Origin of the sequence: Streptomyces sp. NPDC046925, from assembly GCF_040644915.1 — a bacterium.
Classification (GTDB): Bacteria; Actinomycetota; Actinomycetes; order Streptomycetales; family Streptomycetaceae; genus Streptomyces.
This window is the reverse complement of sequence record NZ_JBEYWZ010000006.1, coordinates 449543-505881: the sequence shown is the minus strand read 5'-3', so window position 1 is coordinate 505881 and position 56339 is coordinate 449543. Positions and strand designations below refer to the sequence as shown.

Sequence of the window (56339 nt, the reverse complement as noted above, 5' to 3'; positions counted from 1 at the left end):
GACCGGGACGACGCCAAGGAGAACACCGCCGAGGTGAAGGCCGCCAAGCTGACGGCGGCCGACGCGATCAAGGCGGCCCTCGCGAGCCAGTCCGGTACGGCGGTCTCCGCCGAACTGGACGACGAGGACAACGGCGGTCTGGTCTGGGACGTCGACGTGCTCGGCAAGAGCAGCACGTGGCACAGCGTGCAGGTCGACCCCGGCACCGGCAAGGTCCTCGGCTCGCACACCGAGCAGGACGAGGACGGCGACGCCGGGCGTGTGGCCGCCGCCCTGAAGGGTGCGTCCACCTCGGCCGAGGACGCGGCGAAGGCTGCCGCCGCCAAGGGCACGGTGACGTCCGTGGACCTGGACGACGACGGTACGGCCAAGGCCTGGGAGGCGGAGACTGCCTCCGGCAAGGGTGCGGAGTCCGACTGGAAGGTCGACCTGCAGTCCGGCAAGGTCACGGCCGACAAGTCGGACAGCCACGACAACGACTCGGACGACGACGACAACGACTCCGACGACTAATAACTCCCCCGTCCCCACCCATCAGCGAGCCGCCCCGCAGAGTCCCCTGCGGGGCGGCTCGCTGCCGCGGGGGCTGTGCGGGGGCGGCTCGCTGACGCGGGGGTGATGCGGGGCGACTCGCTGACGCGGGGGCGATGCGGGACGGCTCGCTGCCGCGGGGGCGATGCGGGGCCGCTTGCTTGCTACTGCGGGGCCCCTGTGGGGGGCGCTCGCTGTCGCGGGTTCTCTGCGGGGCCGCTTGCTGGCGCTTGCTGTTGCAACCGCCCAAGCCGCCCGCTTCGCGGCGGAGTTTTCCCCGCCCACCCACCCGATGACGCGGGGTATTCGGGTGGGCGGGCGGGAGAAAATCGCCGCGAAGCGGCGCCTAGTCCGCCCGCAGACGGGCAAAGACACCGCAGCCCCCCGCAAGGCCAGCGCCAGCACCAAGCCCGGCCGCATGGCCGGCGAGGGCGTCACGCCCGGCCGCAAGGCCAGCGAAGGCCCCGCAAACGAAGCAGGCCGGCCCGAGCCGGCGGAGCCGCGTTGCCCCGGGCACCCGGAATCGCCCAGCCCTCAGCCCGAGGTAATGCTCTCCACGAGTTCATCCGCCGCCGAGTAAGGATCAAGCTCCCCCGCGACGATCCGCTCCGCGAGCGCGGAGAGCCTCGCGTCCCCGTGCAGATCCGCGATCCGCTCCCGCAGGGCCGTGACCGCGATCGTCTCGACCTCCCGCGCGGCCCGCGCCGCCCGGCGCTCCGCGAGGACCCCCCGCTCCTCCATCCACGCCCGGTGCTTCTCCAGGGACTCGACGACCTCGTCGGTCCCCTCGCCCCGCGCGGCCACCGTCTTCACGATGGGCGGCCGCCAGTCCCCCGCGGCGCGGGACTCCCCGAGCCCCAGCATGTGGTTCAGCTCGCGCGCGGTCGCGTCCGCGCCGTCCCGGTCCGCCTTGTTCACGACGTACACATCGCCGATCTCCAGGATTCCGGCCTTCGCCGCCTGGATCCCGTCGCCCATCCCGGGGGCGAGCAGGACCACCGACGTGTCCGCCTGGGAGGCGATCTCCACCTCGGACTGGCCCACGCCGACCGTCTCGACGAGGACGACGTCGCAGCCCGCCGCGTCGAGGACCCGGATCGCCTGCGGCGCCGACCACGCGAGGCCGCCGAGGTGGCCGCGCGTCGCCATCGAGCGGATGTAGACCCCGGGGTCGGAGGCGTGCTCCGACATCCGGACCCGGTCACCGAGCAGCGCGCCCCCGGAGAACGGGGACGACGGGTCGACGGCGAGGACGCCGACCCGCTTGCCCGCCCGCCGGTACGCGGACACGAGCGCCGACGTCGAAGTCGACTTGCCGACACCGGGCGACCCCGTGAGGCCCACCACGTACGCGTGCCCCGCCAGCGGAGCCAGCGCCGCCATGACCTCGCGGAGCTGCGGTGACGCCCCCTCGACCAGTGAGATCAGCCGGGCCACGGCCCGTGGCCTGCCCTCGCGGGCCTGTGCCACCAGGGAGGGGACGTCCTGCATGTCAGACAGCTCCGTTCCTAGACGTAGACGTAGAGGTAGACGTAGGCGTAACGATGGACAGGGCCTACCCGCGCTGGGCGCGTCAGGCCTTCGCCACCTTCACGATCAGCGCGTCACCCTGCCCGCCGCCACCGCACAGCGCGGCCGCGCCCACGCCGCCGCCCCGCCGCTTCAGCTCGAGGGCGAGGTGCAGGACGACGCGGGCGCCGGACATGCCGATCGGATGGCCGAGGGCGATGGCACCGCCGTTGACGTTGACCTTTTCCGAGGACACCCCGAGGTCCTTCATTGACTGCACCGCGACCGCGGCGAAGGCCTCGTTGATCTCGATGAGGTCGAGGTCCGCGACGTCCAGGCCCTCCTTCTTCAGGGCGTGCTGGATCGCGTTCGACGGCTGCGACTGGAGCGAGTTGTCCGGGCCCGCCACGTTGCCGTGCGCGCCGATCTCCGCGATCCACGCCAGGCCCAGCTCCTCGGCCTTGGCCTTGGACATCACCACGACCGCCGCCGCACCGTCGGAGATCTGCGAGGACGTGCCCGCCGTGATCGTGCCGTCCTTGGTGAAGGCCGGGCGCAGCTTGCCCAGGGACTCCACGGTCGTCTCGCCGCGGATGCCCTCGTCCTTGGAGAACAGGACCGGGTCGCCCTTGCGCTGCGGGATCTCGACGGGGGTGATCTCGGCCTCGAAGATGCCGTTCTTCTGCGCGGCCGCGGCCCGCTGGTGGGAGGCGGCGGCGATCTCGTCCTGCTCGGGGCGGGCGATGCCGAGGCGGGTGTTGTGCTTCTCCGTGGACTCGCCCATGGCGATGTTCTCGGTGGAGTCGGTCAGGCCGTCGTACGCCATGGAGTCGAGCATCTCGACGGCGCCGTACTTGAAGCCCTCGCGCGACTTCGGGAGGAGGTGCGGCGCGTTGGTCATCGACTCCTGGCCGCCGGCGACGACGACGTCGAACTCGCCCGCGCGGATCAGCTGGTCGGCGAGCGCGATCGCGTCGAGCCCGGAGAGGCACACCTTGTTGACGGTGAGCGCGGGGACGTTCATCGGGATGCCCGCCTTGACGGCGGCCTGACGTGCCGGGATCTGCCCTGCCCCGGCCGTGAGGACCTGCCCCATGATCACGTACTGCACCTGGTCGCCGCCGATGCCGGCCCGGTCGAGCGCGGCCTTGATCGCGAAACCGCCCAGGTCCGCGCCGGAGAAGGACTTCAGGGAGCCGAGCAGGCGGCCCATGGGCGTTCGTGCGCCCGCGACGATCACTGAGGTGGTACCGGTCGTTCCAGACATGTGCCACGGCCCCTTGGGAGGAGGAGTTAATGAGGGTTTACTTGAATGTACTGAGCGGTACGCCGCGCGTCACCGGGCCTTCGGTGTGATCGCGCGCACGTTGCGTAATCACCGCCGGAAGGGCTGCACTTAAAACATGCTGACGCGAATCGACCACATCGGGATCGCCTGTTTCGACCTCGACAAGACCGTCGAGTTCTACCGGGAGACTTATGGCTTCACGGTGTTCCACACCGAAGTCAACGAAGAGCAGGGTGTGCGCGAGGCCATGCTCAAGATCAATGAGACGAGTGACGGCGGCGCCTCCTACCTGCAACTTCTCGAACCGACCCGCGACGACTCCGCCGTGGGCAAATGGCTCGCGAAGAACGGCGAGGGCGTGCACCACATCGCCTTCGGCACCGCGGATGTGGACGGCGACGCCGCCGCGGTCAAGGAAAAGGGCGTACGTGTCCTTTATGAGGAGCCCAGGATCGGTTCCATGGGATCCCGTATCACCTTCCTGCACCCCAAGGACTGTCACGGAGTGCTGACCGAACTCGTCACCTCGGCTGCCCAGGAGTCACCGGAGCACTGACCTCCGCATACTTGGGCCGGTAGGGTTGGGGTCGGCCGTCCGAAGTAGGGGCGGCCGGTCGTCCGTACGCTGGGCGGCCGCTTGCCGGGGTCCGGGTTTCGGGGGACGAGCGTCGGGGCAGCAGCCCATGCTCTGCTGTTGATCTGACACCATTCCCCGTGGGCCCCGTTCGGCGGATGGACAGGGCTCGTACGAAGAGACTTGCGACCAGGGGACGGATGGGACCGCGCAGTGCGGGGCTACGAACGCCAAGAGAGCTCGCGGGCTGAGACGGACCATCTTTCGCGGTTCGAGGCCGAGATGGACCGGCTGAAGACCGAGCGAGAGAAGGCTGTTCAGCACGCCGAAGACCTCGGCTACCAGGTCGAGGTGTTGCGCGCCAAGCTGCACGAGGCGCGCCGCAACCTCGCGTCCCGCCCTGCCTATGACGGCGCGGACATCGGCTACCAGGCCGAGCAGTTGCTCCGTAATGCCCAGATCCAGGCCGATCAGCTGCGCCAGGACGCCGAGCGGGAGCTGCGCGACGCCCGTGCGCAGACCCAGCGGATCCTCCAGGAGCACGCCGAGCAGCAGGCCAGGCTCCAGTCCGAGCTGCACTCCGAGGCGGTGTCACGGCGTCAGCAGCTCGACCAGGAGCTGTCCGAGCGCCGCCAGACCGTCGAGTCGCACGTCAACGAGAACGTGGCGTGGGCCGAGCAGCTGCGGGCGCGCACGGAGCAGCAGGCGCGCCGCCTGCTCGACGAGTCGCGCGCCGAGGCCGACCAGGCCCTGGCCGCCGCCCGCGCCGAGGCCGAGCGCGTGGCCGACGAGGCCCGCCAGCGCCTGTCGAGCGACGCCGAGGCGGCCCGCGCCGAGGCCGAGACGATCCTGCGCCGGGCCCGCACGGACGCCGAGCGCCTTCTGAACGCCGCGTCCACGCAGGCGCAGGAGGCCACCGACCACGCGGAGCAGCTGCGCTCCACCACGGCCACCGAGTCCGAGCAGGCGCGCCGCCAGGCGACCGAGTCGAGCCGGGCCGCCGAGCAGCGCATGGCGGAGGCCGAGACGGCCCTGCGCGAGGCGCGCACGGAGGCGGACAAGGTCGTCGCCGAGGCGAAGGACCTCGCGGCGAAACAGCTGTCGGCCGCCGAGGGCGCCAACGAACAGCGCACGCGCACCGCCAAGGAGCAGGTGGCTCGCCTGGTCGGGGAGGCCACGAAGGAGGCCGAGGCCACCAAGTCCGAGGCCGAGCAGCTCGTCGCCGACGCCCGCGCCGAGGCCGAGCAGTTGATCAAGGACGCCGGCGAGAAGGCGCGCACGATCACCGCCGAGGAGACCGCGGGCCAGCTCGCCAAGGCGGCCCGCACGGCGGAGGACGTACTCGACAAGGCGTCCAAGGACGCCAAGGAGACGACGAAGGCCGCCACCGAGGAGGCCGAGCGGATCCGCACCGAGGCCGAGGCCGAGGCGGACCGGCTGCGTGCCGAGGCGCACGACATCGCCGAGCAGCTCAAGGGCACGGCGAAGGACGACACCAAGGAGTACCGCGCCAAGACCGTCGAGCTGCAGGAGGAGGCGCGCCGTCTGCGCGGCGAGGCCGAGCAGCTGCGGGCCGACGCGGTCACCGAGGGTGAGCGGATCCGCGGCGAGGCCCGGCGCGAGGTCGTCCAGCAGATCGAGGAGGCGGCCAAGTCCGCCGAGGAGCTGCTCGCCAAGGCGAAGGCCGACGCGGAGGAGCTGCGGACCGCCGCGGCCGCCGACAGCGACCGTGTGCGCACGGAGGCCATCGAGCGCGCCACGTCCCTGCGCAAGCAGGCCGAGGAGACCCTGGAGCGCACCCGCGGGGAGGCCGAGCGGCACCGCGAGGAGGCCGCCGAGCAGGCCGAGACCACGAAGTCCGAGGCCGAGGACGCCGCCCGGGCGCTGCACGAGGAGACCGAGCGGGCGATAGCGGCACGTCAGGCCGAGGCGGCCGACGAGCTGACGCGTCTGCACACGGAGGCCGAGGAGCGTCTCGCCTCCGCCGAGCAGGCGCTGACCGACGCCCGCGCCGAGGCCGAGCGCATCCGCAAGGAGGCGTCGGACGAGACGGACCGCGTCCGCGCGGAGTCCGCCGAGCGGATCCGCACCCTTCAGTCGCAGGCCGAGACCGAGGCCGAGCGGCTGCGCACCGAGGCCGCCGCCGATGCCTCGCAGGCGCGCGCCGAGGGCGAGAACATCGCCGTGCGGTTGCGTTCGGACGCCGCCGCCGAGGCCGAGCGGCTCAAGACCGAGGCCCAGGAGTCGGCCGACCGGCTGCGCTCGGAGGCGGCAGCCGCCGCCGAGCGGGTGGGCGCGGAGGCCGCGGAGGCCCTGTCGGCCGCCCAGGAGGAGGCCGCCAGGCGCCGCCGCGAGGCCGAGGAGACCCTCAGCTCCGCGCGCGCCGAGGCCGACCAGGAGCGCGAGCGGGCCCGCGAGCAGAGCGAGGAGCTTCTCGCCTCCGCCCGCAAACGCGTCGAGGAGGCCCAGGCGGAGGCCGTGCGTCTCGTCGAGGAGGCCGACCGCAGGGCCACCGAGATGGTCTCGAGCGCCGAGCAGACCGCCCAGTCCGTACGGGATTCCGTGTCGGGCCTCCAGGAGTCGGCGCAGGAAGAGATCGCGGGCCTGCGCAGCGCCGCCGAGCATGCCGCGGAGCGCACCCGGACCGAGGCGCAGGAGGAGGCGGACCGCGTCCGCTCCGACGCGTACGCCGAGCGGGAGCGCGCCACGGAGGACGTCAACCGCGCCCGGCGCGAGGCGAGCGAGGAAACGGAAGCCGCCAAGTCTCTTGCCGAGCGCACGGTTTCGGAGGCGATCGCGGAGGCCGAGCGGCTGCGTTCGGACGCCTCCGAGCACGCCCAGCGTTCGCGCACCGAGGCTTCGGACGCGATCGCGACGGCCGAGCAGGACGCGTCCCGCACCCGTGCCGACGCCCGCGAGGACGCCAACCGCATCCGCAGCGACGCCGCGAGCCAGGCCGACCAGTTGATCGGCGAGGCGCGCGGCGAGGCGGAGCGGCTGCAGAACGAGACGGTCGCGGAGGCCGAGCGGCTCCAGACCGAGACCGCCGCGGAGACCGACCGGCTGCGCCGGGAGGCGGCTTCGGAGGCCGAGCGGGTGCGCTCGGAGTCCGTGGCCAAGGCCGAGAAGCTCATCGCGGACGCCACGGGCGACGCGGAGCGGCTTCGCGCGGACGCCGCCGAGACGGTCGGCTCCGCCCAGCAGCACGCCGAGCGCATCCGTTCCGACGCCGAGCGCGTCAAGGCGGAGGCGGCGGCCGAGGCCGAGCGGCTCACCTCGCGGGCGCGGGACGAGGCCGAGCAGACCAAGGACGAGGCGCGCAAGGAAGCCAACAAGCGCCGCTCCGAGGCGGCCGAGCAGGTCGACACGCTCATCACGGAGGCCGTGGCCGAGGCCGAGAAGCTGACGACCGACGCCCAGGAGAAGGCGCTCAAGGCCACCACGGACGCGGAGGCGCAGGCCGACACGATGGTCGGGGCCGCGCGTGCGGAGGCGGACCGCCTTGTCTCCGAGGCGACGGTCGAGGGCAACTCCGCGGTGGAGAAGGCCCGTACGGACGCGGACGAACTGCTCGTCGGCGCCCGCAGGGACGCGACGGCCATAAGGGAGCGCTCCGAGGAGCAGCGCGACCGTCTCACCGCCGAGATCGAGGAGTTGCACGAGCGTGCGCGCCGCGAGTCGGCCGAGGCGATGAAGACCGCGGGCGAACGTTGCGACGCTCTGGTGAAGGCCGCGGAGGAGCAGCTCGCCGAGGCCGAGGCGAAGGCCAAGGAGCTGGTGTCGGACGCGAGTTCCGAGGCCGGTAAGGTGCGGATCTCCGCCGTGAAGCGTGCCGAGGCGCTGCTCAAGGAGGCCGAGACGAAGGTCGCCGAGCTGGTGCGGGACGCCGAGCGCGTCAAGGCGGAGGCACAGGCCGAAGCGGAGCGTACGGTTGACGAGGGCAAACGCGAGCTCGAGGTTCTGGTCCGGCGGCGCGAGGACATCAACGCCGAGATTTCCCGTGTCCAGGACGTGCTGGAGGCGTTGGAGTCTTTTGAGGCTCCACCGGTCGCCGGCGCGAAGGACGGTGGGGTCAAGGCCGGTGCAGCCGCGGGATCAACTCGATCGGGTGGCAAGCCGTCTGAGGGCTAGCCAAAGAACATCGGGCGTGCTTTGTAAGGACCTTCGGCACTGTCGCTGGCAAGTGCTCCGGCGGTTAGCCACTCAAAAGGGGTGTCATTCTCCAGATCAAACGGGCATCCGCTCGATGACACGCCGCTTGGACCCCTAGGATTCCCCCTATCACCTCACCGGTCTCATTCGACAGGAACCCCATGAGCGACACTTCCCCCTACGGCTTCGAGCTTGTGCGGCGTGGGTACGACCGCGCTCAGGTGGACGAACGTATCTCCAAGCTCGTCTCCGACCGTGACAGCGCTCTTGCTCGTATCACTGCTCTGGAAAAGCGCATTGAGGAGCTCCACCTCGAGACGCAGAACGCGCAGGCCCAGGTGGCCGACGCCGAACCGTCTTACGCGGGTCTCGGCGCACGCGTCGAGAAGATCCTCCGCCTCGCCGAGGAGGAGGCGAAGGACCTGCGCGAGGAGGCCCGTCGCGCAGCCGAGCAGCACCGCGAGCTCGCCGAGTCGGCGGCCCAGCAGGTGCGCAACGACGCCGAGTCGTTCGCGGCCGAGCGCAAGGCCAAGGCGGAGGACGAGGGCGTCCGGATCGTCGAGAAGGCCAAGGGCGAGGCGGGCGCGCTGCGCAGCGAGGCGCAGAAGGACGCCCAGCAGAAGCGCGAGGAGGCGGACGCCCTCTTCGAGGAGACCCGCGCCAAGGCCGCCCAGGCCGCGGCCGACTTCGAGACGAACCTCGCCAAGCGCCGGGAGCAGTCCGAGCGTGACCTGGCCTCGCGTCAGGCCAAGGCCGAGAAGCGCCTCGCGGAGATCGAGCACCGTGCCGAGCAGTTGCGCCTCGAGGCGGAGAAGCTGCGGACGGACGCCGAGCGTCGTGCCCGTCAGACCGTGGAGACCGCTCAGCGTCAGGCCGAGGACATCGTCGCGGACGCGAACGCCAAGGCCGACCGGATCCGGAGCGAATCCGAGCGCGAGCTCGCGGCGCTGACCAACCGTCGTGACAGCATCAACGCCCAGCTCACCAACGTGCGCGAAATGCTGGCCACCCTTACGGGTGCGGCCGTCGCCGCCGCGGGTACGCCCGCCGACGACGAGCCCGTCTCTCGTGGGGTTCCCGCCCAGCAGACCCGGTAAGGCCGTCCCCACGAGGCCTGCGAAGCCTCCTGTCACTCCAAGTGGCAGGGGGCTTCGTCCCGTTTTAGCGTGTCCGCATGATCGAGCTCGAGGGGCTGACCAAGCGGTACGGCGAGAAGATGGCCGTCAACGACCTCACCTTCACCGTGCATCCGGGCATCGTCACCGGCTTTCTCGGGCCGAACGGGGCGGGCAAGTCCACGACGATGCGGATGATGCTGGGGCTCGACAACCCCACGGCGGGGGCCGCCCGGATCGACGGCAAGCGGTACGCGCAGCTGAAGGACCCCCTCAAGTACATCGGCGCCCTGCTCGACGCCAAGGCCATGCACGGCGGGCGCAGCGCCTTCAATCACCTCCTCTGCCTCGCGCAGAGCAACGGCATCCCGCGCGCCCGCGTCCACGAGGTGCTCGACACGGTGGGCCTGACCCGGGTCGCCAAGAAGAAGGCCAAGGGGTTCTCGCTCGGCATGGGCCAGCGGCTCGGCATCGCGGGGGCGTTGCTCGGCGACCCCGAGATCCTGATGTTCGACGAGCCGGTGAACGGGCTCGACCCCGAGGGCATCCACTGGATCCGCAATCTGATGAAGTCCCTCGCCGCGCAGGGCCGCACGGTCTTCGTCTCCTCCCACCTGATGAGCGAGATGGCGCTGACCGCCGACCACCTCGTCGTCATCGGGCAGGGGCGGCTCCTCGCCGACACCTCCATGGCGGAGTTCATCCGCCAGAACTCACGCTCGTACGTCCGACTGCGCTCCCCGGAGCGCGAGCGGCTCCTCGACGCGCTGCACCAGGAGGGCGTCACCGCCGTGGAGGCGGGCAACGGCGTCCTCGAAGTCGACGGCACCCCGTCGGAGGACCTGGGCGAGCTCGCCGCGCGGCACCAACTCGTGCTGCACGAACTGAGCCCCCAGCAGGCTTCCCTGGAGGAGGCCTTCATGCAGCTCACCGCGGAGTCGGTGGAGTATCACGCACATGCCGATCACGCGGCCCCCGGCGCCGCCCCGCCGCCGCCCGGATCAGCCGGACCGCCCGGACCGTCCACCCCGGGCGAGGGCTGGGACGCGGGCTGGCAACAGCAGAAGAAGAGGTCCTGAGCGATGGCCGCGACGCAGGTACTGAAGTCGGAGTGGACCAAGATCCGCTCGGTCTCGTCGACCGTGTGGACGCTGGGTCTCGCCCTGGTGGTCACGGTCGGGCTCGGCCTGTTGATCAGCATTCTGGCGAAGAACGACTACGACAGCCTCAACGCCCAGGACCGCCGGGTGTTCGACCCGACGTTCACCAGCTTCGCCGGTACGAGCCTCGGCCAGCTCGCGATGATCGTCTTCGGGGTGCTCGTCGTCTCGAACGAGTACAGCACCGGCATGATCCGCACCTCGCTCTCCGCGGTCCCGCAGCGCGCGACCTTCATGGCGAGCAAGGTCGCGGTCGCCACCCTGCTCTCTCTGGTGGTGGGCCTGGTCACGAGCTTCATCTCATTCTTCCTGGGTCAGGCGATGCTCGGCGAGCACAAGGCGCTGATCAGCGATCCGGGTGTGCTGCGCGCGGTGATCGGCGGCGGGCTCTACATGACGCTCATCGCGATGTTCTCGATGGGCGTCGCGATGATGCTGCGCAGCCCGATGCTCTCGCTCGGCATCCTGATGCCGTTCTTCTTCCTGATCTCCAGCATCCTGGGCAACGTCTCCGCCACGAAGAAGATCGGGCGTTTCCTCCCCGACCAGGCGGGCAGCAAGATCATGCAGGTGAAGACCCCGCTGGACGACGACAGCCCGTACGGTCCCTGGGGCGGGCTCGCGGTCATGGTGGTATGGGTGCTGCTGGCGCTGATGGGCGGCTATGTGCTCTTGAAGAAACGGGACGCGTAGCGCTTCGCTGGGATTGCGGGGATTGCGGGTATTGCTGAGATGAAACCGCGGGCCGGTGGGGGCTCGTCGCGCCGTTCCCCGCGCCCCTTACGGCGCTCGGTGCCGTCCGCCGAAGGGACGCCGTGCCCGAGGACCTGAGTCTCGCCGCGCTCGGCCTCGACGTCGTGCCCGCGTTGCGGCCCCTCGCCTATCCCGGGTGTCCCGCCCCCTGGCCCGCCCTCCTGACCGGCGACGAGCTTCTTCCCCTCGGTGTGCGTGCGCTGCCGCTCGGGCGGTGGTCCGTGGCGGGGCGGGCGCTCGACGACGTGCTCGGCGAGCGGGGGCAGGCGCCCGTCGGCCGCAGGCATCCGGTGATCGCCGTCGGGTCGAACGCGTCGCCCGCCCAGGTCGCGTACAAGCTGCTCCGGCGCGGTATCTCCGCAGCCGTGCCGATGGTCCCGGTCACGGTGCGCGGCATCGCGGTGGGCTGCTCGGCGCACATCGCGCGTGCCGGGTATGTGGCGGCGGCGCCCTATCGCGCCGATCCGGCGGCCGAGACCTCCCTCGTCGTGAGCTGGCTCGACGAGGAGCAGTTCCGGGCGGTCGACGAGACGGAGTTCCCCAACTACCGGCGCGCACTGATCACGGGCGACGACTCCGGGTTGGTCCTGCCGTCCGGGGAGAAGCTCGACGGCGCGTATCTCTACGTCAGCTCGTTCGGCATTCTCACGGAGCCGGGCGCCGGAACGCCCCGCCCCGGCGGCGGCCCCCAGGCCACGCTGCTCGCCTCGCTGCTCAAGGCGTCGCCGCGTCTGCGGGACCTGCTCGGCCCCGACCCCGCGAGCTGGGTACGCAGGGCCGCCGCCGACCCCGCGGTGCGCGAGTCCGGCGCCCGCGTCTTCGGCGAGGAGAGCTGGGTCCTGCGGCAGCCGGGCTTCCTGCCGTACGCCGGCGGGGCGGCCGGGCTCTGACGGCTGCCCGGATGTCTCTGGGGTCGCCCCCCGAAAATTGCGGCACTTGTCTTTGGCTGGAACCGTCAGCTCCCCGTTATCCTCCTAACCCTTACGGGGGCGTGTGCCCCGACGTCCTGAACCATTCGATGGGTGCGGAGAATGATCGAGGCAGTCGGCCTGACGAAGCGCTACGGCGCCAAGACAGCCGTGTACAACCTTTCCTTTCAGGTGCGGCCCGGCACGGTCACCGGCTTCCTGGGCCCGAACGGCTCCGGCAAATCGACGACCATGCGCATGATCCTCGGGCTCGACCAACCCACCACGGGCCAGGTGACGATCGGCGGCTACCCGTACCGCAAGCTCCCCAACGCCCCCCGCCAGGTCGGCGCGCTGCTCGACGCCAAGGCGGTGCACGGCGGCAGGCACGCCCGCAACCACCTCCTGTGCCTCGCGCAGCTCTCCGGCATCCCGGCCCGCCGGGTCGACGAGGTGCTGGGCGTCGTGGGCCTCCAGGAGGTGGCGAAGAAGCGCTCCAAGGGCTTCTCGCTCGGCATGGGCCAGCGCCTGGGCATCGCCGCGGCGCTGCTCGGCGACCCGCAGGTGCTGCTCTTCGACGAGCCGGTCAACGGCCTCGACCCCGAGGGCATCCTCTGGGTCAGGAACCTGATGAAGTCCCTCGCCGCCGAGGGCCGTACGGTCTTCGTCTCCTCGCACCTCATGAGCGAGATGGCGCTCACCGCGGAGCACCTGATCGTGATCGGCCGCGGGCAGCTGCTCGCCGACATGAGCGTCAAGGACTTCATCTCGCACAACTCCGCCGACTTCGCCCGGGTGCGTACGCCGGAGGGCGACGTGCAGCAGCGCGAGAAGCTCTCGGCCGCGCTGTCCGAGGCGGGCGGCCAGGTCATGCCCGAGCAGGACGGCGCGCTGCGCGTGACCGGCCTTCCGCTCCCCCGCATCAGCGACCTCGCGCACGGCGCGGACGTCCGCGTGTGGGAGCTCTCGCCGCACCAGGCCTCGCTGGAAGAGGCATACATGCGGATGACGCAGGGCGCCGTCGACTACCGCTCCACGGTCGACCAGCGCGCCGGTCTCCAGCAGCAGCTGCCGCCGGGCGCGATGCAGCAGCAGCCGATGCCGGTGCCGGGACAGGGCCAGCCGGGGTGGTACGCGCCGCCGTCGCCCCAGCAGGGCGGCCAGCCGTTCGCGATGCCGCAGGGCGCGCCCCAGGGAGCCCCTGGCGCACCGCAGGGCCCCCCGCAGGGTCCCCCGCCGGGCACCCCGAACCCGTACGCGGCCGCGGCCCCGCAGGCGCCCGCCTCCGCCCCCGCTCCCGACATGACCAAGCGAGACAGCGAGGACCCCCGATGACCACGCCTCCGACTCCGCAGCCGCAGGCGCAGCCCCAGCAGGCACCCCAGCAGGCGTACGCACAGGCGGGCGCTCCCGTGCCGCAGGGCGCTCCCCCGCAGGGCGCCCCGATGCAGCAGGGCGGTCCTGTTCCGCCCGGCGGCGCCCCGATGGCTCCCCCGCCGGCCGCCCCCGCGCCGCCCTCCGCGTGGCAGCAGGCGATGAACAACGCCTACACCTCGCCGATCCCGGTCAAGAAGACCCACCTCGGCAACGCCCTCGCCTCCGAGTGGACGAAGATCAAGTCGGTCCGCTCGACGATGTGGACCCTCGGCGTCTTCTTCCTCCTGGTCGTCGGCATCGGCCTGCTGGTGGCCGGACAGACCGAGCCCCGCGACTACGCGGACGTGCCGTTCACCATCCCGGCGTTCTTCGGTCTCGTGCTCGGCCAGATCTGCCTGATCACGCTCGGCGTCCTGGTGACGTCGTCCGAGTACGGCACGGGCATGATCCGTACGACGTTCACGGCGTCGCCGCAGCGCTACCGCGTGCTCGCCGCCAAGATCCTGATCTTCTTCGTGATCGCCTTCGTCGTCTCGGCGGGCTCCATCCTGCTCGTGGGCCTGATGACGTCGGGGATGAACAGCGGCCCCGAGGCGGGCGACGTCGACTGGGCGGGCACGGTCCTCAAGGGCGGGCTCTACGTCTCGCTCCTGGGCGTCCTCGCGCTCGCCGCAGGATCGATGCTGCGGCACTCCGCGGGCGCGATCACCGCGATGCTCGGCGTGGTCCTGGTGCCCGCGATCCTGCCCGTGTTCCTGATGATCTCCGAGGGCACGCGCCCGCTCGGCGAGAAGATGATGGACTACAACGCCATCAACTCACTCGCCAAGATCTTCGAGATGGACGGGAACGGCACCGGCACCTCGCAGCTGCTGCTGCTCGTCGGCGTGACGGCGGCCGCGATCGTCGGCGCCTTCGCCCTGCTCGAGAAGCGCGACGTGTAGCCGTCAGTACCTCGGCGCGTTACGGGACCGCTGCACCCGCGTGGTGCGGCGGTCCTTCGCGTTCCAGCACGCCTTGTGCCAGTGCCTGCGCTCGTCCACGCCCGAGTGCTCGGGCCAGGCCACCACATGGGCGACGCCGGACGGGATCTCCTGGTCGCACCCAGGGCAGCGGTAGGTCTTGCCGGCCGCACTGGAGCCCGCGACATGCCGCAGGCTCCACTGCTCGCCCTGCCAGTTCTCGGTGGACTGGAAGCCGCCGTAGCGGCCCGAAGGTTCCGCGTCCGTGCGCGGGCCGTCTTCTCCGGCGCCCTTCGGGCGGTTGCGACGCGGGGACACGAGACACCTCACGGGATGTACGGAAGTCAGGGGTGCGTCCAGCCTACGCGGCGCCCGCAGGGGTACGCGCCCCGTACGAACCCCCACAGATCCCCCCTGCATTTCGCAGAAAATCCGTCAATCTTCATGCCAAGCCGTGCCTTTGGCACGTGTCATGCGTTGTTGCCCTTAGGGGGAGTGCCTGCGTCGGCGCCAAGGAGGCAGGAGTGCGATGCGTGTAGGTAGTTTTGTTCTGGCCGCCCAGTTCCCGGGACAGGGGCAGGGGGAAGCGCTGCACCGTGCGGTGCGGTCCGCCGAAGTGGCCGAGGAGGCGGGCCTGGACTCGGTCTGGCTCGCCGAGCACCATTTCGTGCCGTACGGCACATGTCCGTCCGCCGTGACCCTCGCCGCGCTCCTTCTGGGGCGTACGCGGCAGATCCGCGTCGGCACCGCCGTGAGTGTCCTGCCGACCGTTCATCCGGTCGCCCTGGGCGAACAGGCGGCGCTGCTGCACCTGACGTCCGGCGGGCGTTTCTCGCTGGGTGTGGGGCGCGGAGGACCGTGGGTGGACCTGGAGGTCTTCGGGTCCGGTCTCGACGCGTACGAGAAGGGCTTCCCGGACTCGCTCGACCTGCTGCTGCGGTGGCTGCGCGAGCCCCGCGTCGCGAGCGACGCGGACCGTTTCCCCTTCCGCGAGGTGGCCGTCGTGCCGCGCCCGCAGGAGGCGCTGCCCCGCTCGGTCGAGGAGGCCGGGGAGGCGGCCGGCGAGCCCGAGGTGATCGTCGCCTGCACCTCTCCGTCCAGCGTGCGGCTCGCGGCGGAACGCGGCCTGCCGATGCTGCTCGGCATGCATGTCGGCGACGAGGAGAAGGCCGAAATGGTGGCGTTGTGGCGGCGGCACGCGCGCGCCTCGGGGCGCACGCCGGAGGAAGTCCACCGGGCTCCGCATGTCTCCGCCGGGGTCGCGCAGATCGCGGACCGGCGCACGGACGCGGCAGAGACACTGCAGAAGGCGATGCCCGGGTGGCTCAAGCAGGGCCTGGACGCCCATGTCACGGTCGACGGCCGCGCGCGGACGATGCGGGATCCGCTCGCGTACACCGAACTGCTCTGCGGACTGCACCCGGTGGGCACCCCGCAGTTGTGCGCCGACCGTATCGCGGCGACCTCGGAGCGCACGGGGATCACCCGCTTCGCGCTGCTTGTCGAGGGCTCGGGCGACCTGGCGACGACGGAGGAGAACGTCCGCAGGCTCGGCGCCGAAGTGCTGCCCCAGCTCGGCTGATCCGCTGGGGCGGGGAGCTGCCGCTCCGGTACTAGAACACCTCCCGCGTACGGAGCGGCAGCTCAGAGCGTCAGCAGTCCCGCAGCGTGGGTGACTGGTTGAGCAACTGGCCACGGATCGAAGTGAAGCGGGCGAGCCGGTCATCCACGGACGCGTCCAACGGGAACACGGCCACGCGGTGGCAGTTCTGGAAGGCGAGACGCACTCCGAAGTGGCGCTGCAGAGCGCCGCGAATCGCGTCACTCGCGAGCGCCCGCAGAAGCTGGCCGCGTGCCTGCTCGTTCGGTGGCGGCGTCTGGTTGTCGGCGAACTCGCCGCCGTCAACCTTCAGCTGTGCCACCAGGGAGCTGATCATCTCCCATGCATAAGGCAGGGAGGTCCGGACGCAGTCGACGAATTCTGCTTCATCGACCTCGCCTCGCTCGGCCTGTTCCAACAGCGCCGGTGAGACGTCGAGCGACATGGGTTCTCCTCTCGCGCCCCCGGGGAGCGGGGGCTCACGGACAGGGAAGGAGTCCGTACACGCAGCGTGCACGCACGACGACCTCCTGCTTATACGTTAAGCATCGGACCCGCGCTGCACCAGGAGATTGGGAACATAACCGGCCAGGATCGAACAGGGGTATCGGTGGAGGAATCGCGCGGACCACCCGGGGTCGAGTAGCGTTGCGCCCCATGCGTCTCGTCATTGCCCGATGCTCCGTTGATTACGCGGGCAGGCTCACAGCCCATCTCCCGTCGGCCCCCCGCCTGATCCTTGTGAAGGCGGACGGCAGTGTCTCGATCCATGCGGACGACCGGGCCTACAAACCCCTCAACTGGATGTCCCCGCCCTGCACCTTGAAGGAGGGGACGGGGGACGACGAGGGTGTGTGGACCGTCGTGAACAAGGCGGGCGAGAAACTCATCATCACGATGGAAGAGATCCTGCACGACTCCTCGCACGAACTGGGCGTCGATCCGGGCCTCATCAAGGACGGCGTGGAAGCGCACCTCCAGGAACTGCTCGCCGACCGGATCGAGACGCTCGGAGAGGGCTATTCGCTGATCCGGCGCGAGTACATGACGGCGATCGGCCCGGTGGACATCCTCTGCCGCGACGCCGAGGGACAGACCGTCGCCGTCGAGATCAAGCGACGCGGCGAGATCGACGGCGTCGAGCAACTCACGCGCTATCTGGAGCTGTTGAACCGCGATCCGCACCTGGCCCCCGTCAAGGGCATCTTCGCCGCCCAGGAGATCAAGCCCCAGGCCCGCGTGCTCGCCACGGACCGCGGCATCGGCTGCACCGTCCTCGACTACAACGCGATGCGCGGCATCGAGGACGACAAGCTGCGGCTGTTCTGAGAGGTGTACGTGTGAGGGGGCCGGGTCCGTCAGGACCCGGCCCCCTCACACGTCTGTCGGTCAGATCGACGGCGACCCGTCAGATCGACGGCGACGTGCCGGAAGAACTGCCGCTCGTCGCCGGGCTGCTCATCGGGCTGCTGCTCGCGGGGCGGCTCGCCGAGTTCGAGGTGTCCGGGGACGACGGCGGGTCCGGTGTCGGTTCCGTGGTCGTCGGCGGAGGGGTCGTCGGCGGCTTCGTCGTGGGCGGCTTGGTCGTCGGCGGCTTCGTGGTCGGCGGCTTGGTCGTGGGCGGCTTCGTGGTCGGCGGCTTCGTCGTCGTCGGCTTGTCGGACGGCTTGTCCGAGGTGTCGTCGGACGGCTTGCCGCTGTCGCTCGGCTCGTCGGACGGTTCGCCGCTTCCGCTCGGCGCTCCGTCGTCGGCCGTGCCGGGGATGTTGTCGGGTCCGTCCTCGTCCGGGCGGCTCGTCGAGTCCTTCGCGGGCTTGTCGGCGGTCAGGCCGTCGTCGTCCTGGTCCTGGCTCGCCGACTGCTCCGTCTTGACCTTGTCGGGCGGGTTGTCGTCGTTGTCGGACGTCGCGCCGAGGGTCACTACGGTGCCGAGGACCGCGGCGAGGAGGGCTCCCGCGCCCGCCGCCACGAGGTTGCGCCGGGTGCCGTTGACGATGGAGCGGCGGGTCGGTGCCGGTCCCGCGCCCGCGGCGGGCGAGGCGTTGCGGGTGACCAGGGTCTCGGGCTCCGGGGGCGGTACGGGCAGCGCGAACGCCGCCGGCACGCCGCCGGGCGGCGACGCCGACTCCTCGTGGCGCGCGTCGGGCAGCTCTTCGCCCGCTGCCGGGCTCGCGCCGGACAGCACCCCGCCGGAGCGGTCGGCGACCAGGGCGAGGGCCCTGCGGCCCGCGATCATGCCCCGCTTGTCGGCGAGCGCGCCGCGCAGGCCGATGGAGGCCTCCAGTTCGGCGCGGGCCCGGTCGAGCTGTCCGCCGCAGAGCGCGAGGATGCCGAGCTCATGGTGGAAGTACGCCTCTTCGGCGACCTCGCCGGCGGTCCGCGCGGCTTCCTGGCCCGACCGCAGGGCACGCTCCCAGGGGCCCCAGCCGAGCCCTCCCGCGAAGGCCGGAGCGACCGTACGGGCGAGCAGTACGGCGGCGCTGTCCTGCCCCGCGACCAGGACGCCGAGGGCGGCCAGTACGGCGTCCGCCTCGGCCACGACCCGCTCCGGGCCGACCGAGGGGTGCCCGGCCCACCAGGCGTAGTGCTGGGCGGCGCTCTGGGCGTGCTCGGCGGTGTCGTCCGCGTACCCGGAAGCCTCCAGCTGGGTGCGCACCCCGGCGGCGAGCCGGTAGTGCGAGCCGACCGGCGTGACGAGCGCGGTGGAGACCAGCTCGGCGAGGGCCGCGTCCGCGTGGGTGTCGCCGACGAGTGCGGGGAGGTGCACCTGGTGCGGCAGCTCTCCGCCGAGCGCGACGGCGAACCGCAGCGTGGTGCGCGCCGACGGGCTCAGCCGGGACGCGAGCAGCGCCGCGGGTGCCGCGCCGTCGGCGAGCGAGGGAAGCGGTACGTCGTGGCCCTCGGCACCGAAGGGCGCGTCGACCGGGGCCTCGGCGTAGTAGCCGTACTCGTCGAAGGCGTTCGGGTCGGCGCGCAGCTGGTCGCACTGGCGCAGCAGGGCGCCCGCCTGGACGAAGCGCAGGGGCAGCCCCTCCGACTCGAACCACAGGTCGCCGGCCCAGCCCGCTTCGTCGTCGGTGAGGACGCGGCCGACGGCGCGCTCCAGGAGTTCGAGGCTGCCGCTGCGGCCCAGGCCGCCGAGGAAGACCTCTTCGAGGTGCGAGTCGGGTGACGGCGCCGCGACGTCGGGCGTGGCGGAGATGAGGAAGGCGCACTCGGGCGTGGCGTCGAGCAGCTCCTCCAGGGCGGCCGCGCCGAACTCCAGGTCGTCGAGGACGACGACGGCGCCGATCTCGTGGACGAGTTCGAGCAGGAGGGCGCGGTCGGGGCGGTGCAGCGGGGCGTTGTAGACCACGTTGAAGAGGTCATGGAGCAGTTCGCCGGACGTCTTGTGGTAGCCGGAGAGCCGGATGACGCCGTCCGGTGCGAGGTCGGCGCAGTCCTCGGCGACGGCGCTCAGGAGCGACGTGCGCCCGGAGCCCGCGGGACCGGTGAGCCGCACCGAGCGCCCGCGTGCGAGCAGGCGCACGAGCCGCTCGCGCTCCTCCTGGCGCTCCAGGAGCGGCATCCGGGGCAGGACGGGTCCCGGCGGTACGGGCGGCGCCGACGCGCGGCGCAGTTCGGCACGCTCGGCGGCGGTGCGCTTGACGGGCTGCGCGGGCCGCTCCCCCGGCGGGCAGGGCTCGATCTCGCTGCCGTCGACGGGGTTCACGGTGAGCAGGAAGTCGCCCGACACGAGCTGGACGGTGCGGGCCAGCGTGGGCGCGGGCTGTCCGAAGTCGGGTGTCAACGGATCGCGCGGTGGCCGCGCCGGGCGCGCGGAGTCGTCGTCGTTGATGTCGTCATGGCCGTACTCTTCCGGTCCCCGGTTCATCGGGTCCATGGTCAAAGCCCCCCAGATGCGTCGTGTACACAGCCCCCTCCGGCCTTGTGCACACTGCGCTGTCGCTTCTGGTCCGGTGCCCCCGCTCGGGCGTCTGTCTTCGTCATGACGGTGGGCGACCGAACCCTAGACCTTCGCTCAGTATCTCCGAACGGGCGGGGTACCGCGCCGTCCGAGACGTCACAGCTTCGTGAGGATTGTGCGCGAGATGCGTTTCACTCCCGAATCACACCCGAATCGCCGGGGATGATCGCGGATCACACGCGGGGCAGGGATTCCACCCCGATGCCACCCTCGATGGCCAGAATGCGGTGCAGTCGGGTGGCGACCAGCAGGCGCTGCATCTGGGGCGGCACACTGCGCAGCACGAGCCGGCGTCCGCACCGTCCCGCGCGCCGGTGTGCGCCCATGATGACGCCGAGTCCCGTGGCGTCCCACGAGTCGAGTTCGGACAGGTCGAGCACCAGGTCACCGGCTCCGTCGTCGACGGCCGAGTGCAGGACCGTTCGGGCGTCCGCCGCGCTGCGTACGTCGAGGCGTCCCCCGACGACCAGCTGGGCCTGGTCGCCCCTGATGTGCATATGCGCTCCCCGAGAGTGCTGAGTTTTGTGTGACGTGTGTTCCGTAAGCCGTCTGCGTATGTCACTGCAACTGACTGCCGCATGGGCAAGGAAGTTGCCGTCTGTAAGCGAACCGATACCGAATTCACTCCGAGGGGTGACCCCGCAAAGGCGGCGGAGACGTCAGTGCTTGTAGAAGCCCTGCCCGCTCTTGCGACCGATGTCACCGGCGTCAACCATCCGGCGCATCAGCTCGGGCGGTGCGAACTTCTCGTCCTGGGACTCCGTGTAGATGTTGCTCGTGGCGTGCAGCAGGATGTCGACGCCCGTCAGGTCGGCGGTCGCCAGCGGTCCCATGGCGTGGCCGAAGCCGAGCTTGCAGGCGATGTCGATGTCCTCGGCGGTGGCGACACCCGACTCGTAGAGCTTCGCGGCCTCGACGACGAGCGCCGAGATCAGACGTGTCGTCACAAAGCCCGCGACGTCGCGGTTCACGACGATGCAGGTCTTGCCGACAGACTCGGCGAACTCCCGCGTACGGGCGAGGGTTTCGTCGCTGGTCTTGTAGCCGCGCACGAGTTCGCACAGCTGCATCATCGGCACCGGCGAGAAGAAGTGCGCGCCCACGACCCGCTCCGGACGGTCCGTCACGGCGGCGATCTTCGTGATCGGGATGGCAGAGGTGTTCGACGCGAGCACGGCGTCCTCGCGCACGATCTTGTCGAGCGTCCGGAAGATCTCGTGCTTGACCTCGAGCTTCTCGAAGACGGCCTCGACGACGATGTCCGCGTCGGCGACGGCGTCCATGTCGGTGCTCGTCGTGATGCGCCCGAGTGCCGCATCGGCGTCCTCGGCGGCGAGCTTGCCCTTGCTCACGAACTTGTCGTACGACGCCTTGATCCCGTCGGTGCCACGGGTCAGGGCCTCATCGGTGACGTCGCGCAGAACGACGTCCCAGCCCGCCTGGGCGGAGACCTGAGCGATGCCGGACCCCATGAGTCCGGCTCCGATGACGGCGAGCTTCCGTGCCACTGTTCCGACTCCCCTACCGCTTATCACGTCTGGCTTACACGCTGTTTACGTTTGCCCTTCCGGCGCACGTTAGCGGTCGTGAGCGCGAAGGTGGCCGTGAAGAGACGCGCGTCACGTCTCAGATGACGGACATCACACTGGTACGCCTCACCCGGGTCATTCAGCGGCCCGTACCGCGTAGTTGAGGACCTTCTCGCCGAGCAGGTCCTCCATCTCGTCCAGCAGGACGAGCGCGTCGCGGGACACCTCCCCGGGCGCCCGGCACTTGGTCATCTCGTCGCCGATCCAGGCCATGAGCGTGCTGTGCACCCACGAGAGCTGACCCGCGATCAGTCCGGGCATGGAGTCGCCCTCCTCGGCCCCGGCCTCCTCGGCGAGGGTCTTCGTGAGGTGTCCGAGCGCCTGCTGCTGGATCTCCCAGAGCCGGGAGCGCAGGGCGTGGGCCTCGGTGATGACCTTCATGAAGTCGGCCCAGCCCGGAAAGAGCCCGACGTGCGGCGAGACGCCCTCGACGTCCGCACGCAGTGCGCGCAGGACGGCAGCGGCGGCGGACTCCCCCGTCCGGCGGCTGCGCACATAGCCGGAGAGCCGGTCGACGACGGCCTCGCCGCGGTCGAGGAAGAGGTCCTCCTTGACCGGGAAGTAGTTGTAGACCGTGTTCACGGAGACGTCCGCGGCTTCCGCGACCTCCGCGACGGTCACCGTGACGAAGCCGTGCTCCAGGAAGAGCCCCGTCGCGATGTCCGAGATCCGCTGCTTGGTCTGCCGCTTCTTGCGCTCCCTGAGTCCTTCAGCCATGGGTTCACCCTACGGCCACTGGCTAGGGCAACTGAAAACTTGGAGTGACTTAAAAACTTGGTGTCATTGCAAAATTTAAGAGACTCTGTTTTTGTGGTCGCCATGGCAATCATCAGTACGGCCGGACTCACCCGGACCTTCCGGACCAAGCGCGGCACCGTCGAGGCCGTGCGCGGCATCGACCTGACCGTCGGCCCCGGCGAGATCCTCGGCTTCCTCGGACCGAACGGCGCGGGCAAGACGACGACCCTGCGCATGCTCACCACGCTCCTGCCGCCCACCGACGGCGCCGCCACCGTCGCGGGCGTCGACCTGGCCCGCGACCCGGCTTCCGTACGGCGCAAGATCGGGTACGTGGCCCAGTCCGGCGGCGTCGACCCGAACATCTCCGTACGCGAGGAACTGGTCACCCAGGGCCGCCTCTACCGCCTGACCAGGCCCCGGGCCGACGCCAGGGCGCGGGAGCTTGCCGCCGACCTGGACCTCACCGACCTCCTCGACCGCAAGTGCGCGACTCTCTCCGGCGGCCAGCGGCGGCGGCTCGACATCGCCATGGGGCTGATGCACCGGCCCGAGGTGCTCTTCCTCGACGAACCGACCACCGGGCTCGACCCGGGCAGCAGGGCCGACCTGTGGGCGCTCGTACGGCGGCTGCGCGACGACCACGGCACCACCGTCGTCCTGACCACGCACTATCTCGACGAGGCCGACGCGCTCTGCGACCGCCTGGTCGTCATCGACAAGGGCGTCGTGGTCGCCGAGGGCACGCCGAGCGCGCTCAAGCTCCGGTACGGCGGCTCCGTCGACGCCTCGCTCCAGGACACCTTCCTCGCCGTCACCGGACGCGACCTCGCCCCCAAGGACACGGCGCCGGTCGCCGTCTGAGCCCTCGAAGCACTCGAAGCCCTCCAGGCCCTCTACGCCCTCTACGCCCTCGAAGCCCCCGGGACCTCACCCATGTCTGCGTTTCTCTCCGACACCGCACTGATCTTCGGGCGGTACGCCCGCCAGACCCTGCGCTCCAAGTTCCAGATCCTCTTCGGCGTCCTGATGCCGCTGCTCTACCTCCTCTTCTTCGGCCCGCTCCTGACCGACCTGCCGCTCGGCTCGCGCGGTGACTCCTGGCAGGTACTCGTGCCGGGCCTGCTGCTCCAACTCGGCCTGTTCGGAGCCTCGTACAGCGGATTCGCGATCATCATCGAGAAGCAGTTCGGGGTGGTGGAGCGGATGCGGGTGACGCCGGTCAGCCGACTCGCACTCCTGCTCGGGCGGGTGCTCCGTGATGCCGCGCTCTTCGTCTTCCAGGCGGTCCTGCTCGTCCTCGCGGCCGTGGTGATGGGCCTGCGGGCGCCGCTCGCCGGCATCCTCATCGGCTTCGCGTTCGTGGGGGTCCTGACGGTCGTCCTCGCGTCCCTCTCGTACGCCCTTGCGCTGCTCGTCTCCAAGCCGCACGAGTTCGGCCCCGTCATCAACGCGGTCAGCATGCCCTCGATGCTGCTCTCCGGCCTGATGCTGCCGATGGCGCTCGCGCCGGGCTGGCTCGACGTGCTCTCGCACTTCATGCCGTTCCGCTATCTGGTGGACGCGGTGCGGGCCGCCTACGTGGGCGACTACGCGGGTACGGCGATGCTGTACGGGGTCCTGACGGCCGCCGTGCTCGCCCTGGGGTCCGTGACGGTCGGCACACGTGTCTTCCGGAGGGCGGGCGCGTAACTAGGCTGGCCCCATGGTCAATCTGACGCGCATCTACACCAGGACCGGCGACCAGGGCACGACCGCCCTCGGCGACATGAGCCGCACCGCCAAGACCGATCTGCGGATCTCTGCGTACGCCGACGCCAACGAGGCCAACGCCGTGATCGGTACGGCGATCGCCCTCGGACAGCTCGACGAAGCGGTCGTGAAGGTCCTGGTCAGGGTCCAGAACGACCTCTTCGACGTTGGCGCCGACCTGTCCACGCCGGTCGTGGAGGACCCGAAGTACCCGCCGCTGCGTGTCGAGCAGTCCTACATCGACAAGCTGGAGGCGGACTGCGACCGCTTCCTCGACGAACTCGAGAAGCTCCGCAGCTTCATCCTGCCGGGCGGTACGCCGGGTGCGGCGCTCCTGCACCAGGCGTGCACCGTCGTGCGACGGGCCGAGCGGTCCACGTGGGCCGCGTTCGAGGTGCACGGGGAGGTAATGAATCCGCTGACGGCGACCTATCTGAACCGCCTCTCCGACCTCCTGTTCATCCTGGCCCGTTCGGCCAACAAGGAGGTCGGAGACGTGCTGTGGGTGCCGGGCGGCGAGCGTTAGAGCCTGCTCAGGGAGTTCTGCTTCTCCTCGCCGTCCGGTACCTCCGGCGTTTTCTTCGGGAACAGTGTGTACGACCCCGCGATGATCACGTTGATGCCGATCACCCACAGCATCCGCTGCTGCCACATCCGCAGTGAGTCGGTGTCCCCGTCGCCCCCGACGTACCAGATCGCACCCTGAAGCAGCGCCATGGCGATCAGGGCGGCAAGGACCCAGCGGGCCGCGATCTTCCACTCGTGGACGGCGCGGGGCATCCCGTACTTGGGGGTCGAGGGCGGCGGGCCCCCGGCAAAACGGTGGGCGACGCGGACGTCCACCCACTTGATCGTGTAGTGGCCGAGCGCGACGGAGTAGCCGATGTAGACGGCGGCCAGACCGTGCTTCCAGTCCGGCTCCGCGCCGTTCTTCAGGTCGATCGCGGTGACGACCAGGAGGACGACCTCCAGGAGCGGCTCGCACAGCAGCACCGCGACACCCGCGCGCGGCATCTTCGCCGCGTACCGCAGGGCGAGGCCCCCGGCCAGCAGTACCCAGAAGCCGACCTCACAGATGATGATCAGCGTGACGATCACGGTTCGCTCCTCTCGGTCACCTTTCCAGGCTCCCGTCGGACCGGCCGCGGATCATCGTCGCCAGTGACGAAGTGACACTGCATCCTTCGATGTAGCGGGGACTTCCTCCCTCCGGATCACGCACTGCCCCGGCGCGCCGTGTTGGATGGACGCATGGTCTTGTCCCTCCCCCGCCCGCACCGCGTCGACGTACAGATCGCCGTGGGCAGCGTGCTCGCCGGGCTCGCCCTGTGGGGGCTCGGCCTCCACATGCAGACGGACCGGCCGCTCGGCACCGCCTGGGCCCTGATCCCGCTCTTCGTCCTCGCCTGCCTTGAGCTGCTGCGCAGGAGCAGACCGCAGACCGCGCTGGTCATCGGCACCGTCGCCCTGGTCGCCGATCAGTTCACCGCGGGCAATCTGGCGTCGGTCATGATGTTCACCGACATCATGTACGCGGCCGTCGTGTACGGGACTCCCGCCGCCGCCCGGCGTATCCCCGTCACCACAGGGCTGATCACGGTGGCGGCGACGATCGGCTTCCTGGCCTGGCTGCGCGAGCCGGAGGCCATCCTCATCGGAGTCGTCACCGGCCTGGTCTCCTTCGCCCCCGCGACCACCGGCGTCCTCGTACGCACCCACCGCGAGGCCGCCGGCACCGCCCGCCTGCGGGCCGAACAGACCGCGCTGCTCGCCGAGATGGACCGCGTGCAGGCCATCACCGCCGAGCGCGCCCGGATGGCCCGCGAACTGCACGACATGGTCGCCAACCATCTCTCGGCGATCGCCATCCACTCCACGGCCGCGCTCTCCCTGGACGACCCGAAGACCACCAAGGACGCGCTCTCCGTCATCCGCGAGAACAGCGTCGAGGGACTTGCCGAGATGCGCCGCCTCATCGGCATCCTCCGTGACCCGAGCGACGACGGAGTGCCGACGGCCTCACCCACCCTGGACGGTCTCGGCTCCCTGATCGGCAACGCGCGTACCAATGGTCTGGACGTCACGCTCGACGACACCCGGCCCCCGGACAGCTCCAAGCTCCCCGCCCCGGTGGAGCTCGCGGCGTACCGCATCATCCAGGAGTCCCTGACCAACGCCCTGAAGCACGCGTCGCCCGGCCTGGTGACGGTCACGCTCACCCAGCTGCGGCGCGCCCTCGAAGTGCGCGTGACCAGCCCGTACGGCTCCCCGTCCGGCCCGCGCGCGCCGGGCTCCGGAGCGGGCCTCGTCGGCATGCGCGAGCGCACCGAACTGCTCGGCGGCACCTTCGAGTCAGGGCCCGAGAGCAGTGCCGAATCCGGCGCCGGAGACGACCGGAAGGTGTGGAGCGTCCACGCGACCCTGCCCGTCGACGTCTCGGACCTCGACCCCATCGACGAAGGAGTGACCGAATGATCCGCGTGCTCGTCGCCGAGGACCAGTCCGCCGTACGGGCGGGTCTCGTCCTGATCCTGCGCAGTGCGCCGGACATCGAGGTGGTCGGCGAGGCGTCGGACGGCGAGCAGGCGGTGGCGCTCGCCCGTGAACTCCGTCCGGACCTGGTGCTCATGGACATCCAGATGCCGCGGCTCGACGGGGTCTCCGCGACGCGTCAGGTCGTCGCCGACGGTCTCTCGGACGTGCTCGTCCTGACCACCTTCGACCTCGACGAGTATGTGTTCGGGGCGCTGCGCGCGGGCGCCTCCGGGTTCCTCCTGAAGAACACCGAGGCCAAGGACCTGCTTGAGGCGGTCCGTACGGTCGGGCGCGGCGAGGGCCTGATCGCCCCGGCCGTCACCCGGCGTCTGATCGCCGAGTTCGCGGCCCCGAAGACCGTGCGGCCCGTCCGCCGCGAGAACGGCCCCGATCCCGCCATCCTCGACACCCTCACCCGCCGCGAGCGCGAGGTGCTCGCGTGCCTCGGCGAAGGCCTCTCGAACGCCGAGATCGCGGTCCGGCTGACCATGGCGGAGGCGACGGTGAAGACCCACGTCAGCCGACTGCTCGGCAAGCTGGAACTGCGCAGCCGGGTGCAAGCCGCGGTGCTCGCCCAGGAGTTGGGTGTATGAGCCCGGCTCCGGCGGGCCGGACGGGCGCGATCCGGCCAATGGTTCAGACCTCTTGACCGCTGGTCCAGACCTTTCTATTCTCACCGCACTGCGGTGAGCACTCCCCCCACGTGTTCCTGGTGCTCACGGGCGGCGCAGGGTTCCACCCCTATGACCCCCCGGACACACCCGAGGAGCACACCTTGCGCTTCAGACACAGAGCCGTGGCAGGCCTCACCACCCTGCTGCTCCCGCTCGCCACCCTGGTCGCACTCGGCGGCAGCGCCGAAGCCGCACCGGAAGCCGCCCCCGCGGCCACCGCCACGTACGCCAAGACCCAGGACTGGGGCAGCGGCTTCGAAGGCAAGTGGACCGTCAAGAACACCGGAACCACCTCCATAAGCTCCTGGAACGTCGAGTGGGACTTCCCCTCCGGCACGAAGGTGACCTCCGCCTGGGACGCCACCGTCACCAACTCCGGCAACCACTGGACCGCCAAGAACCTCGGCTGGAACGGGACGCTCGCCCCCGGCGCCTCGGTCTCCTTCGGGTTCAACGGCTCGGGCCCCGGCTCCCCCTCCAACTGCACGCTCAACGGCGCCAGCTGTGACGGCGGCAGCGTCCCCGGCGACGAGGCACCCTCGGCACCCGGCACCCCCACCGCCTCCGACATCACCGACACCTCGGTGAAGCTCGCCTGGAAGGCGGCCACCGACGACAAGGGCGTCAAGAACTACGACGTGCTGCGCGACGGCTCCAAGGTCGCCACCGTCACCGGTACCTCGTACGCCGACAGCGGCCTGACCGCGGGCACCGACTACTCGTACACGGTCCAGGCCCGCGACACCGCCGACCAGACGGGACCGGCCTCCGGCGCCGTCAAGGTCCACACGACGGGCGGCGGCACCGACCCGGGCCCCGGCCCCGGTGACAAGGTCAAGCTCGGTTACTTCACCCAGTGGGGCGTCTACGGCCGCAACTACCACGTGAAGAACATCGACACCTCGGCCTCCGCCTCCAAGATCACGCACATCAACTACGCCTTCGGCAACGTCCAGGGCGGCAAGTGCACCATCGGCGACGCCTACGCCGACTACGACAAGGCCTACACCGCCGACCAGTCCGTCGACGGCAAGGCCGACACCTGGGACCAGCCCCTGCGCGGCAACTTCAACCAGCTGCGCAAGCTCAAGGCCAAGCACCCGAACCTCAAGGTCCTGTGGTCCTTCGGCGGCTGGACCTGGTCCGGCGGCTTCACCGACGCCATGAAGAACCCGGCCGCCTTCGCCAAGTCCTGCCACGACCTGGTGGAGGACCCGCGCTGGGCCGACGTCTTCGACGGCATCGACCTGGACTGGGAGTACCCCAACGCCTGCGGCCTGACCTGTGACACCAGCGGCCCGGCGTCGATGAAGAACATGATGCAGGCGTTCCGCTCCGAGTTCGGCAAGGACGCCCTGGTCACCGCCGCGATCACCGCCGACGGCTCCAACGGCGGCAAGATCGACGCGGCCGACTACGGCGGCGCCTCGCAGTACGCCGACTGGTTCAACGTCATGACGTACGACTTCTTCGGCGCGTGGGCGGCCAAGGGCCCGACGGCCCCGCACTCCCCGCTCACCTCCTACTCCGGCATCCCGCAGGAGGGCTTCAACTCCGCGGACGCGATCACGAAGCTCAAGGCGAAGGGCGTTCCCGCCGCCAAGCTGCTGCTCGGCATCGGCTTCTACGGCCGCGGCTGGACGGGCGTCACCCAGAAGGAGCCGGGCGGCACCGCGACCGGCGCGGCGCAGGGCACGTACGAGGCGGGCATCGAGGACTACAAGGTCCTGAAGAACTCCTGCCCCGCCAACGGCACCATCGCCGGCACGGCCTACGCCCACTGCGGCAACAACTGGTGGTCTTACGACACCCCGGCGACGGTCAAGAGCAAGATGGCCTGGTCGAAGCAGCAGGGCCTGGGAGGCGCGTTCTTCTGGGAGTTCAGTGGTGACACCACCAACGGCGAGCTCGTGTCTGCCATTAATGACGGACTCAAGTAACCGGGATAGTCCCGCATAGACGAAGCCGGGGAGAACGGGTACGCCCCCTGTTCTCCCCGGCTTCTCGCTGTTCTTTTTCCGCGGGCCGGATGTGGCTGGTCGCGCCCACGCGGCGGAGCCGCACATGTCACAGCCCCGCGCCCCTGTCGGGGCTAGGCCACGTTGACTCGCTGCCCCGGAGGCGCCGCCTCCAGCCACGCCAAGAAGCCCGTCAGCGCGTCCTCGCCCATCGCGAGCTCAAGGCGGACGCCGCGGTGCAGGCAGCCGAGGACGATCGCGTCGGAGAGCAGTGCGAGTTCCTCCTCGCCGTCCGGCGCGCGCCGGTCCACGACCTCGATGGCCGAACGCTCCAGGACCCGCCGCGGGCGGGGAGCGTACGAGAAGACGCGGTACCACTCGATCCGGTCGCCGTTGTAGCGCGCGACCCCGTACCCCCAGCCTTTGCCGGAGGTCTCGCCCTTCTCCGGGGCGTTCCAGCGCAGGCTGCAGTCGAAGGTGCCGCCGGACCGCTGGATGAGCCGGCGGCGCAGTCCGAAGACGAAGAGCCCCACCAACACCAGAACGACCAACACGAGTCCGCACACGAGCAGAGTGAGGATCATCGGCACCGACCTCCTCGCCTCTTCGAAACGGACCAACAGAATTGCACCCGCACTGCCTCAGCCGCGACCCGGTCCGGATTACTCCGGACCTGGCCGCGGCTGAGTCACGTCAACGCCGTCGCGCAGGTTTCAGCGCGACGAAACCGCCCGCAGTCGGACGTCCGCGCGACGCTCGGCGGAGGCGTCGGCCTCCGACTTCGCGCGCTCGAGCGCCCGCTCCGCACGCTGTACATCGATCTCGTCCGACAGCTCGACGATCTCAGCAAGCAGTGACAGCTTGTTGTCCGCGAAGGAGATGAATCCTCCGTGGACGGCAGCGACGACAGTGTTGCCGTCACTCGTACGAATGGTCACCGGGCCCGATTCCAGCACACCGAGCAGCGGCTGGTGACCGGGCATGACGCCGATGTCGCCGGACGTGGTGCGCGCGACGACCAGGGTGGCCTCGCCGGACCAGACACTGCGGTCCGCGGCGACCAGCTCGACATGCAGCTCAGCAGCCAAGGGTGGCTCCTCGGGTCACCACCCGACGACTTCGCCGGGTGTTGGGTCAAATTCTAGTGGGCGTATCAGGAGGGGTGGGACTCGCCCACCCCTCCCGTGAGTCACGGACTCAGGAGACGCCGAGCTCCTTGGCCTTCGCCTTGAGGTCCTCGACGCCACCGCACATGAAGAACGCCTGCTCGGGGAAGTGGTCGTACTCGCCGTCGATGATCGCGTTGAACGCGGCGATCGACTCGTCGAGCGGCACGTCCGAACCGTCGAGACCGGTGAACTGCTTGGCCGCGTGGGTGTTCTGCGACAGGAAGCGCTCGACGCGGCGGGCACGCTGGACGACCAGCTTGTCCTCCTCGCTGAGCTCGTCGATGCCGAGAATCGCGATGATGTCCTGGAGGTCCTTGTACTTCTGCAGGATTCCCTTGACGCGCATGGCGGCGTCGTAGTGGTCCTGCGCGATGTAGCGGGGGTCCAGGATGCGGGACGTCGAGTCCAGCGGGTCCACCGCCGGGTAGATGCCCTTCTCCGAGATCGGACGCGACAGCACGGTCGTCGCGTCGAGGTGCGCGAAGGTCGTGGCCGGGGCCGGGTCGGTCAGGTCGTCCGCGGGCACGTAGATCGCCTGCATCGAGGTGATCGAGTGACCACGCGTCGAGGTGATGCGCTCCTGGAGGAGGCCCATCTCGTCGGCCAGGTTCGGCTGGTAACCCACCGCGGAGGGCATACGGCCGAGCAGGGTCGAGACCTCGGAACCGGCCTGCGTGAAGCGGAAGATGTTGTCGATGAAGAACAGCACGTCCTGCTTCTGCACATCGCGGAAGTACTCCGCCATGGTCAGACCGGCCAGGGCGACGCGCAGACGCGTGCCCGGCGGCTCGTCCATCTGGCCGAAGACCAGGGCGGTCTTGTCCAGAACGCCCGACTCTTCCATCTCGTCGATGAGGTCGTTGCCCTCACGGGTGCGCTCGCCGACACCGGCGAACACGGAAACGCCCTCGTGCAGCTTGGCCACACGCATGATCATTTCCTGGATGAGGACGGTCTTGCCGACGCCCGCTCCACCGAACAGACCGATCTTTCCACCCTTGACGTACGGGGTGAGAAGGTCGACGACCTTCAGGCCGGTCTCGAACATCTCGGTCTTCGACTCGAGCTGGTCGAAGTCGGGCGCCTTGCGGTGGATCGGCCAGCGCTCGGTGACCTGGGCCTCCGCCTCCGGCTCGTTCAGGATCGCGCCGAGGGTGTTGAACACCTTGCCCTTGGTGATGTCACCGACGGGGACGGTGATGCCCGTGCCCGTGTCGGTCACCGCGGCCTGGCGGACCAGACCGTCGGTGGGCTGCATCGAGATGGCGCGGATGATGCCGTCGCCGAGGTGCTGGGCGACCTCGAGCGTCAGCGTCTTCTTCTCGCCGTCCTTGGCCGGGTCGGCCACCTCGACGTGAAGGGCGTTGTAGATGTCCGGCATCGCGTCGACGGGGAACTCCACGTCGACGACCGGGCCGATCACCCGGGCGACGCGGCCCGTGGCAACGGCCGTATCAACAGTGGTCGTCATTACTTGTCACTCCCCGCAGAAGCGTCGGCCAGGGCGCTGGCGCCACCGACGATCTCGCTGATTTCCTGGGTGATTTCGGCCTGTCGGGCCGCGTTGGCAGAACGGGTGAGGGCGTTGATCAGGTCACCCGCGTTGTCGGTCGCCGACTTCATCGCGCGGCGCGTGGCGGCGTGCTTGGAAGCAGCCGACTGGAGCAGCGCGTTGTAGATACGGCTCTCGACGTAGCGCGGCAGGAGGGCGTCCAGGACGTCCTCCGCCGACGGCTCGAAGTCGTACAGCGGGCGGGCCTCGTCCGTCTTGCCCGCCTCCTCCGCGACCTTGTCGAGGCTCAGCGGGAGCAGCCGGTCACCGGCTGCTTCCTGCGTCATCATCGAGATGAACTCGGTGTAGACGATGTGGAGTTCGTCCACGCCGCCCTCGGCCGTTTCCTTCTCGATGGCCTCGATCAGGGGCGCGGCGATCTCCTTGGCGTCCGCGTAGGAAGGGGCATCCGTGAAGCCCGTCCACTGCCCGGCGATCTTCCGCTCACGGAAGTTGTAGTGCGCGATGCCACGGCGGCCGACGATGTACGTGTCGACCTCCCTGCCCGCGTCCTGCAACTGCTTGGTGAGCTTCTCCGCGGCCTTGATGGCGTTGGAGTTGAAGGCGCCGGCCAGACCGCGGTCGCTCGAGAGGAGCAGGACAGCGGCCCGGGTCGGTGCCTCGGCCTCGGTGGTCAGCGGGTGCTTGTCGTTGGCACCCGTGGCCACCGCGGTGACCGCGCGCGTGAGCTCGGTCGCGTACGGAGTGGAGGCGGTCACCTTGCGCTGTGCCTTGACGACACGCGAGGCGGCGATCATCTCCATCGCCTTGGTGATCTTCTTGGTCGCGGTGACGGATTTGATGCGACGCTTGTAGACCCGGAGCTGGGCTCCCATGAGTCAGGTCCCTTCCGTCGTCACTTGGACGCGTCGACGGCAGCCGGAGCGTCCTCGCCGAGCAGCTTGCCGTCCGAGGTCTCGAACTGCTTCTTGAACTCGGCGACGGCGTCGGCAATGGCCGTGATCGTGTCGTCGGACATCTTGCCGCCCTCCTTGATGGAGGTCATCAGGCCCTGCTCCTTGCGGTGCAGGTACTCGAGCAGCTCGCGCTCGAAGCGCCGGATGTCGGCGACCGGTACCTCGTCCATGCGGCCCGTGGTGCCGGCCCAGATGGAGATGACCTGGTCCTCGGTGGCCATCGGCTGGTACTGAGCCTGCTTGAGCAGCTCGACCATGCGCTGACCGCGCTCGAGGGAGGCCTTCGAGGCCGCGTCCAGGTCGGAACCGAAGGCGGCGAACGCCTCGAGCTCACGGAACTGGGCGAGGTCCACGCGCAGACGGCCGGAGACCTGGCGGATCGCCTTGTGCTGGGCGGAGCCACCGACACGGGAGACCGAGATACCGACGTTCAGGGCCGGACGCTGACCGGCGTTGAACAGGTCGGACTCCAGGAAGCACTGGCCGTCGGTGATGGAGATGACGTTGGTCGGAATGAACGCCGACACGTCGTTCGCCTTGGTCTCGACGATCGGGAGACCCGTCATCGAGCCCTTGCCCATCTCGTCCGACAGCTTCGCGCAGCGCTCGAGCAGACGCGAGTGCAGGTAGAAGACGTCACCCGGGTAGGCCTCGCGCCCCGGCGGGCGGCGGAGCAGCAGGGACACGGCGCGGTAGGCGTCGGCCTGCTTCGAGAGGTCGTCGAAGATGATGAGGACGTGCTTGCCCTCGTACATCCACTGCTGGCCGATGGCCGAACCGGTGTAGGGCGCCAGGTACTTGAAGCCCGCCGGGTCGGACGCCGGGGCGGCGACGATGGTCGTGTACTCGAGCGCACCGGCCTCTTCGAGGGCACCGCGCACGGAGGCGATGGTGGAGCCCTTCTGACCGACGGCGACGTAGATGCAGCGCACCTGCTTGTTCACGTCGCCCGAGCGCCAGTTGTCGCGCTGGTTGATGATCGTGTCGACGGCCAGGGCGGTCTTGCCCGTCTGGCGGTCGCCGATGATCAGCTGACGCTGGCCACGGCCGATCGGGGTCATGGCGTCGACGGCCTTGTAGCCGGTCTCCATCGGCTCGTGCACCGACTTGCGGTCCATGACCGTGGGGGCCTGCAGCTCGAGGGCGCGGCGTCCGGACGTCTCGATCTCGCCGAGGCCGTCGATCGGGGCGCCGAGCGGGTCGACGACGCGGCCGAGGTAGCCCTCGCCGACCGCGACCGAAAGGACCTCGCCGGTACGGGTGACCGGCTGGCCCTCTTCGATGCCGCTGAACTCGCCGAGGACGACGGCGCCGATCTCGCGCTCCTCAAGGTTGAGGGCGAGACCGAGGGTGCCGTCCTCGAACTTCAGCAGCTCGTTGGCCATGGCCGAGGGGAGGCCCTCGACCTTCGCGATGCCGTCACCGGCAACGCTGACCGAACCGACCTCCTCGCGCGAGGCCGCGTCCGGCTTGTACGCCTGGACAAAGTTCTCCAGTGCGTCCCGGATCTCCTCCGGCCGGATCGTGAGCTCCGCCATCTGGGTTCCCTGCTCTCCTTGTTGGGCCCGAAGTTTCACTTTGGGGGTCTGGGGACTCCCCCCAAGTAAGAGGTGAATCCTCTGCACGGCCCAACTAGGGCCGTAATTACAACGTTTTGCGTGAGTACTAGCTCGCCATGCGGCGGTGCGCGTCCTCGAGTCGGTCCGCGATGCTGCCGTTGATGATCTCGTCGCCGACCTGCACCGTGATCCCGCCGAGGACCGCGGGGTCCACGTCGAGGTTCAGGTGCATCTGGCGGCCGTAGACCTTCGCCAGGGCGGCACCGAGACGCTCCTTCTGCCGGTCCGAAAGCGGAACGGCCGAAGTGACGACGGCGACCATGCGGTCCCTGCGGTCCGCGGCCAGCTTGGAGAGGGACTCGAGTCCACCTTCCAGGCTACGTCCACGGGGCGCGGTCACAAGGCGCTCGACGAGCCGCTCCGTGACCTCGTGGGCCCGGCCGCCGAGCAGGCTGCGCAGCAGCTCGCCCTTGGCCGCAGCCGAGGCGGCGCGGTCGGTCAGCGCGGACCGGAGCCCGGCGTTCGAGGAGACGATCCGGCCGAACCGGAACAGCTCGTCCTCGACGTCGTCCAGGGCGCCGGACTTCTGCGCACCGGTCAGGTCGGCGAGGTTGGTGAGCTCCTCCAGGGCGTCCACCAGGTCACGCGACTGCGACCAGCGCGAGCGGACCAGGCCGGCCACCAGGTCGGCGGTCTCGCCGCCCACCTGCCCGCCGAGCAGCCGCCCGGCGAGCTCGGCCTTGGCCTCACCGGACTGCGACGGGTCGGTCAGGACCCGGCGCAGCGAGACCTCGCGGTTGAACAGCGCGGTGACCGAGGCCAGCTCGTCCGCGAGGCGCTTGGCGTCGACCGACGTGTTGTCGGTCAGCGCGTCAAGACGCTCGCGCGCGGCGGCCAGGGCCTCGCGGCTGGCTCCGTGGGCTGTCATCGAGCAGCCTCGGCCTTCTCCTCGAGGTCATCGAGGAAACGGTCGATGGTGCGGCTCTGCCGTGCGGAGTCCTCGAGGGACTCTCCGACGAGCTTGCCGGCCAGGTCGGTGGCCAGCTGGCCCACGTCCTGACGCAGCGACTGCGCGGCGGCCTTGCGGTCGGCGGCGAGCTGCGCGTGGCCTGCGGCCACGATCTCCTCGCGCTGACGCTGGCCTTCGGCGCGCATCTCGGCGATGAGCTGGGCGCCCTGCTCCTGCGCCTCCTGGCGCAGACGCGCGGCCTCGTGCCGGGCCTCGGCGAGCTGAGCCTTGTACTGCTCGAGCACGCTCTGGGCCTCGGTCTGAGCGGCCTCAGCCTTCTCAATACCGCCTTCGATCGACTCGCGACGCTCTTCCAGAACCTTGTTGATGTTCGGGAGGAGCTTCTTCCAGAAGAAGAAGAAGACGATGGCGAAGGCAAGTGCGCCGACGAGCAGCTCGGGGCCGGGCGGGATCAGCGGGTTCTGCTTCTCCTCGGCCGCCAGCTGCACCAGGTTGGCGATCACATCAGTGCCTTTCGTCGAAGTGTCGGTAAGCAGTAATTACTGACCGAACACGAACGGCATAACGATGCCGATGAGGGCGAGCGCCTCACAGAAGGCGAAGCCGAGGATCTGGTTCGAACGGATCAGGCCGGCAGCTTCGGGCTGACGGGCCAGAGCCTCGGTGCCCTTACCGAAAACGATGCCAACACCGATGCCGGGGCCGATCGCGGCGAGACCGTAGCCGATGGAGCCGAGGGAGCCGGAGACGCCTGCGGCGAGTTCGAGGGTCGCGGACATGCCGTTACTTCCTTCTCTTTCATGGACCGGTGGGGGTTGGCCACCGGGCGATCTGGGGGGCTAGAGAGCCGGGCCTTGCTCAGTGGTGCTCGGCGATGGCGCCCTGAATGTAGGTGGCGGAGAGGAGCACGAAGACGTACGCCTGGACCGCCTGGACGAAAAGCTCGAAGAGGATCATGGCGATGGTCATCACGAAGGAGACACCGGCCGCCGGGATCATGAAGCTGTTCAGCAGGTACCAGGAGGCGACGGTGAACATCACCAGCATCAGGTGACCCGCGAACATGTTCGCGAACAGTCGCACCGAGTGCGTGAACGGGCGAACAAGAAGGTTCGAGAAGAACTCGATGAACGACACGAGCCACTTGATCGGGCCGAGCGAGTTGTCGTAGCCGGTGATGTTCTTCCAGCCGCCGACGAAGCCGTGCCTCTTGAAGGTGAGGGGCACCCAGATCAGGTAGACGATCGCGGCGAGAACGACCGGGTACGCGAAGATCGACGAGACCGGGAACTGGGTCAGCGGGATCACGGACCAGATGTTCATGATCCAGATGAAGAAGAACATCGAGACCATCAGGGGGACGTACTTCTCGCCCTCCTTCTTGCCCATCGTCTCGTAGACGATGCCGCGGCGTACGAAGTCGTAGCCGGCCTCACCGATCATCTGCAGCTTGCCCGGGACGACCTTGGCCTTGCCGAACGCCAGATAGAAGAAACTGACCACGACGAGGGTCGTCAGCAGGGCGAGCAGCATGACCTTGTTGAACTCGAACCCGCCGACCGTCGCGATCGGCTTGAAGAGGAACGAGTGCAGGCCAGGAGCCGGGAAGCCACAGCCGTTGTCGGACATGATCCGACAGCTCCAGTCAAAGGCGAGCTCAGTTTGGTCAGCACTCACCGCGGGCTCCTTCGGCGTGACGCATAGGTACGGCAACCTCGTTGTCGTGTCGGCGCGGCGCGCAGCCGCGGTTCGGCACCAGACTGGTGTTTCGGATGTGGGCGCGGCGTTCAGGCATTGAGCCTCGCGATCGTGCAGGCGTCAGCTCAGATGCCCGCGCCGGCAGTGCCGCAGTTGGCACCGGACGATAGCAGCATCTCGAACGCGCATTTATCCCGGCCCTACCGTTCACTTCGACGACCCCGACTTCTCGGGCTTGTCGTGGTTCTCGGGCTCGGGATCAACGTAAAGGATCTTTGCCTTCATGTGCGCACGCGCCTGTGACGCCATCCATACGACGGTCGCCACCACAAGGCCCACGGCGAAGGTCTTGGGGTTGAACAGCGTGGTGTCCTTGAAAAGGGCCACGAAGACGAGAAGCAGCAGGAGTTGAAGGACGTAGAGCAGCAGGCCCATCATCTGGAACAGATGCGGGAGTGCCTTCGCCGTTCGCTGCAGCGCGAACATCCCGAGCCCCATGAAGGCGATGACCACCAGCGTGCCGACGACAGCACCGAGCGCCCCTTTGCCACCCGCGATCACACCACTGACGACGGCGACGATCGCGCCGGCGGCAGCCGTGGGTACAGCGGTCTGGAAAAGAGTTCGGGTGTCTTGAGACGGCATGGCGGCAGCTCCGCTTACTGATGGGGGCAGGGTGTCGTCATGGACGAGCGTAGTCCGGGGTCGAGAGTGTCCCTCGGGCCAATAGACCGTCGCACTACGGTCCTTCGGCTCTATCCCCTGGTTTCGTGAACGGTATCACAAACTATTTGATGAGGTCTTTACCTGGTAGGTGTGCTCGCTGTCACACATGAGAGTTAATCCGCGCGTCTGTGCACTCAGCGAGGCAACTTGTCTGGTAATGGGCAAGTTTGCCGCCCGCCATCAGCTCGACGAACCGGCCTTGCGACGATCCTCGAAGCGCGAGCGGGTGCCAACGGCCGTCGCTCCGTTGACGTCTGAGCCGACCGGAGGACGCTCCTCGTTCTCCCCGTCCGGCTCGTCCGCCGCAGTGGCCCCGTCGGCCGCGGACGCGTCCGCGGCGGCGCCCCTGCGCCGCCGGTAGCGCGGCGGCACGAAGGACTCGGCCCAGTGCGGGACGTGGGGGGTGTAGCGCGGCAGCAGGAGCAGCACCAGGCCCACCGCGCTCAGCGCGACGATCGCGAAGAGGATCCACATGCTGGCCGAGTGAACCGAGTAGGCGACCGTGCCGAAGCCGATGAGCGCCGACCAGAAGTACATGATCAGCACCGCGCGGCTGTGGGAGTGGCCGATCTCCAGGAGGCGGTGGTGGAGGTGGCCGCGGTCGGCGGCGAACGGCGACTTGCCGTTCCACGTACGCCGGACGATCGCGAGGACCAGGTCGGCGAACGGGATGGCGATGATCGTCAGCGGCATCAGGAGCGGGATGAAGACCGGGAGCATCGCGTGCGTGGCATCGCGGGTGCCGCCGAAGTTCAGCTTCAGGGCGTCGCCGTCGATCTGCCCCGTGGCCGAGATCGCACCCGCCGCGAGGACCAGGCCGATCAGCATCGATCCCGAGTCCCCCATGAAGATCCGGGCGGGATGGATGTTGTGCGGCAGGAAGCCCAGGCACATGCCGATCAGGATCGCGGCGAAGAGCGTCGCGGGGGCCGCGGCCTCGATGCCGTAGCCGTACCAGAGGCGGTAGGCGTACAGGAAGAACGCCGCCGCCGCGATGCAGACCATGCCTGCGGCGAGACCGTCGAGGCCGTCCACGAAGTTCACCGCGTTGATGGTGATGACGACGAGCGCGACCGTCAGGAGCGTGCCCTGGCCCTGGTCGAGCAGGACCATGCCGTAGCCGGGCACCGGGATCCACAGGATCGTCAGGCCCTGGAGGACCATGACGCCCGCCGCGATCATCTGGCCGCCCAGCTTGATCAGGGCGTCGATCTCGAACTTGTCGTCGAGGACACCGATCAGCCAGATCAGCGCGGCACCGGAGAGCAGCGCGCGCGGCTCGTTGGAGCGCTCGAAGAGGTCACTCAGATTGGGCAGGTGGTCGGCGACCAGCAGACCGGCGCAGAGCCCGAAGAACATCGCGATACCGCCGAGCCGGGGCGTGGGCTCCCTGTGCACGTCGCGGGCGCGGATCTCCGGCATGGCGCCGGCCACGATCGCGAACTTCCGCACCGGGCCGGTCAGCAAGTAAGTCACCGCGGCCGTGATGCAGAGCGTCAGGAGGTATTCACGCACGGGCTTCCCCACAGGTATCGCTGGCCATCTCAGCCCCACACCCTAGCTCTGCGTGCATACGGTTGGGGACTTCCGGGTAGCGACGATGGTTGCACGAGTACGCGCCTTCCCCCGACGCATCTACGCCGACCTAGGCCGGATACGGCGGAAATCTGCCCACGAGTTCACGCACTTCTTCTCTTGCTTTCGAGTCCGTCGCGCCGTCGGATGGGTCACGCACCGCGTCCGCGAAGAGACCGGCGACGCGCACCATCTCCGCGTCCCCCATGCCCTGCGTGGTCACGGCCGCCGTGCCCAGGCGCAGGCCGCGGCCGTCGGCGTACGGCAGGGCGCAGGTGTCCAGGACGAGGCCGCAGGCAGCGAGCCTGCCGCGGGCGGTGTGTGCGTCGGTGCCAAGCGGCGCAGGGTCGGCGAGGATCAGGTGCGTGTCGGTGCCGCCCGTGGTGATCGCGCAGCCCGCCGCGGCGAGCGACTGGGCCAGGATGCGGGCGTTGGCGACGACCTGATGGGCGTACGCGGTGAAGGCCGGGGTCTCCGCCTCGCCGAACGCGACGGCCTTGGCCGCGATCGTGTGCATCTGCGCACCGCCCTGCGTGAAGGGGAACACCGCCCGGTCGATACGGGACGCGAGCTCGTCACCGCACAGGATCAGGCCGCCGCGCGGGCCGCGGAGCACCTTGTGGGTCGTGGCGCACACGACGTCGGCGTACGGCACGGGGCTGGGGGCCGCTCCCCCGGCGATCAGGCCGATCGGGTGGGCCGCGTCGGCGATGAGGTAGGCGCCGACGTCGTCGGCGATGTCGCGGAAGGCCGCGTAGTCGATGTGCCGGGGGTAGGCGATGGAGCCGCAGACGATCGCCTTCGGCCGGTGCGTACGGGCGAGGGCCCCGACCTGGTCGTAGTCGATGAGGCCGCTCTCCGCGTCGACGCCGTACCCCACGAAGTCGAACCAGCGCCCCGAGAAGTTCGCGGGCGAGCCGTGCGTGAGGTGGCCGCCGTACGGCAGGCCCATGGCCAGGACGGTGTCGCCGGGGCGCAGCAGGGCGGCGTAGGCGGCGAGGACCGCGGAGGAGCCGGAGTGCGGCTGCACGTTGGCGTGCTCGGCGCCGAAGAGGGCCTTGGCGCGGTCGACGGCGATGCGCTCGGCGACGTCCACGAGCTCGCAGCCGCCGTGGTGGCGGGCGCCGGGGTAGCCCTCGGCATACTTGTTGGCGAGCGGGGAGCCGAGGGCCGCGAGGACCGCGGGCGAGGAGAAGTTCTCGGCCGCGATGAGCTGGAGGCTGGAGGCCTGGCGTTCCTGCTCGGCGAGGAGGATCTCCGCCATCTGGGGGTCCGCGCCGCGGAGCGCGGCGAAGTCAGCGGGCGCCGTCGAGGCGGCGGTGGGTGCGGTGCCGACCGGCATGTTGGGCTCCGGGCCTCGCGAGGGGTGAGGGTCCCTCCAATGTAGGCCCGCCACACCGTGCCCGCGCGGCGTCGGGACCACCCCGGCCCTACGCCTTGGCCGGTACGCCCGTCAGCGCCGTCACCACGGGATCGAGCGCCTCGTTGATCTCGTCGCCCACCGAGCGGAAGAAGGGCAGCGGAGCGCCGTAGGGGTCGTACACCTCGTCCGCCTCCGCGGTGGGCGCCAGGAGCCAGCCACGCAGCGCCGCGGCGGCCCGTACCAGGGCCCTGGCCCGCTCGACGACGCCTCCGTCGGGGTCGGGCAGGGTCGCCGGGTCTATGGCCCGCACAAGGCGCGTGAACTCCTTGAGCGTGAAGGTGCGCAGGCCCGCCGAGTGGCCCATCGAGATGACCTGCGCCCGGTGGTCCCTGGTCGCCGTCAGGACGAGGTCCGCGCGGATGACGTGCTCGTCGAGAAGCTCGCGTCCTTTGAAGCCGGAGGCGTCCGCGCCGAAGTCCGCGAGCACGGCCTCGGCGTTGGTCTCCATGGGGGCGCCCTCGTGCCCCCAGGTGCCCGCGCTCTCCACGATCAGGCCGCCGGTGAAGGGATCACCCAGGCGGTCCGCCAGGGCATGCCTGGTCAGCCGCTCGGTGATCGGCGAGCGGCACACATTGCCGGTGCTGACGTGGAGGATGCGGAACGAATCGGGATAAGCCGCTATGCCACGCCCCGTCTCAGGGGCTGTCAATTCGCCACCTCGAGGTCGGGTACCACCTTGCGGAGCTCCTCGGCGTCCAGGGCGCCCGCGCGCAGCAGTACCGGCACCTTGCCGGTGACGTCCACGATCGACGAGGGGACGATGCCCGGCGTCCTGCCGCCGTCCAGGTAGACGGAGACGGAGTCGCCCAGCATCTCCTGCGCGGCGTCGCAGTCCTCGGGAGCGGGGTGTCCCGTGAGGTTCGCGGAGGAGACGGCCATGGGGCCGACCTCGGTGAGCAGTTCGATGGCGACGGGGTGCAGCGGCATCCGGATCGCGACGGTCCCGCGGGTGTCCCCGAGGTCCCACTGGAGCGAGGGCTGCTGCTTGGCGACCAGGGTCAGCGCGCCGGGCCAGAAGGCGTCGACGAGCTCCCAGGCCGACTCGGAGAAGTCGGTGACCAGGCCGTGCAGGGTGTTCGGGGAGCCGATGAGGACGGGCGTGGGCATGTTGCGGCCGCGGCCCTTGGCGTCGAGGAGATCGGCACACGCCTCCGGTGTGAAGGCGTCGGCACCGATGCCGTAGACGGTGTCGGTGGGCAGCACGACCAGCTCGCCACGGCGGACGGCCGACGCGGCCTCGCGCAGACCGGTCGTCCGGTCGGTCGCGTCGTTGGTGTCGTATCGCCGTGCCATCAGCGGGCCTCCTCGTACACGTACTGCTGGCTTGAAGTGGGTGTGCTCACGGCATCGCCTTGCGGGCGGTCGCGAACCTCGGCCTGTTGTTGAGGTCGGGGTGGTCGGCCGCGTCGGCCCAGCCCCGCTCCTCGGTGAAGATCCACGGCACCTGGCCGCCCTGGGTGTCGGCGTGCTCGATGACGACGACACCGCCGGGCCGCAGGAGGCGGTGTGCGGTGCGCTCGATGCCGCGGATCAGGTCGAGGCCGTCCTCGCCGGAGAAGAGCGACAGCTCCGGGTCGTAGTCGCGGGCCTCGGGAGCCACGTACTCCCACTCGGTGAGCGGGATGTACGGCGGGTTCGAGATGAGGAGGTCGACCTGGCCGTCGAGCTCCGGCAAGGCGTCGCGCGCGTCACCCTTGGACAGCTGGACCCTGGACCCCTCGACGTTCTTCCGGGTCCACTTCAGGGCGTCGTCGGAGAGCTCCACGGCGTGCACACGGGAGCGCGGGACCTCCTGGGCCATGGCGAGGGCGATGGCCCCGGAACCCGTACAGAGATCGACGATGAGCGGCTCGACGACGTCCATCGCGCGCACGGCGTCTATGGCCCACCCGACGACCGACTCGGTCTCGGGCCGCGGCACGAAGACGCCGGGCCCGACCTGAAGTTCGAGGTAGCGGAAGAAGGCGCGCCCGGTGATGTGCTGGAGCGGTTCGCGTGCCTCGCGGCGCGCGATCGTCTCCCAGTAGCGGGCGTCGAAGTCCGGGTCCTTGACGGAGTGCAGCTCGCCCCGCTTCACGCCGTGCACGAAGGCGGCAAGCTCCTCCGCGTCGTTGCGCGGCGAGGGCACGCCGGCGTCGGCCAGCCGCTGGGTGGCCTGGGCCACTTCCGCGAGCAGCAGGTTCACGCTGGTCCTCCGGGGCTGTGCTGAGCGATGGGCGGGTGCGGTCGTGGCTCAGGCTGCCGCGAGCTTGGCTGCGGAGTCCGCGTCGACGCAGGCCTGGATGACCGCGTCGAGGTCTCCGTCGAGCACCTGGTCCAAGTTGTACGCCTTGAAGCCGACGCGGTGGTCCGAGATCCGGTTTTCCGGGAAGTTGTACGTACGGATCTTCTCGGAGCGGTCGACGGTGCGGACCTGGCTGCGGCGGGCGTCCGCCGCCTCCTTCTCCGCTTCCTCCTGGGCCGCGGCAAGGAGCCTGGAGCGCAGGATACGCATGGCCTGCTCCTTGTTCTGGAGCTGGCTCTTCTCGTTCTGGCAGGAGGCGACGACTCCGGTGGGCAGGTGCGTGATGCGCACCGCGGAGTCGGTGGTGTTGACCGACTGGCCGCCGGGGCCCGAGGAGCGGTAGACGTCGATGCGCAGGTCGTTGGCGTGGATCTCCACGTCGACCTCCTCGGCCTCGGGCGTCACCAGGACACCGGCCGCGGAGGTGTGGATCCGGCCCTGCGACTCGGTGGAGGGCACGCGCTGCACGCGGTGCACGCCGCCCTCGTACTTCAGGCGGGCCCAGACGCCCTGGCCGGGCTCGGTCGCTCCCTGGCCGCCCTTGGTCTTCACGGCGACCTGGACGTCCTTGTAGCCGCCGAGCTCGGACTCGGTGGCGTCGATGATCTCGGTCTTCCAGCCGACGCGCTCCGCGTACCGCAGGTACATGCGCAGGAGGTCGCCGGCGAAGAGCGCGGATTCGTCGCCGCCCGCGCCCGCCTTGACCTCGAGGATGACGTCCTTGTCGTCGCTGGGGTCGCGGGGCACCAGGAGGAGGCGCAGCTTCTCGGTGATCTCCTCGCGCTGCTTCTCCATGTCCTTGACCTCGGCGGCGAACTCCGGGTCCTCCGCGGCCAGTTCACGGGCCGTCGCGATGTCCTCGCCGGTCTGCTTCCAGGCGCGGTACGTCGAGACGATCGGGGTCAGCTCGGCGTAGCGCTTGTTGAGCTTGCGCGCGTTGGCCTGGTCGGCGTGGACCGAAGGGTCCGCGAGCTTTGTCTCCAGATCGGCGTGCTCGCCGATCAGTTCCTCGACCGCCTCGAACATCGGGGGCTCCTGAGCTTTCTACGCGAAGGTTCTACGCGACGTAGTTCTGCACTGCGCTTGCGTCAGACGGCAAAGCGCCGGTCCCAACCGCCCCCTCCCGGGGGCGGCCGAAGACCGGCGCAGTGGCTCGCTACTTGTTGGCGGAGCCTGCGGCCTTGCCGAAGCGGGCCTCGAAGCGGGCCACACGGCCACCGGTGTCGAGGATCTTCTGCTTGCCCGTGTAGAACGGGTGGCACTCGGAGCAGACCTCGGCACGGACGGTGCCGCTGGAGATCGTGCTGCGGGTGGTGAACGACGCGCCACAGGTGCAGCTGACCTGCGTCTCGACGTACTCGGGGTGGATTTCGCGCTTCAAGGTGTCTCCTAGTTTCGGGAGGGCGCCGGGTCGTACGTGCGGATTGCTCGTACGTGAACCGGGGCCGACGTACCAGTCTGCCAGGACCGGTCGCATCTGCCCAAACCGGGGTGGGTTCTGTTCTATTCCCGGCGGGCTCCCGAAACGGTCGGCGGCTGCTCGCGACAGCGGCTAGTGGCTGCTCACGACATCGCTCGCGTCGCCCTTGTCGCCGGCGGACTTCTCGGTGGCGGACTTGGGGATCGGCTTGTCGGCCTTGAGCGCGTCCCAGACCTGCTGGTCGGCCTTCTCCAGGGGAAGGACGCGGTTGGGGTCGGCGGGGTCGTACTGGATGGGCAGCGTGACCATCTTCATGTCGCCCGCGCCGATGCCCTTGAGGCCGCTCGCGAAGCCCGCGAGGCTCTTGACGTCGTTCAGGTCGGAGTCGGTGGTAATGGCGCTGGTGGCGTCGTTCGCGAGGTCGTAGAGCTTCTTCGGGTTGCTGAAGACGCCGACGTCCTTGACCTGGTTGATCAGGGCCTTGATGAAGGCCTGCTGGAGCTGGATGCGGCCCAGGTCGCTGCCGTCGCCGACGCCGTGCCGGGTGCGGACCAGGCCCAGGGCCTGCTCGCCGGTGAGCTGGTGGGTGCCGGCCTTGAGGTTGAGGTGGCTGTCCTTGTCGTTGATCGCCTTCTTGGTGGTGATCTCGACGCCGCCGAGGGTGTTGATGAGCTTCTTGAAGCCCGTGAAGTCCACTTCCAGGTAGTGGTCCATCCGGATGCCGGACATCTTCTCCACGGTCTTGACGGCGCAGGCGGGGCCGCCGACCTCGTACGCCGTGTTGAACATCTGCCGCTGACCGCCCGGGTCCTTCTCGCCCTCGTCCGTCTCGCACTCGGGGCGGGATATGAGGGTGTCGCGGGGTATCGAGACGACGCTGGCCGTCTTGTGGCCCTTGTTCACGTGCACGATCATCGCCGTGTCCGAACGGGCGGCGCCCTCGTCCTTGCCGTACTTGGCGTTGTCGCCGGAGCGGGAGTCGGAGCCGAGGACGAGGATGTCCTGCGAGCCGTTGTCGATGTTCTCCGGGCGGTCGGTGCCGAGCGCCTGGTTGATGTCGACGCCCTTGATGTTGCCGTTGAGCTTGAAGTACACGAAGCCGAGGCCCGTGCCGCCGAGGACGACCACCGATGCCGCGGTCCACGCGGTGACGACGAGGACCTTGCTGCGCTTCTCGCGCGGCTTACGACGCCGACCGCCTCCGCCCCGGGAGCGCTTCGATGCCGTATCCGCCGCGGGTGCGCTCTCGTCGCTCATGTGCTCCTCAGTCCTCGTCCGGGTCGGGTACCCCCTGCTTTCAGGGTCAGGCGTGGTTTGTCGTCACTTGGCAGACTCACTAGTCAGACGTGGAAACCGAAAGAAGGGTTGCACAGCGCTTTGTGAGCGCCCCGGCGCACGCTCGTCACGCATCGTGCACTTCTGCCCCGCTTTCCCGGCTTCTCACCTGCGAGTTTTCCCCTCGCGGAGCTACTGCCCGTGACCGTAAGAATCTCTTAGGCATGTGGCCAAGGTCATTCGGCGGCGGTCACGCGGGGTCACACACGAAGGGCCGCCCCCGTCGGATGACGGGGGCGGCCCTTTGCGTGCGTGCGGTACGCGAGGACTAGTCGTTGCCGTTGCCCGGCGTCGGGGTCGTCTTCGCGATCTGCATGAGGAACTCGGCGTTCGACTTCGTCTGCTTCATCTTGTCGAGAAGCAGCTCGATGGCCTGCTGCGAGTCGAGCGCGTGCAGCACCCGGCGCAGCTTCCAGACGATCGCCAGCTCTTCGCTGTTGAGCAGGATCTCTTCCTTGCGGGTGGAGGACGCGTCGACGTCCACCGCCGGGAAGATGCGCTTGTCGGAGAGCTTCCGGTCGAGCTTGAGCTCCATGTTGCCGGTGCCCTTGAACTCCTCGAAGATCACCTCGTCCATGCGCGAACCGGTGTCGACGAGCGCGGTCGCGAGGATGGTCAGCGAGCCGCCGTCCTCGATGTTGCGCGCCGCACCGAAGAAGCGCTTCGGCGGGTAGAGCGCGGTCGAGTCGACACCACCGGACAGGATGCGACCGGAGGCCGGGGCCGCCAGGTTGTACGCACGGCCCAGACGGGTGATGGAGTCGAGAAGCACGACCACGTCGTGGCCCAGCTCGACGAGACGCTTGGCGCGCTCGATGGCCAGCTCGGCGACCGTGGTGTGGTCCTCGGCCGGACGGTCGAAGGTCGAGGAGATGACCTCGCCCTTCACCGACCGCTGCATGTCGGTGACCTCTTCCGGACGCTCGTCGACCAGGACGACCATCAGGTGGCACTCGGGGCTGTTCGTGGTGATCGCGTTGGCGACCGCCTGCATGATCATGGTCTTGCCGGTCTTCGGCGGAGCCACGATCAGACCGCGCTGACCCTTACCGATCGGCGACACGAGGTCGATGATGCGGGTGGTGAGCACGCCCGGGTCGGTCTCCAGACGGAGCCGGTCCTGCGGGTAAAGGGGCGTCAGCTTGTTGAACTCCGGTCGCCCGCGCCCGGATTCGGCCGCCATGCCGTTCGCCGAGTCGAGGCGGACGAGCGCGTTGAACTTCTCGCGGCGCTCGCCGTCCTTGGGCTGGCGGACGGCGCCGGTGATGTGGTCACCCTTGCGCAGACCGTTCTTGCGGACCTGGGCGAGCGACACGTACACGTCGTTCGGACCCGGGAGGTAGCCCGACGTACGGATGAACGCGTAGTTGTCGAGGATGTCCAGGATGCCCGCGACGGGGATCAGAACGTCGTCCTCGGCGACCTGCGGCTCGTTCGCCCCGCCGAACTCGTCGCGGCCACGACGGCCACGGCGGTCGCGGTAACGGCCACGGCGCCCGCGGCGGCCACCGGCCTCGTCGTCGAAGTCGTCCTGCGGTCCGTTGTCCCGCTGCTGGCGGTCACCGCGGTCCTGACGGCCGTCACGGTCCTGGCGGCCGCCCTGCTGGCGGTTGCCGCCCTGCTGGTCGTCGCCCTTGTTGCCGCGGCGGTCACGGCCCTGGCCGCGGCCCTGGCGGTCACGGCCCTGGCCGCGGTCACGGCGGCCTTCGGCGTTGTTGTCGCCGGAGCCGTCGCCCTTGGCCTCGGACTGCGCGTCCGTCCTGGCGTCGTTCCTGGTGTCGCCCTTGGCGTCGTTCTTCGACTCGTTCTTCGCCTCGGCGGTGACCGTCTCGGGGCTGCCCGCGTCGGCGGTCGCACGGCGGCGGCCGCGGCGCTCGCCCTTGTCGGCACCCGCGGGCTGGCCCGGGATGTCGATCTGCTGCTGGGCGGCCTCTTCGGCCTTGGCGGCGGCCGGCTCGGCCTTGTCGGCCTTGCTCGCCTTGGCGGCCTTCTCCGTGCTCGCCGCGGCGGCCGCGTTGTCTTCACCCGTCCGGGCCTTCGAGGTGGCGCGGCGCTTGGGCTTCGTCTCGCCCTCGGCGGCGGGCGCGGCGCTCTTGGCGGAGGCACCCCCTCCGGCCTGCGCCTCCTTGATGACCTCGATCAGCTGGCTCTTGCGCATCCGCGCGGTGCCCTTGATACCGAGGCCGGATGCGACCTGTTGCAGTTCCGCCAGCACCATGCCATCGAGGCCGGTGCCGCGGCGCCGCCGGGACCCGGCCGAAGCACCGGTGGCAGGCGCCGCAGAGGCGTCCGTGGCGGGCGTGTCGGCAGTCACGCCCATCAGATCGGTGGTGTCGCTCACGAAGGGTCCTTCCCTGGAGCGGACGTCGGCCTGTCTGGCTCGGCGACCGGTTGTGCTGTCCGGAGGTCCTTTGGTGTGTGGACCGTGCCGGGGCGGTGGTCCGCCAACGCGCGGCGGAAGAATTCACTGGTGATGGCGAGTCCCGGTGAGGTGCCACTGATGTGCGGTGTCACTCGGCTCGGTCACGCCGGTTCCGGAGCGTGCTCGGCACCGCTCAGTGCGGGACACAGAGCAGTTTGGGAGGCTCCCGGAAGGATGGATGTCCCGGACGGGGACACGAAGCACCTCGCCATGGTGGGGTCGGGTGCAGACTTGAGGTTAACACTACCGGATCCAACAAACATTCCCCCTCTCCAAATCCGGCTATCAGGTGTCAAGGCGCAAGCGGCAGCACGCTCGCACCGGTCGCGTCGAGCGCCAGACGGTTGGCCGCCCAGCCCTCGCCCGCGAGGCGTGCGACCTTGTCCGCCGCACTCTCATCGGCCAGCGCGAGGACCGTGGGCCCCGCACCGGAGATCATCGCCGGGACACCGTCCGCGCGCAGGCGTTCCACCAGGGCGGCGCTCTCCGGCATGGCGGGTGCGCGGTACTCCTGGTGGAGCCGGTCCTCGGTCGCGGGAAGCAGCAGCTCGGGGCGCCTGGTCAGGGCCTCTACGAGCAGCGCGGCACGGCCCGCGTTGGTGGCAGCGTCGACGTGCGGCACGGTGCGCGGGAGCAGTCCGCGCGCCGTCTCGGTGAGTACGGGCTTTCCGGGTACGAAGACCACCGGAACGATGGATTCTGCGGGGTCCATCCTGATCGCCCTGGCCGCTCCCCCGTCCATCCAGGAGAGCGTGAAACCGCCGAGCAGACAGGCGGCGACGTTGTCGGGGTGGCCCTCGATCTCGGTGGCGAGCTCAAGGAGGGCGTTGTCGTCGAGCCGGGCGTCGCCGCCTATGGTCACGGCGCGCGCGGCGACGATGCCCGCGCAGATGGCGGCGGACGAGGAGCCGAGGCCCCGGCCGTGCGGAATGCGGTTGGCGCAGACGATTTCGAGCCCGCGCGGCTGTCCGCCGAGCAGATCGAAGGCGGTGCGCAGGGAACGTACCAGCAGATGCGACTCGTCGCGCGGGAGCGTTTCGCTGCCCTCACCTGCGATGTCGATGTTCAGTCCGGAGTCGGCCACCCGCACGACGACGTCGTCGTACAGACCCAGCGACAGGCCGAGGGCGTCGAAGCCCGGGCCGAGGTTGGCGCTGGTGGCGGGGACGCGCACCCGGACGGCGGCGGCGCGGAACGCGGGACCGGCCATCGCTCGATGACTCTCCTTGAGCTGCGATCTTTTGAGGACTTGCCACGTGATGAGGCACTACCCGAAGGCCGCTCTGCGGCAGCACCGCGGCATATGCGGCGGGGCGGGTTCGGTACAGCCTATCGAAGGAAGGTTCTGTGGCGACATAGGGCGCACAGGAGGCGCACGATGCGTGTCGTAAGCCCCCTGTGCACCCCCTGTGCGGAGTTGCGGGTTTTCCGGACGGTTATGCCCGCCGTGGTGCGGCGGTCAAGCCGTCGTACTACAGCGGTTATCCCCGGCCGGGAGGGTTATGCCAGACCGAGACGCTCGGCCGCGGCGGCCGAGTCGACCGGGACCGTGACCGGCTGCGGAGCGCCCGCGACGGCCCAGTCCGGGTCCTTGAGGCCGTTGCCGGTCACCGTGCAGACGATGCGCTGGCCCTTGTCGACCTTGCCCTGCTCGGCGGCCTTCAGCAGTCCGGCGACGGAAGCGGCCGACGCCGGCTCGACGAAGACACCCTCCTGGGACGCCAACAGCTTGTAGGCGCGCAGGATCTCACGGTCCGTCACCTCGTCGATGAAGCCGTCCGACTCGTCGCGCGCGTCGAGGGCGTGCTGCCACGACGCGGGGTTGCCGATGCGAATCGCGGTGGCGATGGTCGACGGGTCCTTGACGATCTCACCGCGCACGATGGGCGCGGAACCGGAAGCCTGGAAGCCCCACATCCGGGGGGTACGCGACGAGATCGAGTCGGCGGCGTACTCCTTGTAGCCCTTCCAATAGGCCGTGATGTTGCCCGCGTTGCCCACCGGCAGGACATGGATGTCGGGGGCGTCGCCGAGCGCGTCCACGATCTCGAACGAGGCCGTCTTCTGGCCCTCGATACGGAACGGGTTGACCGAATTGACCAGCGCCACCGGGTAGTTCTCGGAGAGGGCGCGGGCGAGGTTCAGGCAGTCGTCGAAGTTGCCGTCGACCTGGAGGATCTTCGAGCCGTAGACGAGCGCCTGGCCCATCTTGCCGAGCGCGATCTTGCCCTGCGGCACGAGGACCGCGCAGACCATTCCGGCCCGTACGGCATAGGCGGCGGCCGAGGCCGAGGTGTTGCCGGTGGAGGCGCAGATGACGGCCTTGGCGCCCTCCTCCTTGGCCTTCGTGATCGCCATCGTCATGCCGCGGTCCTTGAAGGACCCGGTCGGGTTGGCACCCTCGACCTTGAGATGCACCTCGCAGCCCGTGCGCTCGGAGAGCACCTGCGCGGGCACGAGCGGCGTGCCGCCCTCGCGGAGCGTCACGACCGGCGTCGTGTCGGAGACGGGGAGACGATCCCGGTACTCCTCGATGATTCCGCGCCATTGGTGGGTCATTGCTGACTACTCCCCTTCAACCCGCATGATGCTGGCGACACCACGCACGGTGTCGAGATTCCGCAGCGCCTCGACGGTGCCGGTGAGGGCGGCGTCGGGTGCGCGGTGGGTGACGACGACGAGGGAGGCCTCGCCGTCCTTGCCCGTCTGACGGACCGTATCGATCGATACGCCGTGCTCGGCGAAGACCGTCGCGACCTGGGCGAGGACACCCGGCTTGTCGGCCACGTCGAGGCTGATGTGGTAGCGCGTGACGACCGCGCCCATGGAGCTCACGGGCAGCTGGGTGTACGCGGATTCGCCGGGCCCGGTGGCCTCGGCGAGCTTGTTGCGGCAGACGGCGACGAGGTCGCCGAGCACCGCCGACGCGGTGGGCGAACCGCCCGCGCCGGGACCGTAGAACATGAGCTGTCCGGCGGCCTCGGCCTCGACGAAGACGGCGTTGTACGCCTCGCGGACCGATGCCAGCGGATGGCTGAGCGGAATCATCGCGGGGTGCACGCGCGCGGTGACGGACCCGCCGTCGGCGGCCCGCTCGCAGATGGCGAGCAGCTTGATGGTGCAGCCCATGCGCTTCGCGGACGCGAAGTCGGCGCCGGTCACCTCGGTCATGCCCTCGCGGTAGACGTCGTCGAGACGTACGCGCGTGTGGAAGGCGATACCGGCGAGGATCGCCGCCTTGGCCGCGGCGTCGAAGCCTTCGACGTCGGCGGTCGGGTCGGCCTCGGCATAGCCGAGCGCGGTGGCCTCGTCGAGGGCTTCCTGATAGCCGGCACCGGTGGTGTCCATGGCATCGAGGATGAAGTTGGTCGTGCCGTTCACGATGCCGAGGACGCGGTTGACCTTGTCGCCGACCAGGGACTCGCGCAGCGGCCTGATCAGCGGGATCGCGCCGGCGACGGCTGCCTCGTAATAGAGGTCGCGGCCGTGCTCCCCGGCGGCGGCGTGCAGCGCGGCGCCGTCCTGCGCGATGAGCGCCTTGTTCGCGGAGACGACGGAGGCGCCGTGCTCGAAGGCGGTGGTGATGAGGGTCCTGGCGGGCTCGATGCCGCCGATGACCTCGACCACGACATCAATGTCGCCGCGTTTGACCAGCGCGGTCGCGTCCGTGGTGACGAGTGAGGGATCGATTCCGTCCCGCACCTTCGACGGACGGCGGACGGCCACCCCGGCGAGCTCCACCGGGGCACCGATCCGGGCCGTGAGGTCGTCGGCGTGCGTCGTCATGATGCGCGCCACCTCTGAGCCGACGACCCCACAGCCCAGCAGCGCCACCTTCAGCGGACGCGTACGCATCATCCGACCTCACTTCTCATACATCTACAGTGGGACCAGTCTCGCCCACCGGATCGCGGATTCCGTCCACGGTCCGGATCGTGAGACATCTATTTCACTGGCCGATACTCTGCCAGACGCCGTTGCCCGGCCGTCATTTCCTCAGTTGTTTCTTCAGCCGACATCAAGGCGAAGGAGATCCTCCTCCGTCTCGCGCCGGACGATGACCCGCGCCTGTCCGTCCCGCACGGCGACGACCGGCGGACGCAGGGCGTGGTTGTAGTTGCTCGCCATGGAGCGGCAGTACGCGCCGGTCGCGGGCACGGCGATGAGATCACCGGGCGCGAGGTCGGCCGGCAGGAACGCGTCCTTCACCACGATGTCGCCGCTCTCGCAGTGCTTGCCGACGACGCGGACGAGCATGGGCTCGGCGTCCGACTCGCGCGAGACGAGCGCGACGCTGTACTCGGCGTCGTAGAGCGCGGTACGGATGTTGTCGGACATGCCGCCGTCGACGGAGACGTACGTACGCAGGCCTTCGAGCGGCTTGACGGTGCCGACCTCGTAGAGGGTGAAGGCGGTGGGGCCGACGATGGCGCGCCCGGGCTCGACGGAGATGCGGGGGGTGCGGAGATTGGCGGCCTCGCACTCCCTCGACACGATCTCGCCGAGCGCCTTGGCGATCTCGTGCGGCTCGCGGGGGTCGTCCTCGGAGGTATAGGCGATGCCGAGGCCGCCGCCGAGGTCGATCTCGGGGAGCTCGACTCCGTGCTCGTCCCGGATCTCGGCGAGCAGCTGCACGACGCGCCGCGCGGAGACCTCGAACCCGGCCATGTCGAAGATCTGCGACCCGATGTGGCTGTGTACGCCGATGAGTTCGAGCCCGTCGAGCTTGAGGGCCCTGCGTACGGCCTCGGCGGCCTGGCCGCCGGCGAGGGCGATGCCGAACTTCTGGTCCTCGTGGGCGGTGGCGATGAACTCGTGGGTGTGGGCCTCGACGCCGACGGTCACGCGGATCTGCACGCGCTGGCGGACACCGAGCCGGTCGGCGACGTGCGCGACGCGCACGATCTCCTGGAAGGAGTCGAGGACGATGCGCCCGACACCGGCGGAGACGGCCCGCTCGATCTCGTCCTCGGTCTTGTTGTTGCCGTGGAAGGCGATGCGGTCGGCGGGCATTCCGGCGTCGAGCGCGGTGGCGAGCTCGCCGCCGCTGCACACGTCCAGGTTGAGCCCTTCCTCGTGCAGCCACCGGACCACGGCGCGCGAGAGGAAGGCCTTGCCGGCGTAGAAGACGTCGGCGTCGGAGCCGAAGGCGCCGCGCCAGGCGTGGCAGCGGGCGCGGAAGTCGGCCTCGTCGAGGAAGTAGGCGGGGGTGCCGAACTCCTCGGCGAGCCGGGTCACCTGCATCCCGCCGACGGTGACGACACCGTCGGCGTCACGATCGACGGTCTGCGACCAGACCTTCGGGTCGAGGGAGTTCAGGTCGGCGGCCGGGGCGGTGTAGTGCCCTTCGGGCAGTACGTCGGCGTGGCGGGGCCCGGCGGGGTGTGCGGAACGGCTCATGTCGCGTTCGTCTCTCTCACTTCATTCACGTCTGTCTTCACGTGTCACAAGTACTCGGGGGCGCTGATGCCGAGCAGGGACAGGCCGCCTGCGAGCACCGTCCCGGCGGCTTCGGCGAGCGCGAGCCGGGCGCGGTGGGCGGCCGAGGGTTTCTCGTCGCCGAGCGGCAGAACCGCGGGCTGGAAGGCGAGGAGGGCGTCGGCGGTGTGGACGAGATGCCGGGCGATGCGGTCGGGCGCGTGGTGCTCGGCAGCGGCGGCCAGGACGCGGGGATGGGCGGCGAGGGCGTCGAGGAGGTCGCGCGCGTCCGCCGCCGTGTCCCCGGCTATGTCGCCGGGCGCGGCGGTGAAGCCGAGGGCGGCGGCGTTGCGGGTGAGGGCGCGGGTGCGGGAGTGGGCGTACCGCACCCGGAAGAGGGGGTTGCTCGCACGCTGGACCAGGTGCTCCTCGCTGATGCGGGGCCGGTCGTGGGCGGCGGGGCTGAGGAGGGCCCAGCGGGCGGCGTCGCGGCCGAGGAAGACGGGGTCGGCCGGGGCGGGAACGGGCCGGAGGGTCTTGAGCGGCACGGGAGGCGTCCCGTGCGCGTCGACCCGTACGCCGAGGGTGGCGGCCCAGCCTGCGTCGGGGGCCTCCTCACAGGTGCTCCGCACGAGGGCGCCCTGCGCGACGAGGATGCGGCGGAGGGAGTCGGCGAGGACGGCGGCGCGGACTTCGCGGGGGAAGTGGAGCTGGTGGGGGCCGCGGGAGCCGGGGCGGGCGTGTCCGTAGCGGGCGCCGCGGGTGAGTACGTCTCGTACGAGCTCGGCGGAGGGGCTGTCTCCCTGACCGCCTTCGCTGCCGCTGCCGCCGCTGCCTCTGTCGAGGGTGATGTTGAGAAAACCGGGGCCGGTGATGTCGATGGCCGCGATGCCGGGTTGCCCGGCGAGGCGCGGCGACAGTACTTCGGCCACCTGAAGCGGCGAGCGTCCGGCGGCACGGGCGATCTGCAGGGCGACGTTGGTGGCGTAATCCCCGCATCCGCCGGGCCGCGACCGCTCGACGAGAACCTTCCGGGCGACGCCTTCTCCCCCGCTCTCCCCCAGGTCACCAAGGCCACGGAGCTCCCCGTCAGCAACGGCACCACGCATGGCGCGCAGCACGGTACGGGAGAGCTCGACGGGGGTCACGGGTCAAGCGTATGGGAGGAGGGGGGTGGGGACGCGACCCGGTTTCCCGGATGGTCCGGGATGTGGACGGGTGGGGGGTGCGGGGGCGGCCGGAGCATCGGCGGGGCGGGGGTGGGCGGTCCGGTCTCTGGGTGAGAGAGGTCGGGCGGGCGGACCGGCAACCAGGCTGTCGGTTGCTCCCTGCTCGGGTCAGCCACCGGGTGCTCCCTGCTTGGGTCAGCCGCCGGTTGCTCCCTGCTCGGGTCAGCCGCCGGGGCGGCCGGCGCGTTCGGCCTCTCCGGCGGCCCCGCGTTCACCGCCGAGGGGACCACGCCCGTTCTCGCCGCCGTCGCCGCGTTCCATCAACTGCCTTACGATCCCGAGCAGTTCGTTGGGCTCGAAGGGCTTGGCCAGGAACGCGTCCACCCCCACCTCGAGCCCGCTCTCCACCTCGTACTGAGTGCAGGCGCTGACGATGACGATGGGCAGATGCCGGGTCCGCGGATCGGAGCGCAGCCGCGCGGCGGCGCGCAGTCCGTCGAGGCGGGGCATGACCACGTCGAGCGTGACGACATCGGGTCTGACCTGATTGACCACGTCCAGACACTCGGCACCATCAGCCGCGGTCACGACCTCGAAGCCCTCCAGCTCGAGGTTGACCCTGATCAGTTGCCGGATGACCTTGTTGTCGTCCACAACAAGCACGCGGCCGGACACGCCTGACACAACTCGAGAGTAGGTCCGCGCCCACCGCCGCGTCCGGCGTTTCCCCACTTCCGCCCCGTGCGAGGGCGCGCGCGAGGGAGCGTGCGGGCGGTCGATCGTGACCCCCGGGACAGGGGGTGCGGATGCGGCGGCTCCCGTACCCATGGAGTGCGGAAATACCTGTTCATAGGGAGCCGTTCGGAGCTGGTAGGGTTCTACCCGTCGCCGCGCAACCCGCGCTGACACGCCCCCGTAGCTCAGGGGATAGAGCAACGGCCTCCGGAGCCGTGTGCGCAGGTTCGAATCCTGCCGGGGGCACTCGCCACGCAGCCAGCACAGATCATGCGCTGAGCAGGGCGGATGCCGACAGGAAGAGCGGGAGTCAGTCTCACTGACTCCCGCTCTTTTTTGCTGTCTCTCAGCGCCGGGTTCCCGAGATGTCGGTGGTGCTAGGGTTTTCGCCTGATCATCAGGAGGCTCACTGTGGGTAGTCAAACCGACATCATCAAGGACGATGCCGTACCAACTACCCCCGAGCCGACGACGACGTACAAGGTCGTCGACCTCTTCTCCGGCGGCGGCGGGATGAGCTTTGGATTCCATGCTCATCCGCACTTCGAGGTGATCGGCGCCGCCGACGCCCAGCTGGGAAAGCCGAGCAGCCCCAAGGGATCTCTGGCCTGCAACACCACCTATGAATCCAATATGGGCATCGCCCCGGTCGAAACCGACCTGGGAACAGTCGATCCCGAAGCACTGCGACAGTCCATGGGTGTGACGTCGCCGATCGATATCCTGTCGGCCTGCCCGCCGTGCACCGGATTCTCTCGGACCAACGCCAAGAATCACCTCGCGGACGACAAAAGGAACAGTCTCGTCGGCCGCACCATCGTCTTC

Annotated in this window: 52 protein-coding genes and 1 tRNA gene (2 of these 53 running past the window's edge); 19 read left to right on the top strand and 34 right to left on the bottom strand. The window is 69.7% G+C overall.

Features of this window, described 5'->3' with window-relative positions; translation table 11 throughout:
- On the top strand, positions 1-513 hold the 3' portion of the coding sequence (locus tag ABZ906_RS26730; RefSeq protein WP_361386652.1) for a PepSY domain-containing protein. It extends 201 nt beyond the left edge of the window; 513 of the gene's 714 nt are visible here — the last part of the coding sequence; the start codon falls outside the window, past its left edge; its stop codon occupies positions 511-513.
- A gap of 552 nt (positions 514-1065) precedes the next feature.
- On the opposite strand, the gene meaB is transcribed toward ABZ906_RS26730, so the two are convergent.
- Together meaB and ABZ906_RS26720 are read right to left on the bottom strand one after the other, a co-directional pair.
- Positions 1066-2022 (bottom strand): methylmalonyl Co-A mutase-associated GTPase MeaB, encoded by a 957-nt coding sequence (gene meaB, locus ABZ906_RS26725; RefSeq protein WP_361386649.1) that lies wholly within the window; start codon positions 2020-2022, stop codon positions 1066-1068.
- An 82-nt stretch (positions 2023-2104) separates the two neighbouring features.
- Entirely contained in the window at positions 2105-3307 is a 1203-nt protein-coding gene (locus ABZ906_RS26720; protein WP_361386646.1) for an acetyl-CoA C-acetyltransferase, read from the bottom strand.
- A gap of 136 nt (positions 3308-3443) precedes the next feature.
- Between ABZ906_RS26720 and mce the strand changes: the two genes are divergently transcribed.
- The 8 genes from mce to ABZ906_RS26680 all read left to right on the top strand — a co-directional run bounded on the left by mce (position 3444) and on the right by ABZ906_RS26680 (position 14311).
- Positions 3444-3884, top strand: coding sequence for a methylmalonyl-CoA epimerase (gene mce, locus ABZ906_RS26715; protein ID WP_190081910.1), 441 nt, complete (start codon positions 3444-3446; stop codon positions 3882-3884).
- Positions 3885-4115: 231 nt separating this feature from the next.
- The gene (scy, locus tag ABZ906_RS26710) at positions 4116-8033 is read left to right on the top strand and encodes a polarized growth protein Scy (RefSeq protein WP_361181368.1); all 3918 of its coding nucleotides are present in this window, start codon (positions 4116-4118) and stop codon (positions 8031-8033) included.
- Between the two features lie 182 nt (positions 8034-8215).
- The gene (locus tag ABZ906_RS26705) at positions 8216-9151 is read left to right on the top strand and encodes a cellulose-binding protein (protein WP_361181370.1); all 936 of its coding nucleotides are present in this window, start codon (positions 8216-8218) and stop codon (positions 9149-9151) included.
- A 77-nt stretch (positions 9152-9228) separates the two neighbouring features.
- Positions 9229-10248, top strand: coding sequence for an ABC transporter ATP-binding protein (locus ABZ906_RS26700; protein ID WP_361386643.1), 1020 nt, complete (start codon positions 9229-9231; stop codon positions 10246-10248).
- A gap of 3 nt (positions 10249-10251) precedes the next feature.
- Positions 10252-11022 carry an ABC transporter permease gene (locus tag ABZ906_RS26695; protein WP_361386640.1) on the top strand — a complete coding sequence of 257 codons (771 nt, stop codon included), beginning with the start codon at positions 10252-10254 and terminating at the stop codon, positions 11020-11022.
- A 122-nt stretch (positions 11023-11144) separates the two neighbouring features.
- A complete protein-coding gene (locus tag ABZ906_RS26690) occupies positions 11145-11972 on the top strand; it encodes a hypothetical protein (RefSeq protein ID WP_361386637.1) in 828 nt (275 codons plus the stop codon).
- A 141-nt stretch (positions 11973-12113) separates the two neighbouring features.
- The gene (locus ABZ906_RS26685) at positions 12114-13325 is read left to right on the top strand and encodes an ABC transporter ATP-binding protein (RefSeq protein ID WP_361386634.1); all 1212 of its coding nucleotides are present in this window, start codon (positions 12114-12116) and stop codon (positions 13323-13325) included.
- A 200-nt stretch (positions 13326-13525) separates the two neighbouring features.
- Positions 13526-14311 carry an ABC transporter permease gene (locus ABZ906_RS26680; protein ID WP_361182440.1) on the top strand — a complete coding sequence of 262 codons (786 nt, stop codon included), beginning with the start codon at positions 13526-13528 and terminating at the stop codon, positions 14309-14311.
- Between the two features lie 3 nt (positions 14312-14314).
- Here the strand turns inward: ABZ906_RS26680 and ABZ906_RS26675 are convergent, their stop codons facing one another.
- On the bottom strand, positions 14315-14647 hold the full coding sequence (locus ABZ906_RS26675; protein WP_361181380.1) for an ATP/GTP-binding protein: 333 nt from the start codon (positions 14645-14647) through the stop codon (positions 14315-14317).
- A gap of 211 nt (positions 14648-14858) precedes the next feature.
- On the opposite strand from ABZ906_RS26675, the gene ABZ906_RS26670 reads away from it, so the two are divergent.
- Complete coding sequence (locus tag ABZ906_RS26670) at positions 14859-15911, top strand: LLM class flavin-dependent oxidoreductase (protein WP_361181382.1); 1053 nt, start codon at positions 14859-14861, stop codon at positions 15909-15911.
- A 70-nt stretch (positions 15912-15981) separates the two neighbouring features.
- Here ABZ906_RS26670 and ABZ906_RS26665 read toward each other — a convergent pair whose 3' ends face one another.
- Positions 15982-16374: an SCO5389 family protein gene (locus tag ABZ906_RS26665; RefSeq protein ID WP_361181384.1), complete on the bottom strand. Its 393-nt coding sequence runs from the start codon at positions 16372-16374 to the stop codon at positions 15982-15984.
- Positions 16375-16586: 212 nt separating this feature from the next.
- Here ABZ906_RS26665 and nucS point away from each other — a divergent pair, with 212 nt between their 5' ends.
- Entirely contained in the window at positions 16587-17258 is a 672-nt protein-coding gene (nucS, locus tag ABZ906_RS26660; RefSeq protein WP_361181386.1) for an endonuclease NucS, read from the top strand.
- A gap of 79 nt (positions 17259-17337) precedes the next feature.
- Here nucS and ABZ906_RS26655 read toward each other — a convergent pair whose 3' ends face one another.
- The 4 genes from ABZ906_RS26655 to ABZ906_RS26640 all read right to left on the bottom strand — a co-directional run bounded on the left by ABZ906_RS26655 (position 17338) and on the right by ABZ906_RS26640 (position 22202).
- Entirely contained in the window at positions 17338-19812 is a 2475-nt protein-coding gene (locus ABZ906_RS26655; protein WP_361386631.1) for an ATP-binding protein, read from the bottom strand.
- 257 nt (positions 19813-20069) lie between these two features.
- Positions 20070-20393, bottom strand: coding sequence for an STAS domain-containing protein (locus ABZ906_RS26650; protein ID WP_160507247.1), 324 nt, complete (start codon positions 20391-20393; stop codon positions 20070-20072).
- A gap of 162 nt (positions 20394-20555) precedes the next feature.
- Positions 20556-21404: a 3-hydroxyacyl-CoA dehydrogenase family protein gene (locus ABZ906_RS26645; protein ID WP_361181391.1), complete on the bottom strand. Its 849-nt coding sequence runs from the start codon at positions 21402-21404 to the stop codon at positions 20556-20558.
- 156 nt (positions 21405-21560) lie between these two features.
- Positions 21561-22202, bottom strand: coding sequence for a TetR/AcrR family transcriptional regulator (locus ABZ906_RS26640; protein WP_361386628.1), 642 nt, complete (start codon positions 22200-22202; stop codon positions 21561-21563).
- Between the two features lie 102 nt (positions 22203-22304).
- On the opposite strand from ABZ906_RS26640, the gene ABZ906_RS26635 reads away from it, so the two are divergent.
- The 3 genes from ABZ906_RS26635 (at position 22305) to ABZ906_RS26625 (ending at position 24501) form a co-directional block, all read left to right on the top strand.
- Positions 22305-23087: an ATP-binding cassette domain-containing protein gene (locus tag ABZ906_RS26635; RefSeq protein WP_361386625.1), complete on the top strand. Its 783-nt coding sequence runs from the start codon at positions 22305-22307 to the stop codon at positions 23085-23087.
- 72 nt (positions 23088-23159) lie between these two features.
- The gene (locus ABZ906_RS26630) at positions 23160-23915 is read left to right on the top strand and encodes an ABC transporter permease (RefSeq protein WP_361181397.1); all 756 of its coding nucleotides are present in this window, start codon (positions 23160-23162) and stop codon (positions 23913-23915) included.
- Between the two features lie 13 nt (positions 23916-23928).
- Positions 23929-24501, top strand: coding sequence for a cob(I)yrinic acid a,c-diamide adenosyltransferase (locus tag ABZ906_RS26625; RefSeq protein WP_361181399.1), 573 nt, complete (start codon positions 23929-23931; stop codon positions 24499-24501).
- Here ABZ906_RS26625 and ABZ906_RS26620 read toward each other — a convergent pair.
- A complete protein-coding gene (locus ABZ906_RS26620; RefSeq protein WP_361386622.1) occupies positions 24498-25073 on the bottom strand; it encodes a hypothetical protein in 576 nt (191 codons plus the stop codon). The two genes, ABZ906_RS26625 and ABZ906_RS26620, sit on opposite strands and share 4 nt — an antisense overlap.
- Positions 25074-25226: 153 nt before the next feature.
- On the opposite strand from ABZ906_RS26620, the gene ABZ906_RS26615 reads away from it, so the two are divergent.
- From ABZ906_RS26615 to ABZ906_RS26605, 3 genes are all read left to right on the top strand, one after another.
- Entirely contained in the window at positions 25227-26450 is a 1224-nt protein-coding gene (locus ABZ906_RS26615; protein WP_361386619.1) for a histidine kinase, read from the top strand.
- Positions 26447-27103: a response regulator transcription factor gene (locus ABZ906_RS26610; RefSeq protein WP_361181405.1), complete on the top strand. Its 657-nt coding sequence runs from the start codon at positions 26447-26449 to the stop codon at positions 27101-27103. The genes ABZ906_RS26615 and ABZ906_RS26610 overlap by 4 nt, the downstream gene beginning before the upstream one ends.
- A 182-nt stretch (positions 27104-27285) precedes the next feature.
- Positions 27286-29124: a glycoside hydrolase family 18 chitinase gene (locus ABZ906_RS26605; RefSeq protein ID WP_361386616.1), complete on the top strand. Its 1839-nt coding sequence runs from the start codon at positions 27286-27288 to the stop codon at positions 29122-29124.
- Between the two features lie 152 nt (positions 29125-29276).
- On the opposite strand, the gene ABZ906_RS26600 is transcribed toward ABZ906_RS26605, so the two are convergent.
- From ABZ906_RS26600 to ABZ906_RS26480, 25 genes are all read right to left on the bottom strand, one after another.
- Positions 29277-29726: a DUF2550 domain-containing protein gene (locus ABZ906_RS26600; protein ID WP_361181409.1), complete on the bottom strand. Its 450-nt coding sequence runs from the start codon at positions 29724-29726 to the stop codon at positions 29277-29279.
- Between the two features lie 129 nt (positions 29727-29855).
- Complete coding sequence (locus ABZ906_RS26595) at positions 29856-30230, bottom strand: F0F1 ATP synthase subunit epsilon (RefSeq protein ID WP_160507238.1); 375 nt, start codon at positions 30228-30230, stop codon at positions 29856-29858.
- A gap of 109 nt (positions 30231-30339) precedes the next feature.
- The gene (atpD, locus tag ABZ906_RS26590) at positions 30340-31782 is read right to left on the bottom strand and encodes a F0F1 ATP synthase subunit beta (RefSeq protein WP_361181411.1); all 1443 of its coding nucleotides are present in this window, start codon (positions 31780-31782) and stop codon (positions 30340-30342) included.
- Positions 31782-32699 carry a F0F1 ATP synthase subunit gamma gene (locus tag ABZ906_RS26585; protein WP_361386613.1) on the bottom strand — a complete coding sequence of 306 codons (918 nt, stop codon included), beginning with the start codon at positions 32697-32699 and terminating at the stop codon, positions 31782-31784. Before ABZ906_RS26585 ends, atpD begins: the two co-directional genes overlap by 1 nt.
- A gap of 20 nt (positions 32700-32719) precedes the next feature.
- Complete coding sequence (atpA, locus tag ABZ906_RS26580) at positions 32720-34318, bottom strand: F0F1 ATP synthase subunit alpha (protein WP_361181415.1); 1599 nt, start codon at positions 34316-34318, stop codon at positions 32720-32722.
- 127 nt (positions 34319-34445) lie between these two features.
- Positions 34446-35267: a F0F1 ATP synthase subunit delta gene (locus ABZ906_RS26575; protein ID WP_361181417.1), complete on the bottom strand. Its 822-nt coding sequence runs from the start codon at positions 35265-35267 to the stop codon at positions 34446-34448.
- Complete coding sequence (locus tag ABZ906_RS26570; protein ID WP_361181419.1) at positions 35264-35812, bottom strand: F0F1 ATP synthase subunit B; 549 nt, start codon at positions 35810-35812, stop codon at positions 35264-35266. Before ABZ906_RS26570 ends, ABZ906_RS26575 begins: the two co-directional genes overlap by 4 nt.
- A 36-nt stretch (positions 35813-35848) precedes the next feature.
- Positions 35849-36088, bottom strand: a complete 240-nt coding sequence (atpE, locus tag ABZ906_RS26565) for an ATP synthase F0 subunit C (RefSeq protein ID WP_361181421.1) — start codon at positions 36086-36088, stop codon at positions 35849-35851.
- 79 nt (positions 36089-36167) lie between these two features.
- Positions 36168-36938, bottom strand: coding sequence for a F0F1 ATP synthase subunit A (gene atpB, locus ABZ906_RS26560; RefSeq protein ID WP_361181423.1), 771 nt, complete (start codon positions 36936-36938; stop codon positions 36168-36170).
- Positions 36939-37214: 276 nt separating this feature from the next.
- Entirely contained in the window at positions 37215-37652 is a 438-nt protein-coding gene (locus tag ABZ906_RS26555; RefSeq protein WP_361181425.1) for a hypothetical protein, read from the bottom strand.
- Positions 37653-37913: 261 nt separating this feature from the next.
- Positions 37914-39248, bottom strand: coding sequence for an MraY family glycosyltransferase (locus tag ABZ906_RS26550; RefSeq protein ID WP_361386610.1), 1335 nt, complete (start codon positions 39246-39248; stop codon positions 37914-37916).
- Between the two features lie 130 nt (positions 39249-39378).
- On the bottom strand, positions 39379-40650 hold the full coding sequence (gene glyA / locus ABZ906_RS26545; protein ID WP_361386607.1) for a serine hydroxymethyltransferase: 1272 nt from the start codon (positions 40648-40650) through the stop codon (positions 39379-39381).
- An 88-nt stretch (positions 40651-40738) separates the two neighbouring features.
- Positions 40739-41380, bottom strand: coding sequence for a protein-tyrosine-phosphatase (locus ABZ906_RS26540; protein WP_361181430.1), 642 nt, complete (start codon positions 41378-41380; stop codon positions 40739-40741).
- Positions 41377-42024: an L-threonylcarbamoyladenylate synthase gene (locus ABZ906_RS26535; protein ID WP_361181432.1), complete on the bottom strand. Its 648-nt coding sequence runs from the start codon at positions 42022-42024 to the stop codon at positions 41377-41379. Before ABZ906_RS26535 ends, ABZ906_RS26540 begins: the two co-directional genes overlap by 4 nt.
- Positions 42025-42070: 46 nt before the next feature.
- Positions 42071-42916, bottom strand: coding sequence for a peptide chain release factor N(5)-glutamine methyltransferase (gene prmC, locus ABZ906_RS26530; RefSeq protein ID WP_361181434.1), 846 nt, complete (start codon positions 42914-42916; stop codon positions 42071-42073).
- 48 nt (positions 42917-42964) lie between these two features.
- Entirely contained in the window at positions 42965-44041 is a 1077-nt protein-coding gene (gene prfA, locus ABZ906_RS26525) for a peptide chain release factor 1 (protein ID WP_361181436.1), read from the bottom strand.
- 130 nt (positions 44042-44171) lie between these two features.
- Positions 44172-44396: a 50S ribosomal protein L31 gene (rpmE, locus tag ABZ906_RS26520; protein WP_190081944.1), complete on the bottom strand. Its 225-nt coding sequence runs from the start codon at positions 44394-44396 to the stop codon at positions 44172-44174.
- Between the two features lie 171 nt (positions 44397-44567).
- Positions 44568-45692, bottom strand: coding sequence for an LCP family protein (locus ABZ906_RS26515; protein ID WP_361181438.1), 1125 nt, complete (start codon positions 45690-45692; stop codon positions 44568-44570).
- 346 nt (positions 45693-46038) lie between these two features.
- The gene (gene rho / locus ABZ906_RS26510) at positions 46039-48111 is read right to left on the bottom strand and encodes a transcription termination factor Rho (RefSeq protein WP_361386604.1); all 2073 of its coding nucleotides are present in this window, start codon (positions 48109-48111) and stop codon (positions 46039-46041) included.
- Between the two features lie 373 nt (positions 48112-48484).
- A complete protein-coding gene (gene thrB / locus ABZ906_RS26505; protein ID WP_361181442.1) occupies positions 48485-49402 on the bottom strand; it encodes a homoserine kinase in 918 nt (305 codons plus the stop codon).
- A 290-nt stretch (positions 49403-49692) separates the two neighbouring features.
- The gene (gene thrC, locus ABZ906_RS26500) at positions 49693-50751 is read right to left on the bottom strand and encodes a threonine synthase (RefSeq protein WP_361181444.1); all 1059 of its coding nucleotides are present in this window, start codon (positions 50749-50751) and stop codon (positions 49693-49695) included.
- Positions 50752-50757: 6 nt separating this feature from the next.
- The gene (locus ABZ906_RS26495) at positions 50758-52050 is read right to left on the bottom strand and encodes a homoserine dehydrogenase (RefSeq protein WP_361386601.1); all 1293 of its coding nucleotides are present in this window, start codon (positions 52048-52050) and stop codon (positions 50758-50760) included.
- Positions 52051-52200: 150 nt separating this feature from the next.
- Positions 52201-53592: a diaminopimelate decarboxylase gene (gene lysA, locus ABZ906_RS26490; protein ID WP_361386598.1), complete on the bottom strand. Its 1392-nt coding sequence runs from the start codon at positions 53590-53592 to the stop codon at positions 52201-52203.
- A 44-nt stretch (positions 53593-53636) separates the two neighbouring features.
- A complete protein-coding gene (gene nrtL, locus ABZ906_RS26485; protein ID WP_361386595.1) occupies positions 53637-54758 on the bottom strand; it encodes an ArgS-related anticodon-binding protein NrtL in 1122 nt (373 codons plus the stop codon).
- A gap of 243 nt (positions 54759-55001) precedes the next feature.
- Entirely contained in the window at positions 55002-55511 is a 510-nt protein-coding gene (locus ABZ906_RS26480; RefSeq protein ID WP_361386592.1) for a response regulator, read from the bottom strand.
- Positions 55512-55688: 177 nt separating this feature from the next.
- Between ABZ906_RS26480 and ABZ906_RS26475 the strand changes: the two genes are divergently transcribed.
- Positions 55689-55760: transfer RNA gene (locus ABZ906_RS26475), tRNA-Arg, on the top strand.
- A gap of 165 nt (positions 55761-55925) precedes the next feature.
- On the top strand, positions 55926-56339 hold the beginning of the coding sequence (locus ABZ906_RS26470; RefSeq protein ID WP_361386589.1) for a DNA cytosine methyltransferase. Its footprint extends 876 nt past the window's final position; 414 of the gene's 1290 nt are visible here — the first part of the coding sequence; its start codon is at positions 55926-55928; its stop codon lies beyond the right edge, outside the window.

Coding starts and splice junctions, on each gene's coding strand:
- mce (WP_190081910.1), top strand. CDS start 3,444: ATGCTGACGCGAATCGACCACATCGGGATCGCCTGTTTCGACCTCGAC.
- ABZ906_RS26665 (WP_361181384.1), bottom strand. CDS start 16,374: ATGTCGCTCGACGTCTCACCGGCGCTGTTGGAACAGGCCGAGCGAGGC.
- ABZ906_RS26535 (WP_361181432.1), bottom strand. CDS start 42,024: ATGGCACGGCGATACGACACCAACGACGCGACCGACCGGACGACCGGT.
- atpE (WP_361181421.1), bottom strand. CDS start 36,088: ATGTCCGCGACCCTCGAACTCGCCGCAGGCGTCTCCGGCTCCCTCGGC.
- thrB (WP_361181442.1), bottom strand. CDS start 49,402: ATGGCCGGTCCCGCGTTCCGCGCCGCCGCCGTCCGGGTGCGCGTCCCC.
- ABZ906_RS26685 (WP_361386634.1), top strand. CDS start 12,114: ATGATCGAGGCAGTCGGCCTGACGAAGCGCTACGGCGCCAAGACAGCC.
- ABZ906_RS26600 (WP_361181409.1), bottom strand. CDS start 29,726: ATGATCCTCACTCTGCTCGTGTGCGGACTCGTGTTGGTCGTTCTGGTG.
- ABZ906_RS26670 (WP_361181382.1), top strand. CDS start 14,859: ATGCGTGTAGGTAGTTTTGTTCTGGCCGCCCAGTTCCCGGGACAGGGG.
- ABZ906_RS26650 (WP_160507247.1), bottom strand. CDS start 20,393: ATGCACATCAGGGGCGACCAGGCCCAGCTGGTCGTCGGGGGACGCCTC.
- lysA (WP_361386598.1), bottom strand. CDS start 53,592: ATGAGCCGTTCCGCACACCCCGCCGGGCCCCGCCACGCCGACGTACTG.
- ABZ906_RS26515 (WP_361181438.1), bottom strand. CDS start 45,692: ATGAGCGACGAGAGCGCACCCGCGGCGGATACGGCATCGAAGCGCTCC.
- ABZ906_RS26700 (WP_361386643.1), top strand. CDS start 9,229: ATGATCGAGCTCGAGGGGCTGACCAAGCGGTACGGCGAGAAGATGGCC.
- ABZ906_RS26720 (WP_361386646.1), bottom strand. CDS start 3,307: ATGTCTGGAACGACCGGTACCACCTCAGTGATCGTCGCGGGCGCACGA.
- ABZ906_RS26575 (WP_361181417.1), bottom strand. CDS start 35,267: ATGACAGCCCACGGAGCCAGCCGCGAGGCCCTGGCCGCCGCGCGCGAG.
- ABZ906_RS26640 (WP_361386628.1), bottom strand. CDS start 22,202: ATGGCTGAAGGACTCAGGGAGCGCAAGAAGCGGCAGACCAAGCAGCGG.
- ABZ906_RS26495 (WP_361386601.1), bottom strand. CDS start 52,050: ATGATGCGTACGCGTCCGCTGAAGGTGGCGCTGCTGGGCTGTGGGGTC.
- meaB (WP_361386649.1), bottom strand. CDS start 2,022: ATGCAGGACGTCCCCTCCCTGGTGGCACAGGCCCGCGAGGGCAGGCCA.
- atpB (WP_361181423.1), bottom strand. CDS start 36,938: ATGTCCGACAACGGCTGTGGCTTCCCGGCTCCTGGCCTGCACTCGTTC.
- ABZ906_RS26655 (WP_361386631.1), bottom strand. CDS start 19,812: ATGGACCCGATGAACCGGGGACCGGAAGAGTACGGCCATGACGACATC.
- nucS (WP_361181386.1), top strand. CDS start 16,587: ATGCGTCTCGTCATTGCCCGATGCTCCGTTGATTACGCGGGCAGGCTC.
- ABZ906_RS26555 (WP_361181425.1), bottom strand. CDS start 37,652: ATGCCGTCTCAAGACACCCGAACTCTTTTCCAGACCGCTGTACCCACG.
- atpA (WP_361181415.1), bottom strand. CDS start 34,318: ATGGCGGAGCTCACGATCCGGCCGGAGGAGATCCGGGACGCACTGGAG.
- ABZ906_RS26680 (WP_361182440.1), top strand. CDS start 13,526: ATGAACAACGCCTACACCTCGCCGATCCCGGTCAAGAAGACCCACCTC.
- ABZ906_RS26635 (WP_361386625.1), top strand. CDS start 22,305: ATGGCAATCATCAGTACGGCCGGACTCACCCGGACCTTCCGGACCAAG.
- ABZ906_RS26625 (WP_361181399.1), top strand. CDS start 23,929: ATGGTCAATCTGACGCGCATCTACACCAGGACCGGCGACCAGGGCACG.
- ABZ906_RS26630 (WP_361181397.1), top strand. CDS start 23,160: ATGTCTGCGTTTCTCTCCGACACCGCACTGATCTTCGGGCGGTACGCC.
- glyA (WP_361386607.1), bottom strand. CDS start 40,650: ATGCCGGTCGGCACCGCACCCACCGCCGCCTCGACGGCGCCCGCTGAC.
- thrC (WP_361181444.1), bottom strand. CDS start 50,751: ATGACCCACCAATGGCGCGGAATCATCGAGGAGTACCGGGATCGTCTC.
- ABZ906_RS26585 (WP_361386613.1), bottom strand. CDS start 32,699: ATGGGAGCCCAGCTCCGGGTCTACAAGCGTCGCATCAAATCCGTCACC.
- ABZ906_RS26615 (WP_361386619.1), top strand. CDS start 25,227: ATGGTCTTGTCCCTCCCCCGCCCGCACCGCGTCGACGTACAGATCGCC.
- prfA (WP_361181436.1), bottom strand. CDS start 44,041: ATGTTCGAGGCGGTCGAGGAACTGATCGGCGAGCACGCCGATCTGGAG.
- ABZ906_RS26695 (WP_361386640.1), top strand. CDS start 10,252: ATGGCCGCGACGCAGGTACTGAAGTCGGAGTGGACCAAGATCCGCTCG.
- ABZ906_RS26610 (WP_361181405.1), top strand. CDS start 26,447: ATGATCCGCGTGCTCGTCGCCGAGGACCAGTCCGCCGTACGGGCGGGT.
- atpD (WP_361181411.1), bottom strand. CDS start 31,782: ATGACGACCACTGTTGATACGGCCGTTGCCACGGGCCGCGTCGCCCGG.
- ABZ906_RS26705 (WP_361181370.1), top strand. CDS start 8,216: ATGAGCGACACTTCCCCCTACGGCTTCGAGCTTGTGCGGCGTGGGTAC.